Annotated in this window: 47 protein-coding genes, 2 tRNA genes and 3 pseudogenes; 27 read left to right on the forward strand and 25 right to left on the reverse strand. The window is 44.0% G+C overall.

All coding sequences use genetic code 11. The annotated features are described in order from the left end of the window. The 8 genes from X919_RS16065 to recQ all read left to right on the forward strand — a co-directional run. The coding region (locus X919_RS16065) for an integrase core domain-containing protein (protein ID WP_253270106.1) at positions 1-241 on the forward strand (241 nt) is incomplete at its 5' end. Positions 242-311: 70 nt separating this feature from the next. Further along, positions 312-752 carry a hypothetical protein gene (locus X919_RS0106985; RefSeq protein ID WP_028899536.1) on the forward strand — a complete coding sequence of 147 codons (441 nt, stop codon included), beginning with the start codon at positions 312-314 and terminating at the stop codon, positions 750-752. Positions 753-1,045: 293 nt separating this feature from the next. Continuing rightward, positions 1,046-1,186, forward strand: a complete 141-nt coding sequence (locus tag X919_RS16580) for a hypothetical protein (RefSeq protein WP_155949696.1) — start codon at positions 1,046-1,048, stop codon at positions 1,184-1,186. Between the two features lie 149 nt (positions 1,187-1,335). Beyond that, entirely contained in the window at positions 1,336-1,938 is a 603-nt protein-coding gene (locus tag X919_RS0107000) for a hypothetical protein (protein ID WP_028899538.1), read from the forward strand. A gap of 318 nt (positions 1,939-2,256) precedes the next feature. Beyond that, positions 2,257-3,609 carry a trigger factor gene (gene tig, locus X919_RS0107005; RefSeq protein ID WP_028899539.1) on the forward strand — a complete coding sequence of 451 codons (1,353 nt, stop codon included), beginning with the start codon at positions 2,257-2,259 and terminating at the stop codon, positions 3,607-3,609. A 173-nt stretch (positions 3,610-3,782) separates the two neighbouring features. Then, complete coding sequence (gene clpP, locus X919_RS0107010; protein WP_025070953.1) at positions 3,783-4,496, forward strand: ATP-dependent Clp endopeptidase proteolytic subunit ClpP; 714 nt, start codon at positions 3,783-3,785, stop codon at positions 4,494-4,496. Positions 4,497-4,500: 4 nt separating this feature from the next. Beyond that, on the forward strand, positions 4,501-5,769 hold the full coding sequence (gene clpX / locus X919_RS0107015; RefSeq protein ID WP_028899540.1) for an ATP-dependent Clp protease ATP-binding subunit ClpX: 1,269 nt from the start codon (positions 4,501-4,503) through the stop codon (positions 5,767-5,769). A gap of 95 nt (positions 5,770-5,864) precedes the next feature. Further along, positions 5,865-8,042: a DNA helicase RecQ gene (recQ, locus tag X919_RS0107020; RefSeq protein WP_028899541.1), complete on the forward strand. Its 2,178-nt coding sequence runs from the start codon at positions 5,865-5,867 to the stop codon at positions 8,040-8,042. Between the two features lie 64 nt (positions 8,043-8,106). Here the strand turns inward: recQ and X919_RS0107025 are convergent, their stop codons facing one another. Then, positions 8,107-8,481, reverse strand: coding sequence for a pyridoxamine 5'-phosphate oxidase family protein (locus X919_RS0107025; protein ID WP_028899542.1), 375 nt, complete (start codon positions 8,479-8,481; stop codon positions 8,107-8,109). 335 nt (positions 8,482-8,816) lie between these two features. Between X919_RS0107025 and X919_RS0107030 the strand changes: the two genes are divergently transcribed. Beyond that, positions 8,817-11,135, forward strand: a complete 2,319-nt coding sequence (locus X919_RS0107030) for a TonB-dependent receptor domain-containing protein (RefSeq protein WP_028899543.1) — start codon at positions 8,817-8,819, stop codon at positions 11,133-11,135. A 168-nt stretch (positions 11,136-11,303) separates the two neighbouring features. Here X919_RS0107030 and X919_RS0107035 read toward each other — a convergent pair whose 3' ends face one another. Next, positions 11,304-12,473: a DUF6261 family protein gene (locus tag X919_RS0107035; RefSeq protein WP_028899544.1), complete on the reverse strand. Its 1,170-nt coding sequence runs from the start codon at positions 12,471-12,473 to the stop codon at positions 11,304-11,306. A gap of 391 nt (positions 12,474-12,864) precedes the next feature. Next, positions 12,865-13,017 (reverse strand): hypothetical protein, encoded by a 153-nt coding sequence (locus X919_RS17235; protein WP_253270107.1) that lies wholly within the window; start codon positions 13,015-13,017, stop codon positions 12,865-12,867. A gap of 318 nt (positions 13,018-13,335) precedes the next feature. Between X919_RS17235 and rsmA the strand changes: the two genes are divergently transcribed. The 4 genes from rsmA (at position 13,336) to cysK (ending at position 16,728) form a co-directional block, all read left to right on the forward strand. Further along, positions 13,336-14,133 (forward strand): 16S rRNA (adenine(1518)-N(6)/adenine(1519)-N(6))-dimethyltransferase RsmA, encoded by a 798-nt coding sequence (rsmA, locus tag X919_RS0107045; RefSeq protein ID WP_028899545.1) that lies wholly within the window; start codon positions 13,336-13,338, stop codon positions 14,131-14,133. A gap of 89 nt (positions 14,134-14,222) precedes the next feature. Further along, on the forward strand, positions 14,223-14,783 hold the full coding sequence (frr, locus tag X919_RS0107050) for a ribosome recycling factor (RefSeq protein ID WP_028899546.1): 561 nt from the start codon (positions 14,223-14,225) through the stop codon (positions 14,781-14,783). A 9-nt stretch (positions 14,784-14,792) separates the two neighbouring features. Continuing rightward, complete coding sequence (rsgA, locus tag X919_RS0107055; RefSeq protein ID WP_028899547.1) at positions 14,793-15,725, forward strand: ribosome small subunit-dependent GTPase A; 933 nt, start codon at positions 14,793-14,795, stop codon at positions 15,723-15,725. Between the two features lie 52 nt (positions 15,726-15,777). Further along, positions 15,778-16,728: a cysteine synthase A gene (cysK, locus tag X919_RS0107060; protein WP_028899548.1), complete on the forward strand. Its 951-nt coding sequence runs from the start codon at positions 15,778-15,780 to the stop codon at positions 16,726-16,728. Between the two features lie 300 nt (positions 16,729-17,028). Here the strand turns inward: cysK and X919_RS15065 are convergent, their stop codons facing one another. The 4 genes and pseudogenes from X919_RS15065 to X919_RS0107075 form a co-directional block, all read right to left on the reverse strand. After that, a complete protein-coding gene (locus tag X919_RS15065; RefSeq protein ID WP_081759437.1) occupies positions 17,029-22,419 on the reverse strand; it encodes a DEAD/DEAH box helicase in 5,391 nt (1,796 codons plus the stop codon). A 63-nt stretch (positions 22,420-22,482) separates the two neighbouring features. Next, positions 22,483-22,717, reverse strand: a pseudogene (locus tag X919_RS16075) (cell filamentation protein Fic); the annotation flags it as partial. Positions 22,718-23,297: 580 nt separating this feature from the next. Continuing rightward, positions 23,298-24,326 (reverse strand): hypothetical protein, encoded by a 1,029-nt coding sequence (locus tag X919_RS0107070; protein ID WP_155949697.1) that lies wholly within the window; start codon positions 24,324-24,326, stop codon positions 23,298-23,300. 14 nt (positions 24,327-24,340) lie between these two features. Beyond that, positions 24,341-25,774, reverse strand: a complete 1,434-nt coding sequence (locus X919_RS0107075) for a hypothetical protein (protein WP_028899550.1) — start codon at positions 25,772-25,774, stop codon at positions 24,341-24,343. A 335-nt stretch (positions 25,775-26,109) separates the two neighbouring features. On the opposite strand from X919_RS0107075, the gene tnpA reads away from it, so the two are divergent. The 7 genes from tnpA (at position 26,110) to X919_RS0107110 (ending at position 33,892) form a co-directional block, all read left to right on the forward strand. Beyond that, entirely contained in the window at positions 26,110-27,045 is a 936-nt protein-coding gene (gene tnpA, locus X919_RS0107080; protein WP_004292844.1) for a transposon Tn4555 protein TnpA, read from the forward strand. Between the two features lie 141 nt (positions 27,046-27,186). Beyond that, positions 27,187-28,305 carry a tyrosine-type recombinase/integrase gene (locus X919_RS0107085; RefSeq protein WP_004338318.1) on the forward strand — a complete coding sequence of 373 codons (1,119 nt, stop codon included), beginning with the start codon at positions 27,187-27,189 and terminating at the stop codon, positions 28,303-28,305. A gap of 247 nt (positions 28,306-28,552) precedes the next feature. Beyond that, positions 28,553-29,410 carry a transposon Tn4555 protein TnpC gene (gene tnpC / locus X919_RS0107090; RefSeq protein ID WP_004339687.1) on the forward strand — a complete coding sequence of 286 codons (858 nt, stop codon included), beginning with the start codon at positions 28,553-28,555 and terminating at the stop codon, positions 29,408-29,410. Between the two features lie 199 nt (positions 29,411-29,609). Beyond that, complete coding sequence (locus X919_RS0107095) at positions 29,610-29,984, forward strand: excisionase family DNA-binding protein (RefSeq protein WP_004338328.1); 375 nt, start codon at positions 29,610-29,612, stop codon at positions 29,982-29,984. 5 nt (positions 29,985-29,989) lie between these two features. Continuing rightward, positions 29,990-31,087: an AAA family ATPase gene (locus X919_RS0107100; protein WP_004348225.1), complete on the forward strand. Its 1,098-nt coding sequence runs from the start codon at positions 29,990-29,992 to the stop codon at positions 31,085-31,087. A 3-nt stretch (positions 31,088-31,090) separates the two neighbouring features. Beyond that, positions 31,091-32,206 carry a DUF6371 domain-containing protein gene (locus X919_RS0107105; protein WP_004292742.1) on the forward strand — a complete coding sequence of 372 codons (1,116 nt, stop codon included), beginning with the start codon at positions 31,091-31,093 and terminating at the stop codon, positions 32,204-32,206. A 282-nt stretch (positions 32,207-32,488) separates the two neighbouring features. After that, the gene (locus X919_RS0107110) at positions 32,489-33,892 is read left to right on the forward strand and encodes a hypothetical protein (RefSeq protein WP_004292734.1); all 1,404 of its coding nucleotides are present in this window, start codon (positions 32,489-32,491) and stop codon (positions 33,890-33,892) included. Positions 33,893-33,984: 92 nt separating this feature from the next. Here the strand turns inward: X919_RS0107110 and X919_RS0107115 are convergent, their stop codons facing one another. The 17 genes and pseudogenes from X919_RS0107115 to X919_RS0107200 all read right to left on the reverse strand — a co-directional run bounded on the left by X919_RS0107115 (position 33,985) and on the right by X919_RS0107200 (position 50,400). Beyond that, positions 33,985-34,950: a CfxA family broad-spectrum class A beta-lactamase gene (locus tag X919_RS0107115; protein WP_004339683.1), complete on the reverse strand. Its 966-nt coding sequence runs from the start codon at positions 34,948-34,950 to the stop codon at positions 33,985-33,987. A gap of 826 nt (positions 34,951-35,776) precedes the next feature. Further along, complete coding sequence (locus tag X919_RS0107120) at positions 35,777-36,670, reverse strand: hypothetical protein (RefSeq protein ID WP_028899551.1); 894 nt, start codon at positions 36,668-36,670, stop codon at positions 35,777-35,779. Between the two features lie 60 nt (positions 36,671-36,730). Next, positions 36,731-37,628: pseudogene (gene fic / locus X919_RS0107130) on the reverse strand (protein adenylyltransferase Fic). Next, positions 37,621-37,827 carry a helix-turn-helix domain-containing protein gene (locus X919_RS0107135; RefSeq protein WP_004362600.1) on the reverse strand — a complete coding sequence of 69 codons (207 nt, stop codon included), beginning with the start codon at positions 37,825-37,827 and terminating at the stop codon, positions 37,621-37,623. Before X919_RS0107135 ends, fic begins: the two are co-directional and overlap by 8 nt. A 99-nt stretch (positions 37,828-37,926) precedes the next feature. Beyond that, complete coding sequence (locus X919_RS0107140; RefSeq protein ID WP_028899553.1) at positions 37,927-38,589, reverse strand: hypothetical protein; 663 nt, start codon at positions 38,587-38,589, stop codon at positions 37,927-37,929. A 2-nt stretch (positions 38,590-38,591) separates the two neighbouring features. Continuing rightward, complete coding sequence (locus X919_RS0107145) at positions 38,592-39,512, reverse strand: relaxase/mobilization nuclease domain-containing protein (RefSeq protein ID WP_028899554.1); 921 nt, start codon at positions 39,510-39,512, stop codon at positions 38,592-38,594. Beyond that, positions 39,509-39,862 (reverse strand): plasmid mobilization protein, encoded by a 354-nt coding sequence (gene mobC / locus X919_RS0107150; protein ID WP_028899555.1) that lies wholly within the window; start codon positions 39,860-39,862, stop codon positions 39,509-39,511. Before mobC ends, X919_RS0107145 begins: the two co-directional genes overlap by 4 nt. A gap of 134 nt (positions 39,863-39,996) precedes the next feature. Next, positions 39,997-40,888, reverse strand: a pseudogene (locus tag X919_RS15070) (toprim domain-containing protein). Between the two features lie 218 nt (positions 40,889-41,106). Then, entirely contained in the window at positions 41,107-42,321 is a 1,215-nt protein-coding gene (locus X919_RS0107160; RefSeq protein ID WP_028899556.1) for a virulence-associated E family protein, read from the reverse strand. An 11-nt stretch (positions 42,322-42,332) separates the two neighbouring features. Continuing rightward, positions 42,333-42,689, reverse strand: coding sequence for a helix-turn-helix domain-containing protein (locus X919_RS0107165; protein ID WP_028899557.1), 357 nt, complete (start codon positions 42,687-42,689; stop codon positions 42,333-42,335). 99 nt (positions 42,690-42,788) lie between these two features. Continuing rightward, positions 42,789-43,535: a hypothetical protein gene (locus tag X919_RS0107170; RefSeq protein WP_028899558.1), complete on the reverse strand. Its 747-nt coding sequence runs from the start codon at positions 43,533-43,535 to the stop codon at positions 42,789-42,791. Between the two features lie 14 nt (positions 43,536-43,549). Further along, positions 43,550-44,806 carry a site-specific integrase gene (locus tag X919_RS0107175; RefSeq protein WP_028899559.1) on the reverse strand — a complete coding sequence of 419 codons (1,257 nt, stop codon included), beginning with the start codon at positions 44,804-44,806 and terminating at the stop codon, positions 43,550-43,552. 13 nt (positions 44,807-44,819) lie between these two features. Next, positions 44,820-45,377, reverse strand: a complete 558-nt coding sequence (locus X919_RS0107180; RefSeq protein WP_028899560.1) for a helix-turn-helix domain-containing protein — start codon at positions 45,375-45,377, stop codon at positions 44,820-44,822. A gap of 207 nt (positions 45,378-45,584) precedes the next feature. Further along, the gene (dnaK, locus tag X919_RS0107185) at positions 45,585-47,498 is read right to left on the reverse strand and encodes a molecular chaperone DnaK (protein ID WP_028899561.1); all 1,914 of its coding nucleotides are present in this window, start codon (positions 47,496-47,498) and stop codon (positions 45,585-45,587) included. 182 nt (positions 47,499-47,680) lie between these two features. Next, entirely contained in the window at positions 47,681-48,439 is a 759-nt protein-coding gene (locus X919_RS0107190) for a sigma-70 family RNA polymerase sigma factor (protein ID WP_028899562.1), read from the reverse strand. Positions 48,440-48,564: 125 nt separating this feature from the next. Then, positions 48,565-49,569: a DUF4435 domain-containing protein gene (locus X919_RS0107195; protein ID WP_028899563.1), complete on the reverse strand. Its 1,005-nt coding sequence runs from the start codon at positions 49,567-49,569 to the stop codon at positions 48,565-48,567. 12 nt (positions 49,570-49,581) lie between these two features. Further along, positions 49,582-50,400, reverse strand: a complete 819-nt coding sequence (locus X919_RS0107200) for an AAA family ATPase (protein ID WP_028899564.1) — start codon at positions 50,398-50,400, stop codon at positions 49,582-49,584. A 203-nt stretch (positions 50,401-50,603) separates the two neighbouring features. Between X919_RS0107200 and X919_RS0107205 the strand changes: the two genes are divergently transcribed. The 3 genes from X919_RS0107205 to X919_RS0107215 all read left to right on the forward strand — a co-directional run bounded on the left by X919_RS0107205 (position 50,604) and on the right by X919_RS0107215 (position 51,412). Then, positions 50,604-50,678 (forward strand) — tRNA-Val (locus X919_RS0107205). A gap of 9 nt (positions 50,679-50,687) precedes the next feature. Beyond that, positions 50,688-50,769 (forward strand) — tRNA-Tyr (locus X919_RS0107210). A 64-nt stretch (positions 50,770-50,833) separates the two neighbouring features. After that, positions 50,834-51,412 (forward strand): helix-turn-helix domain-containing protein, encoded by a 579-nt coding sequence (locus X919_RS0107215; RefSeq protein ID WP_028899565.1) that lies wholly within the window; start codon positions 50,834-50,836, stop codon positions 51,410-51,412. Positions 51,413-51,596: 184 nt separating this feature from the next. Here X919_RS0107215 and X919_RS0107220 read toward each other — a convergent pair whose 3' ends face one another. Next, entirely contained in the window at positions 51,597-52,382 is a 786-nt protein-coding gene (locus X919_RS0107220) for a hypothetical protein (RefSeq protein ID WP_028899566.1), read from the reverse strand. Between the two features lie 197 nt (positions 52,383-52,579). Here X919_RS0107220 and X919_RS0107225 point away from each other — a divergent pair, with 197 nt between their 5' ends. From X919_RS0107225 to X919_RS0107245, 4 genes are all read left to right on the forward strand, one after another. Then, positions 52,580-53,188: a hypothetical protein gene (locus X919_RS0107225; RefSeq protein ID WP_028899567.1), complete on the forward strand. Its 609-nt coding sequence runs from the start codon at positions 52,580-52,582 to the stop codon at positions 53,186-53,188. Further along, a complete protein-coding gene (locus tag X919_RS0107230; protein WP_028899568.1) occupies positions 53,148-54,821 on the forward strand; it encodes a capsule assembly Wzi family protein in 1,674 nt (557 codons plus the stop codon). Before X919_RS0107225 ends, X919_RS0107230 begins: the two co-directional genes overlap by 41 nt. Before the next feature lie 5 nt (positions 54,822-54,826). Further along, on the forward strand, positions 54,827-55,825 hold the full coding sequence (locus X919_RS0107235) for a virulence RhuM family protein (RefSeq protein ID WP_028899569.1): 999 nt from the start codon (positions 54,827-54,829) through the stop codon (positions 55,823-55,825). A gap of 76 nt (positions 55,826-55,901) precedes the next feature. Next, positions 55,902-56,333 carry a lipocalin-like domain-containing protein gene (locus X919_RS0107245; RefSeq protein ID WP_028899570.1) on the forward strand — a complete coding sequence of 144 codons (432 nt, stop codon included), beginning with the start codon at positions 55,902-55,904 and terminating at the stop codon, positions 56,331-56,333. The last annotated feature ends 177 nt before the right edge of the window (positions 56,334-56,510 follow it).

A 56,510-nucleotide genomic window follows, 5' to 3' on the forward strand; every position in this document is an offset into this window, starting at 1 on the left:
TACAAAGTTTTATCCCGAACTCGCGTATTATTTCTGTCCCTCTGAATTAGAAAAGGCTATTGTCCAATGGGTGAAATACTATAATGAGAGGAGGTTTCATGAATCGTTGGACAATCTTACACCAAGAGATGTATATTTAGGCCAAGGGGAGGAAATTAAAAGAATAAGAGGAACTATAAAGCAAAATCCAACCAACAAAAGAATTTCTGAGCATAAAAGAATGAAATCACAGCATAAATAACTACATTTGCAGTTGTGCACTTTTGCTTGACAACGTACATCTCTTAGATAAAGCAAAATAATGATTAAATATGAAAATTAACTACTGGGTACTCTTATTATTCATTATAGTTGTTAACATACAACTTTATGGACAAAAGGTAAAATTATTAGATAATACATATTATAAGGCTTTTGGAGATAGAAGTGATATCGTAAACATTATAGAGCACGAACGCTCTCAAATAATAATGCTTTTAGAGCCATCATTATCATCTATGATAGAAGAAACACTATCCACTGATACAGCTCTTTTTCGATGCGTATTAATTATAAATATAGAAAGAACGAATAACATTTTCAATATCTACAATGATAAGCCATTCTTCTATAAAGATAATAATAAAAGGTATGAGAATCTCAAAATTAGCGATGAGATAACGGCTATAGTACGTTCGATAAAAATCTGCCCATTACTAAATAGAAGAAACAAAAAAAAAATAAGTTTTGGGTTGGTGTTCCATCGAAAGTAACTGAACTACTTCTTCTAACCTGAGATATGGATAAAGAAGACAAGATTCTAAGTATTAGAAAGCGCAATCAGGTAGTGTAATTTCAACTATGTCAAGGCTCTAATCCTTCATATTTTATCTCATTTTAAGGATGAATTGGGAAATGTTATGTTTTGTAAACGTAAAAATGGGACAGGAATCTATAGCATTATAATTAATGATACAGGTTATGGATTTCATATATTTGTAGATATTGTTAAAAGTGAAAGTACTTACCAGGACTTCAATGATATAAAAAGCTTCTACATAAAAAAATGCAAGGAATTAGGAATCGAAAAACGATATGGAGAATGATGAAAAATATTGATGAATTTGGCTCAATGGAGAATGTACGAGACAAGACTGCCCCTTGGGGTGAAATACTCAGTCACCTGACTCGTCCGAAGGATGAATGAGGATACGATTTAAGCGAAACCAGAGTTTCCGACATATTCTTCCAAGAGGCTGCTGATGGATTCTGTTCTTGGTTTATCCTCCAATACATGAAAGGATATAAGCCATTCGTAACAATGATGTCAAAAGAAATTGAAATAGAAGGAAGATTATGAATATGAGAAAGTTCTTTTTAGGAGTATTAGTATTTTGCCTTGGAAGTCTTGTCTTTTTTATATCAAGATGCAATATGATTGACAAAAGCAGTTATTATGTCCTTGAATGTCGTACTGGTAATGACAACGAGAAAAAGATATATGCAGCAAGTATTATTCTTGTGGCGAATGCTCCTTGCCTAAAGAGCTCATTAAAGAGAAACTTAGAAACTTTCTTTTGGGAGAATATAACACTGGATACAATAAATAGATATAACTCTATGTATGGTTATAGGTTTTATAGAGAGACAAAATATCTCACTAAAGACTTTAAAGAGGGGGGACAATATAATCCGGAATTTAGTAGCTGGGATAATACAATGGACTGGAGAAATCATCTAAAAGATAGATTAGGAGAGGTATGTTTTTTTTGCCGAGAGGATAAAACAGGATTTTATGTTTGCAGAATCGCCAAGCAGGCTGTAGTTTTTCATTGGTTTGAACCTTCTTATGAAGATTTTGAGTATAGAGAAGATTTTAATAATATAAATGATTTCTGGAAAAAGAAGCGAAAAGAATTAGGAATTGACAATACGAGACCTCTGCAAAACCTCATATAGATAGCGAAATCATAAATATAACTCATTGATTATCAATAGTAGCTTTTGAGTGTAAAAAGACTTTTACAGGCGTCTCTACTTATAATTCGTAATTCGTCGGACTCATGTTATATTAACAAATTGAGTTTACAGCAAAGTGGTTATATTTTTATTTATATAAGAATTTCTTGAGTAGTCCATAAATCACTTTCTTATGGTAATGTTTGGAAAAATAAGGTATTTTTATATCGTATTATTAGGTATATTCGTGGATAATGCGTAAATTTGCGTCCCGTAATTTGCGAAAACAAAAATATAATATAAAAATAAAACAGCAAGATGAATATTTCATTTGAAATTGCAGACAAGGTGAATGGTCTGTTGACCCTCACCGTAGAAGAGGCCGATTATCAGGAGAACGTTGAGAAAGCGTTGAAAGACTTCCGTAAGAAGGCTAATTATCCTGGTTTCCGTCCAGGCATGGTTCCTATGGGACTGATTAAAAAGCAATATGGTGCATCGGCCAAGATGGATGCCATTAACAAGCTCATTGGTGAGCAGATTTATAAATATGTGCAAGACAACAAAATTCAAATGCTTGGCGAACCTTTGCAACACGAAGGTCAAGAGCCCCAAGATTTGGAAAAGCCTGCACCTTATACGTTCCAGTTTGATATTGCTGTGGCACCCGAATTCAGCATCGAACTCAATGGCCACAACAAGATTGACCATTACACCATTACGGTTGATGATGCGTTGATTGACCGTCAGGTCGACATGTTCGCTTCTCGTTTGGGCAGCTTTGAAAGCGTTGACAGCTATGAAGACAACGACATGTTGAAAGGCGATTTGCGCGAGCTCGATGAGAAGGGCAACACCAAAGAAGGTGGTTTGACCGTTGAAGCTGCATCGGTGATGCCCAATTACATTAAGAACGAAGCACAAAAGGCACTTTTCAATGGGGCAAAGAAGGGCGACATCATCACGATGAATCCTCGTGAGGCTTATGAGAACAATGCTGAGTTGGCTGCCTTCTTGAAAGTGAAGGAAGAAGAGTTGGGCAACTACACGGGCAACTTTAGCTATCAGATTACTGACATTCAGCGCTATAAGAAGCATGCTGTTGACCAAGAATTGTTCGACAGAACGTTTGGTGAAGGCGAAGTTAAGAGCGAGAAAGCATTCCGTGAGCGAATTGCTGAAGGTTTGAAAGAACAGCTTTCGGTTGACGCCGACTACAAGTTTATTCAGGATGTTCGCGCTTATTGCGAAAAGAAAGTGGGTGATTTGCAATTCCCTGATGCTCTTTTGAAGCGCATCATGCTGAACAACAATAAGGAACGCGGTGAGGAATTTGTGGAGAAGAATTATGCCAACAGCCTTAAAGAACTCACTTGGCGCCTGATTAAAGACCAGCTTGTGGCTGCACACAACATCAAAGTTGACGACAAAGACGTGTTGGAAGCTGCCAAAGAAACGGCTCGTGTGCAGTTTGCGCAATATGGCATGAACAATGTTCCCGACGATTATGTGGAGAACTATGCCAAGGAAATCATGAAGAAACGTGAGAATGTGGATGGTTTAGTTGACCGCGCTTCAGACATTAAGCTCTGCGAAGCATTGAAGAAAGTGGTGAAACTGAATGAAAAAGAAATCTCTCTTGAGGACTTCAATAAGATGATGAGCGAATAGTTTTTGTAAAAAACTAACCCGATAAGAAAGGTTATCGACTTTTTTTATTATCTTTGTGTGAGTAAAGTGCCATGTCGATGTGAAATCATTGGCATAGTCTTTGCAAAGAAGATAAGAGAAAAAGGTGGATAACCTTTATTTTTTTTATACAAATGATCAGTAAAGGAAGAAGTATGAATAACGATTTTAGGAAATATGCTACGAAGCATTTAGGCATGAATGGTATGGTGCTTGACGATGTAATGAAGGCTCAGGCACAATATCTTAATCCTTATATTTTGGAAGAGCGTCAGCTCAATGTGACACAGATGGACGTATTCTCGCGCTTGATGGCCGACAGAATTATTTTCTTAGGTACAGAGATTGACGACTATACGGCTAACACTATATCGGCACAATTGCTCTATTTGGACTCGGTAAACGATGCGGGCGACATCTCTATCTACATCAATAGTCCTGGTGGAAGTGTGACAGCCGGTTTAGCCATTTACGACACTATGCAGTTTGTGAGCAGTGATGTTGCTACCATTTGCACGGGCATGGCTGCTTCGATGGCTGCCGTTTTGTTGGTTTCTGGCCAAGAAGGTAAGCGCTCGGCCTTGAAGCATAGCCGCGTGATGATTCATCAACCTTTGGGCGGTGTGCAAGGGCAGGCTTCGGATATTGAGATTGAAGCAAAAGAAATTCAAAAGTTTAAGAAAGAGCTCTACACCATTATTTCAGAACATTCGCACACACCTTTTGAGAAGGTTTGGCAAGATAGCGACCGCAATTATTGGATGACTGCTGAAGAGGCCAAGGCCTATGGTATGATTGATCAGTTGTTGGTGCGCAAGAAAGATGGTCCAGTTGGTAATGAAACGACAACGAATGGCGGGGAGAAATAAAAACATGGCAAAGAAAGTATGTAGTTTCTGTGGGCGCGGCGAGAACGAAGTTCCGTTGCTCATTACGGGCGTGAACGGCTACATTTGTGCCGACTGTGCGCGTCAGGCCTACGAGATTGTGCGCTCTGCTACACGTGCTGCTGGAGGAAAAATTGATGATTTTGAAGAGGAAGATACGATTGAAAAGCCCATCGATACTTTCGAATGGAAGAACGTCCCTAAGCCTAAAGAAATCAAGAAATATTTAGACGAATATATCATTGGGCAAGACGAGGCTAAGCGTTTCCTGTCGGTAGCGGTCTACAACCATTATAAACGTTTGCAACAACCCATGGACGATGATGGGGTGGAGATAGAAAAAAGCAACATCATCATGGTGGGAACCACAGGAACAGGCAAGACCTTGTTGGCGCGCACCATTGCGAAATTGTTGCAAGTGCCTTTCACCATTGTCGACGCTACGGTGTTTACCGAAGCGGGTTATGTGGGCGAAGACGTGGAAAGCATCTTGAGCAGGTTGCTGCAAGTAGCCGACTATAATGTTGAAGCCGCGCAACATGGCATTGTGTTTATCGACGAAATCGACAAGATTGCCCGCAAGAGCGACAACCCATCCATCACGCGTGATGTGAGCGGCGAGGGGGTTCAGCAAGGACTTTTAAAGCTGCTCGAAGGCACGATGGTGAATGTTCCGCCCAAGGGTGGCCGCAAACATCCCGATCAGGACTATATTCATGTGGATACACGCAACATTCTTTTCATCTGCGGCGGTGCTTTCGACGGCATCGAACGTAAGATTGCACAGCGCATGAATACGCGCGTTGTGGGTTACAATGCAGTGCAGAATGTAGCCAAGATTGATAAAGAAAATCTTATGAAGTATGTGCAACCCACCGACCTCAAGGCCTTTGGCTTGATTCCAGAGATTATCGGTCGTTTGCCCGTGCTGACCTATTTAAACCCATTAGACCGCGAAGCTTTGCGCCGCATCTTGATAGAACCGAAAAATTCTATCATCAAGCAGTATGTGAAGCTGTTTGAGATGGACGGCATCCGCCTGTCGTTTGACGACGATGCGCTCGATTTCATTGTCGACAAGGCGGTGGAATATAAATTAGGTGCGCGCGGTTTGCGCTCTATTGTGGAATCGGTGATGATGGATGCGATGTTTGAGATTCCGTCTGAACGAAAGAAAAAATTCACCGTTACGTTGGATTATGCTAAGAAGCAAATGAATAAATCGCATTTAAGACAATTAGATGTAACGGCCTAACGGCGGCGTGCGGGGCGATGGGTGCCGCCATTGTCCCCCATGCACCCAAGGGCAGCACCCATCAAAGGTAATGAACTTATAGACAAACGCAACCTATGACAACGAACGCTAATCTTGCAAAGCAGTTGAAACACTATTTTGGTTTCGACCAATTTAAAGGTGATCAAGAGGCTATTATTCAAAATTTGATGGCCGGCAACGACACCTTTGTGCTCATGCCGACAGGAGGTGGCAAGAGCCTTTGCTACCAGTTGCCGTCGCTTTTGATGGAGGGCACCGCCATTGTGGTGTCGCCTTTGATTGCTTTGATGAAAAATCAGGTCGACGTGATGAACAGTTTGAGCGATGAACCTTGTTTGGCGCATTGTCTCAACTCGTCGCTTACGAAGACCGCTGTGCAGAAAGTGATGGACGATATTCGCAGTGGTCGCACCAAACTGCTGTATGTAGCGCCCGAGTCTTTGACCAAGGAGGAGACCGTAGCGTTTTTGCAAACCATCAAGATTTCGTTTTATGCCGTGGACGAAGCCCATTGCATTTCGGAATGGGGGCACGATTTCCGTCCTGAATATCGCAACATCCGCCCCATCATCAACCGCATAGGCAACGCACCTGTCATTGCACTTACGGCCACAGCCACCGACAAAGTGCGCAGCGACATCAAGAAAAGCCTCGGCATAGCTGATGCGAAGGAGTTTCGCAGTTCATTCAACCGTCCCAACCTTTATTATGAAGTGCGACCTAAAACCAACGACATTGATAAGCAAATCATTAAATTCATTCGGCAAAATGCAGGCAAGAGTGGCATCATCTACTGTTTGTCGCGCAAAAAAGTGGAGGAGTTGGCCGAGATTTTGCGGGCCAACGACATCAAAGCTGCACCCTATCATGCAGGTTTAGAGAGTGGCGTGCGTTCACAAACGCAGGACGATTTTCTCATGGAGCGGCTTGATGTCATCGTGGCTACCATTGCTTTTGGCATGGGCATCGATAAGCCCGACGTGCGCTTTGTCATCCACTATGACATCCCAAAGAGTCTCGAAGGCTACTATCAAGAGACGGGACGCGCAGGCCGAGATGGCGGCGAGGGGCAGTGTATCGCCTTCTATGCACAGAAAGATTTGAAGAAATTAGAGAAGTTTATGGAGGGGAAGCCCGTGGCCGAGCAAGACATTGGCCGGCAGTTGTTGCAAGAGACGGCCGCCTATGCCGAGTCTTCCGTCTGCCGACGTCGTATGCTGTTGCATTATTTTGGCGAAGAATATCCCTACGACAACTGCCATAATTGCGACAACTGTCTCCATCCCAAGGTGCAGATTGAAGCCGGAAATGCCTTGCTGATTGTCTTGCAGGCGGTGCGCGATTTGAAGGAAAAGTTCCGCCAAGAATATGTCATTGACTATGTGAAAGGGCGTGCCACCGACGACATTGTGTCGCATCATCATGACGAGCTTCCCTCGTTTGGTGCAGGCGAAGACGAAGATGCCAAGCATTGGAATCCCGTCATTCGGCAGGCCATCATTGCGGGCTACCTCCGCAAAGATGTTGAGAACTATGGGTTGTTGAAGCTCACGGCCGCCGGAAAACGCTTTCTCAAGGCGCCCACCTCGTTTAAGATTGTCGAAGATGCCGAGTTTAATGGCGAATATGATGAGGAGACCGACGACCCGACAGTCGTTGCACTCGACCCCGAACTCTATGCCATGCTCAAGGACTTGCGCAAGTCAATGGCCACCAAATTAGGTGTTCCGTCCTATGTGATTTTCCAAGAAAGTTCGTTAGAGCAGATGGCAACCATCTATCCTGTTACCATCGAAGAGCTGCAACAGGTGCAGGGCGTGGGCGTGGGGAAAGCCAAACGCTATGGCGGCCCGTTCTTAGAACTCATCGCAAAGCATTGCCGTGACAACCAAATTGAGCGTCCGGGCGAGCTGCGTGTGCGCACCGTGGCCAAGAAGAGTGCCACGAAAGTGAAGATTATCCAGAGCATCGACCGCCAATTAGCCTTGGATGACATTGCTGAAAGTTTGGGCATGTCGTTCGACGAACTGTTGGATGAGTTGGAAGCAATCGTGTATAGCGGCACGAAAATCAACATCGAATATTTCATCAGAGACATCATGGACGACGAACACATCGACGACATCTACGACTATTTCACCGAGAGTGAGACCGACGATCTGCGCGTGGCTGTGCGCGAATTGGGGGGCGATTACACCGACGAAGAGATACGTCTTGTGCGCATCATGTTTATCTCTGAAATGGCCAACTGATGCCTTTCCGCTCTTCATCGCGTGCCATTGTGCGCAAGTGGCAGGCGATGACGTGGCTGAAGGCCTAAAGCATTTGCTTGGCAACGTCTACGGTTATCGCTAAGACGCTCCTGATGAAAGGATATTTCTGACGCATCATTTCATAATCGGGGCCCGAAGTGAGAAACTTTGCACGCCCTTCTATGCGGAAGCCTGTGCCCTGGTAGCCGTTGAATCCCTCAACGTCGCGTGTTCCTAATGCGAGAAGAACGCGGTCGTTCACCTCGACATTGGCTTCGGTCTGCTTCATTCCGGCCGCGGGAATGAGAATTCTTTCATTATCGGTCACCACCAAGTAGCTGTTCCAAGTGCACGTCAGGTGGGGTTCTGCATGCCCCCACGATACGATTGAAACGACACCTTCATGGCGAATAACATCGAAAAACTTTTCTGTAAGCATTTTAATTTCTTTATTTTGTTAAACAGGTGGGCAAAGGTACGAAATAAAAGGGAGACTCTGTTGCCGTTGCTTTGGTAATTTGCCGGCCGGAAATCGTTCCCACACCATGTGGCGACGATAAGATGATAGCGATATGGTTCCTGCGCCGGACGGCGATAGGAAACGCTTTCTTCGAAAGGTAAATGATAAGGTTGTTAACAAAAAAAATAACGGACTATTGTGTTTTGTGCCATTTTTCTTTTAACTTTGCGAGACTTATCGGCCACGCGTGACAGAAGATGCACGACATCTTTTTTTCCGAGCCGCCTGTTTTAATATGCAAACACAACATCAACATGCAAAAAATGCTTCTCCTTTTCGTCCTCTTCATGGCGCAGACCGTGCACGGACAAACCCTTTCGGGCACCGTTTCTGACGCGCATCATGCCCCCATTGCCTTTGCCAACATCGTGGTGTTATCGCCCGACGACTCCACTTTCGTCAGCGGAACCACCAGCCAAGCCGACGGCTCCTTCACACTCACTTCCATTCAGAAGGGGCAACTGCTCAAGGTGTCGTGCATCGGTTACGAGCCGTTCACGACCATTTATGGCGGCACATCGCCGCTGCACATCACCCTTGCCGACGCAACGAAGCTGCTCAGCGAAGTGGTTGTGAAATCGAAGCGCCCGCAGACACAATTCAAAGGCGAGGGCATGCTGACCACCATTGCCGGCAGCCTCTTGGCCAAAACAACCTCCATGGAGCAACTGCTCAACAACATTCCGCAGGTTTCGGCACGCAACGGCACCCTTGAAGTGTTTGGACGCGGCACGCCCGAGGTCTATATCAACAATCGAAAAATGCAAGACAACAACGAGCTGATGCGCCTTCAGCCCAACGAAATCAAAACCATTGAGGTGATTACCAACCCCGGTGTGCACTACAATGCGCAGGTGAAAAGCGTCATCCGCATCACCACCAAGAAGCTCTATGGCGAGGGGTGGGGCATTGATGCACAAACCAGCGCGGGCATCAACGACCAGACGCGCACCAGTGGAACCGAGGCTGTGAACCTCAATTATCGGCAAGCCAAGTGGGAACTGAGCGCCACCCTCTCGGGCAACTACACCCACCGACCCAACGACAAAGACTTTTCGCAACACACCTTCTTAGCCGACACGTGGCAACAAGACACGCATCTCACCCAGGAATACACCAACATCAACCACTACACGCGCTTGGCCGGCAGCTATCTCTTCAGCGTCAACCACACCCTTGGCGCCAGCATCAGCTATTTTCGCTACGCACGCAACCACGGCGAGGGCGACATGGCCACCACCTCGTTGAAAAACCAATTGTCCATCGACCAAACCGCCACACACTATTCCGCCGCCGAACGCCCGCAAAACGCCTCATCCAACGTCTATTATGTGGGCAAAATCGGCAAAGTCAGCATCGACTTCAACACCGATTTCTTTTGGAGCGGCAGGAAAAGTCAGATGTATAACCACGAGCGCTACACGCCCACCGGCATGCCGACAACCGAGGATTGGGTGAACTCCGACCGTCGCGTCTATGCCCGTTTGCTGGCCTCGAAGCTCGTGGTCGCATGGCCTTTATGCAGCGGCAAATTGACCTTGGGCAGCGAATATTCCACCTCGAAACGCAAGAGCCGATACACCTTGCTGCCCCAACATTTGGTTGACAACGAGCAAAGCCGCATTCGCGAGAACATGACCTCAGCCTTTTTCGACTACAACCGCAACTTCGGCAAGCTCTATCTGCAGGCCGGACTGCGCTACGAATACATCGATTTCAACTACTACGCCCACGGCATCTATCGCCCAGCGCAAAGCAAAAACTATGGCAAATGGTTTCCCTCGTTGACCCTTTCCATGCCTGTGGGCACCACCGAAATGCAACTCACCTATGCCACCGACATCAATCGCCCCGACTATGAGCAGTTGCGCGAGGGCATACAATATGACAACCGCTACACCTACGAGGCGGGCAACCCCTTTTTGCAGCCCACCATCAGCCGCAACCTGGGCTACGCACTGTCGTGGAAATGGGTTTTGTTCAATGCCCAGTATGCCCACGTGAGCGACGACATCTACGAGTTCTCGCGCATTTATCGCGGCAATCCGCAGCAGCTGCTCAACCAGCCCGAGAACGTTGCGGGCTACAACCGCTTGCAAACCACCCTCAGTCTGCGCCCGAAATGGGGCATCTGGTCGCCGCGTTTCGAGGCGTCGCTCAGCAAGCAATGGATGCACCTCGACATCCACGAGGGCGCGCTGCCCAATCATCCCGTGGCCAGCTTTCGACTCAACAACGTGCTGGATGGAAAATGGGGCACGTTTTCGCTCTTCACTACGCTGCGCACCCGCGGAAACGAAGGCAATGTGTTCTACAGCAAACCACGGTGCACCATCGACCTTTCGCTCTACAAAGCGTTGCTCAACCAGCGCCTCTCCCTGCAATTCTATGCCTCCAACCTCTTCCATACGGGCAAGGACAGCTATGAGTTCTACAGCGGAACGGCGGTCACCACGCGCGTGACCGAATTTCCATCTACCGCCTACTGGCTGACCGTGCGCTATCGTTTCAACACCACCAACAGCCGATATAAAGGCACCGGAGCCGGTCAATCGCAGCGCAACCGCATGTAGCGACCGGCGTTCATTGGCGAAGTTGCCGTCGCGAACAGCCTGCTCAGTCACTACTCCTCACGCCCTTCACATCCTCTTTGCTCTTGGCCACACACAAAACGGGGACGGGAATGCATCACGCACTCCCGCCCCCTTATTTATAACATTAAGCCAATACTTCCGAACTAATTATCCTTTTGGTTTGATCTCAGCTTCGCCTTGGCCTCCGCCAGGATTCTTTCCTTTGCCCGAGGCGTCGTCGCTGCCAGAGCCATTCCCCTTGTCTGATGCGTGGCCGCCTTTGTCGGATGCCTCGTCTTTGCTGGGTGTGTCGCCTTTTCCTGTCTTTTTGCCCTTAGGTTTCACCGTGGCCGAGCCGTTGCTTTTTGCGCTGGGCTTGGTTTTAACCAATGCCAGTTCGCCACCCACGAGCCGTGTCCACAACGTCTTGCCCGTGCTGGCGGCGAGCACCTCGTAGCGCGTTTCTTTCTTGACGATTTGTGTCCGCCCCGTGAAGGACAGGTCGCCCGCAGCGTGGCCCGCCTTTGCGGCCAATGCGGGCAGCAGCGGGTCGATGCGCTTGTGGTTGCTCTCCAACTCCATCTGCTTGGCGATGTCTAATTGCGCCTTGCTCGATTTGCGGCTTGTGGCATAGCGGGCGAGCACGGCGTTGAGGTTGTTCACCAAATTGGTGATGAGCTTCTTGTCGGCTTCGGTGGTGGCGAAGTAGAAGGCCGCCTCGATGTTGCCGCGCACCTCATAGAAGGTGTCGTCGGTCAGTGGGCGCACAGCTTTGGCTGATGTAAATCCCGATTTGTCGGAGCCATCAAGGCGCTTGAGTTCTAATCGTTCAAACTCCTCGTTGGTGGTTTTCAGCATGGCGATGACCGCTGTTAGTCCCAAGGCCGCCGTTTCGGTGGAATACTTGCCCAAATCCTTCAACATTCCGTTGATGTGCATGCTTTCGGCCTGCAACACCTCCCGTTGAATGCCTTTGTAGGAGTCGACCAACTTCACGAGCCGTTCGGCCGGTTCGCGCAGCGCTTTCACGGGCGAGCGGCGATTGCTGCGAATGGCACTGAAGATTTGCGTGATGAGCGCGTCGCGGTCGTCGTCCAATTGTTGCATCTTGGCCGTAAGCTCGGTGTCCTGCTGGGCGTTGTTCAGCTCCACTTCCTGCGCAATCAGGTCGTTCCAAGCCTTGAGCAGCTCATCGGTCAGATGCAATTTCTGTTTGTCCTGCGCTGCAACCAAGCTGTAGAGTTGTTGATGCAATTCGGCATGCATCGCGCTGGTGTGCGCTGTGATGGTACCTGTCACCCGCACGTAGCGGGGAGATTTTTTTTGTTGGTTCTCCATTTTTTTAGTTGTTTTAAGTTTGCGCCAATAGCGGCGCCTGATGTTTGTTTTTGCAAAAGGTGTCCGTCGAATATCGTTTCCTCAGGGCCGATTACAAAGACTGGCGTAAAAGTACGCTTTTCTGCTTACAAAACCAAAATCTGAGCGCAGAAATTGCCCATTTCTTCAATTTTTTTTGTTTTTAGTCCGTCGTCGAACTATTCGCCGGCAACCTTCTCTTGTTTTAGTCCGTCGTCGAACTATTCGCCGGCAACCTTCTCTTGTTTTAGTCCGTCGTCGAACAGTTCGCCGGCAACCTTCTCTTGTTTTAGTCCGTCGGCAAACTATTCGCCGGCAACCTTCTCTTGTTTTAGTCCGTCGGCAAACTATTCGCCAGCAACCTTTTCTTGTTTTAGTCCGTCGGCAAACTATTCGCCGGCAACCTTATAACACGAACCATACGAGAAATGGTAGGGGCGGCGCCTGTGTGCCCGCCCGAACGTCCGCGCAGCGGCGTTTCCATCTGCAAAGGGCACATCCCCACCTGTAAAGAAGGCATTTCCATTCATAAACGATGTATGCTCACATCAAAACATGTTTGTGCTTTGCGCTGATGGATGCGCCCTTGCAGGGCGACACGGGCGGGCACACAGGCACCGCCCCTACCAACCTCCATCACGCCCCTCTACCACGCAACCTTCCTCATTTTAGTGCAGCGGCAAACTATTCGCCGGCAATCTTTTTTCGATTTTGGTCATTGTCGCCGGCTCCGCCGCGTGCGAAACGGGGCGGAACTATGCGGCGGTGCATAAAAATCGGGGCGATGGCTTGGGGTGTTGGCCGAGATTGTTTACTTTTGCAACATCAACAACAGTTTACGCATATGAAATTAGTGAAGCCCAAGAAGAACTTGGGACAGCATTTCCTGACGGATTTGACGATTGCGCGGCGCATTGCCGACACGGTGGACGCCTGCCCCGCGCTGCCCATCTTGGAGATTGGTCCTGGCATGGGCGTGCTCACGCAGTTTTTGGTGGCGAAGGAGCGCGAGGTGAAAGCGGTGGAAATCGACCGCGAGTCGGTGGCGTTTCTGCATGCCAACTATCCGCAGCTGCGCGACAACATCATTGGGGAAGACTTTTTGCGCATGGATTTGTCGACCGTCTTCGGTGGGCGTCCTTTCGTGCTCACGGGCAATTACCCCTACGACATTTCGTCGCAGATTTTCTTTAAAATGCTCGACTACAAGGAGCTGATACCTTGCTGCACGGGTATGATTCAGCGCGAAATGGCGCAACGCATCGCCGCGCAGCCCGGCAGCAAGGCCTATGGCATCCTGTCGGTGCTCATTCAAGCGTGGTATGATGTCGACTATCTGTTCACCGTCGACGAGAATGTGTTCAATCCGCCACCCCGGGTGAAGAGCGGCGTCATCTGCATGCGGCGCAACGGCGTGGCGCAGTTGGGCTGCGACGAACGGCTGTTCAGGCGCGTGGTGAAAACGGTGTTCAACCAGCGACGCAAGATGCTGCGCGTGAGCCTCAGGCAGCTATTCGATAAAACGTCGATGCCGGCACCCCAATTCTTTGCCACCGACGAGATGACGCTGCGCCCCGAACAGCTCAGCGTGGCACAGTTTGTGGCGCTCACCAATCTTGTGGCGCCCCACATTCGTCCGTAGCCGAAAAGATGCGGAATATTTTGTGGAAAGCATTGGAAGATTAAAAATTAATCTCTAATTTTGCGGAAACGAATTTTAAAACTACCAATATGTTAGACGTAAAAGCAACACTGAGCGACGCGCAAGAGCGCATGGAAATGGCGGCCATGTATTTGGCCGACGAGTTAACCCACATCCGAGCAGGTCGCGCCAACACAGCTATTCTTGATGGCGTGAAGGTGGAGTCCTATGGCTCGAAGGTGCCGCTGAATCAAGTGGCCAACATCTCTACGCCCGATGCACGCACCATCGCTATCCGACCATGGGACAAAAAGGCCATCAAAGACATTGAGAAGGCCATCATGGACAGCGACGTGGGCATCACACCCGAGAACAACGGCGAGGTGATTCGCCTCGGCATTCCGCAACCCACCGAGGAACGCCGCAAGGAGCTCGTGAAGCAATGCAACAAGATTGGCGAACGCACGAAGGTCGAGGTGCGCAATGTGCGTGGCGAAGTGAAAGATAAACTCAAGAAAGCCATCAAGGATGGGCTGTCGGAAGACTTGGAAAAGGATGCCGAGAACGACTTGCAAAAGACGCACGATAAATATATCAAGCGCATCGACGACTTGCTGGCCGAGAAGCAAAAAGAAATTATGACGGTCTAAGTGCAGCGCTTGAAAGGATTAGTTATTAAAAACACGGGCAGCTGGTACACGGTGAAAACCGATGATGGCCAGCTGGTGGAAAGCAAAATCAAAGGCAATTTTCGCTTAAAAGGCATTCGCAGCACCAACCCTGTTGCTGTGGGCGACCGTGTAGAGATTGCCGTGAATCAAGAAGGGACGGCGTTCATCACGAGCATTGATGAGCGCCGAAACTATATCGTTCGTAAGTCGCAAAACCTGAGCAAACAAAGCCACATTCTGGCCGCCAACGTCGATCAAGCGGTGCTCGTCGTCACGGTGAATTATCCGCAAACAAGCACCATCTTCATCGATCGCTTTCTGGCATCGGCCGAGGCCTACAGGGTTCCGGTGATATTGGTGTTCAACAAGACCGACAGGCTCTCGCCCGACGAGCGGCGCTATCAGCAGGCGGTTTGCCAACTCTACGACACCATCGGCTATGCGTGCCACGAGATTTCGGCTGCCACTGGGCAAGGCGTCGACCAACTCATGCCGCTATTGAAAGATAAAATCACGTTGCTCAGCGGCAATAGTGGGGTGGGGAAGAGCACACTCATCAACCGAATCCTACCGCAGGCCAACCTCAAAACGGCCGAAATCAGCGACGCGCACAACACGGGCATGCACACCACCACCTTCAGCGAAATGCTCGCTCTGCCCGAGGGGGGCTATCTCATCGATACGCCGGGCATCAAAGGCTTCGGCACATTCGACATCGAACCCGAAGAACTCACGAGTTATTTCCGCGACATCTTCCACTTCGCACGCGATTGCAAGTTCAGCAATTGCACCCACACCCACGAACCGGGATGCGCCGTTCGTCAGGCTTTAGCCGACCATTACATTGCCGAGAGTCGCTACCAAAGCTATCTCAGCATGCGCAATGATAAGGACGAAAACAAATATCGGGAGCCCTATTAAGGGGGCGTCCGCAACAATAATCATTTCATTTTAATCAAGAAAGGATTGAGCTATGAGTAAAAAAGTAGCAGAGAATGTACTTCAGTTGGTGGGCCGCACGCCCTTGGTTGCGCTAAACAAATATTCGGCTTGGCGTGGAGTTGAAACGCCCATCGTGGCCAAGGTTGAGTATTTTAATCCTGGCGGCAGCGTCAAAGACCGCATTGCTTTAGCCATGATTGAGGCGGCCGAAGCCTCGGGTGAGCTGCAACCTGGCGGCACCATCATCGAACCCACCAGCGGCAACACGGGCGTGGGCTTGGCATTAGTCGCCGCAGTAAAAGGCTATCGGCTGATTCTGACAATGCCCGAAACGATGAGCGTTGAGCGCCGAAACTTAGTGAAAGCCTATGGAGCCGAAGTGAAACTCACCGAGGGCAAGGCAGGCATGAAGGGCGCTATCCGTGCAGCCGAAGAGTTGAAAGCTACGATTCCAGGCAGCATCATCTTGGGACAGTTCACCAATCCGGCCAATCCCGAGCGCCACTATGCCACCACAGGCCCCGAGATATGGCGCGACACCGACGGAGAAGTGGATATTTTTGTTGCAGGTGTCGGCACAGGTGGCACCGTTTCGGGTGTGGCGAAATACTTGAAAGAGCAAAACCCAGCGGTGAAGATTGTGGCCGTTGAACCCAAAGAGTCGCCCGTTTTGAGTGGCGGTGCCAGCGGTCCTCACAAGATTCAAGGTATCGGAGCAGGCTTTGTGCCCGAGACCTATGATGCAAAGCTCATTGATGAAGTGGTGCAAGTGGCCAACGATGAAGCGATTCTTGCCGCCCGCCAATTGGCTAAAACAGAAGGCTTGCTCGTGGGCATCTCGTCGGGTGCGGCTGCTTTTGCGGCTGCAAGTGTGGCACTTCGCCCTGAAAATAAAGGCAAGCGCGTGGTCACCTTGCTTCCCGACACCGGCGAACGCTATCTCTCTACCGTGCTTTATGCGTTTGACGAATACCCACTGTAAACGCTTGGCGGGCGCATAGCGTGCCACAATTTCCATGCCTTGCGCAGCTTGTGTTTCGCGCAAGTGTGCAGAGATTGCTATACTTTGTGCCGCTTCGCCGCTCGTAACGCACCTATCATAAAGCTAAGGGTTAGCTTCCTCTTTTGTGGAAACTAACCCTTTCTTCTTTCCTTTCGGCGACGTTGCCTCGCCATGCGCCACGCCTTGTAAGGCCTAATCAGAATGTTTGTGGTAGATGTCCCACAACATGTCCGAGAATCCCCATCCGCAGTCGGTCGCATTTAGCATCCGTTTGATGCGTTACTTATGTTTTCTTCTCACATTCGTTACCTTTCCCAAATGGTATTCTGCTTGCCAAACGACTAAGCCGTTTCCTTTCTGTCGAGCGACGCTGAAGGTTACATGCGTTATCTCTACCATGCAACTATCGCCAAAAGGACCCACCGAGAGGCGGATGCGTTTGTAAGGACGCGCTACAAATGGGAAGTGTCCGTCGTTGTATTCATCAGGATGATAGGTGCGCCCCTCAATAGTATGCTTCGGGTCGCAGAGTGGTGTTCCGTGCACGTCGGTGGCAAGATATTTGTTGGCTGTGTAGGCATTGGATATCTCGCGATATTCCGTTTTCTTTGTTCCTGCCACAATCTGATCAAAGAACACTTGCTTAATGCTCAACTTCAGCGTGTCGCTACCTTTGTAAGTATTAGGGTCTTCTTCCTCCGCGGGTAGCATATCGTGGCCTTTCTCCGTAATAGTAACGTTACTGCCATCGAAGTGTAGTCGTGGCAATCGCTCCACAATATCAGCAGTTTGCAGGCTTACATTCATCACCGATAACAACAGATTGAAAATATAGCGCGGCTCTTCATGCTCTTTGCTCCAAAGGTTGGGGTCGTTCTTGATAAGGCTTTTCTTATCAATGGTCACAGCATATCGTTCCATAATCCATTCCACCGCACTCTTGCCATTCACCACATACTTGTAAACGCGTGTGGGAATATCGTCAATGCGCAGATATTCGTTGTAGATAATGGTACCCTGTTCACCTTTCTTGGGAAAGTGCATCTTGCTCACGGCATAATGTTCGTATTCGTCATCCCCAGCATAGGTGTCGCTGATGGTTACATCGCATGGCTCAACACTTTCGTAATTTAAATGTAGCTCTGCCAACGTCTTGCCCGCATAGTAGAAGTTCATCCACTCTGTTTCGTCCGTAATAATAGGAATGCGAGGTAGCGATTTCTTTAAATCCGATGCAAAGGTTTCACGATAGTCGGGCGAATGCAGCAAACCATAAACATAATAGAATATCATTTCTTTGGTGATTTTCTTATTGCCCACACGGTTCCTTACTTCTTTCAACATCCAATCACTGATGCCGTCGTGGCGGATATAGTCACAACATCCTTTTGTAAACAAACCTTGTTGCTTGTTTTCTTCGTACCAATAGAGAGGGAAGCATTGTGCACCAGCATCTAAACTATTGTAATCAATAATATTATTACTAATAAAAAGGGTATGCTCCTTATTTGCACCTTTACCACTAACTATAATTATCTTATTCTTCGTATTTGCTTTAGGGAAGAAGTTCTTACTAAGTCCGGGACGTTCGATAAAATTATCATCAAAATATAAATATTGTTTACAGAAAGGGCGGTAAAGACTACTTCTATAATCAGTTTGAGTAGATAATGCAAGCCCTTTGTCTAAATATCTTTTGAGGTTTACCGTCCAACTAATCTTTTGTGGATTAGTGTCAATAAAGTCTTCCACGGATAGATTAGGATTTGTGGTCGAAGCATTCTGGTAGTCTTCGCATTGAGCATTATAAAAGTCTATCATTCTTTGCATATTTTGACCGATTGTCTCTTTAGAGAAACCATATACCCAATTGTCTCGTCCTGATGCAATAGCTGGTCCATTCATCATAAACGCACTCTGCGTTTTCGCATCAAACTTCTTTTCTGGTGCCAAGGGTATCAGTTCTGCAAAGCCTTCGTTGCGTGGGTTAATCCAGTCGCCGTGTTCGTTAGGCTGAAGGATTGTCCAATCGAGTTTCGATGAACTGACGCTCTTAAAGTTGCGTACTAATTTTAGTTTCTCTTCGCGCGATAGGTAGTCGCCGATGTCGTGATAATAGATCGTAGCACGATTGTCGGCTGTCTGATGAGGTTTCTTGACCAACAATGTAATGGCTATAGGAGTGCGAGAACCTGAACCAAATATTTTTCCTCCTTCTTTTCTTGACAATTCTCCACTCGTTCGTTGGTTTCCCCGCAGATTGAGTACATAGATAGCCGAGAACTCACGCGCTAAACATTTGCGGAAACCATCGTTGGCATTGCCGTCTATCCATGCGCCATTGCTGATAAATGCCACAATGCCTCCTTCTTCTTTATTCATGGAGAGACGGTCGGACGCCCATCTAAAGGCTTTGATATAAAGGTCGTAAGTAGATTTGTTCAGTCCTGCAGCAGATGCTTTCACATAAGTATCAGTAATGCGCTTGTCAAGCATTTCGTAGCTTTGATTCTGCGCATTGTCGTTGGCAGACTTCTGACCAATGGAATAAGGAGGATTACCTATAATGACACGTATAGGAGCTTTGAGTTGTTGTTCTACGTTGGCGCTGTTTCCCGCAAACCACGATTTATCAAAAACAGGTTCCCGATGTTCAGTGGTCTGGAACGTGTCTGTAAGACATATATTATTGTAGGGCAGATATTCCGCACGCTGTGTCAATTCATGGAATACGCTCTCGATATTGACATCGGCAATATAGTAAGCCAGTAGCACAATCTCATTGCAATGAATCTCGCGCAGATATTTGCGTTCCATGTCTTCTGGGTGAATCAGTCCGCTTTGCAGCAAGCGAGTGACAAAGGTTCCTGTTCCAGTGAAGGGGTCAAGAATGTGCACATGCTCATCGGTCAATGAGCAGTTGAATTCTTTTTGCAGAATATCGTTCACCGAGTGTATAATAAAATCGACACATTCTATCGGTGTATAGACTATGCCTAACTTGTCTACCGTTTTAGGGAAAGCCCCCTTAAAGAACTTCTCGTACAGCGTTTTGATGACGGCTTGTTTCCCTTCTAAGTTATCGATTTTCCCGACATATTTGCTTACGTTGCTGTAGAAATCCTCAAGCACAGAAGTATCTTTGCTTACTTCTTCACTTTCTAAGAGTTCCAGCATGCGTTGCATGCTTTGGCTTACCGTATTGTTGGTTGCAAAATGATATTCTTGGAAAAGAGCTTCAAACACAGGACGGGTAATCATGTGTTGAGCCAACATTTCGATGGTCTGTTCTGCCGTAATCGAAGGATTGAGGTTTTGTTGCAACACATGTAGAAAGGTGTCAAACTCTTCTTTGTGTACACCAGTATGAACAAGTTGCCCAATACGATAAATAAACTTCTTGGCAATATCACCAACTTTAGTAGCCCAGTTCTCCCAATACAGTCGGTCGCCAACCTTTTCTACCATTTTGGCATATATGCCATTTTGCAATTCGCCAAATCGAAGTTCGAGTTGGGTAGCCACATCCTCATTGGACAGTTGTGCAAGGTCTTTCTCATTGTCATCATGCGTAGGTCGTGCGTCGCCGCCAAGCATCTGGAACGAGCCCCTTGGCACTCCAGCCACAACAATCTTTGAAGGACGTTCTTTGTTCAAACTGATTTTGTTGACCGTAGCATTAAACTGTTCATCGTGCGCACGGAGAGCATTGAGAATATCCCAAACTACCTTAAATCTATCATTGTTGTCAAGAATAAGATTAGGTTCGGTGTTGGGCGGAACCACTACCGGAATGATAATGTATCCGTATTTCTTTGTTTCTTGAGTTTGAGGGTCTTTAAAACTACGCATCACTCGTCCAACACTCTGCACTACATCTACTTGGCTATCACGAGCCGACGCGAAGATTACAGCATCAAGTGCCGGCACGTCTACACCTTCAGATAAACAGCGCACATTGCTTAATATACGGCACTGACCATCGGCAATGCTCTCATCCTTCAACCAGTCTATGGCTTCAGCTCTTATCTCGGCACTCATTCTGCCGTCGATATGGCGTGCTTCCACATTTACGACTTGATTACGTTCGCTTTCATCAACATCGTTTTCTTTATAGTATTTGGCCCATTCGGGGAACTGCTTGGCAAAGTCGGTTGAGGCGATGCCATTAGAACGCTTTGAGCGATTGATAGTAGAACAAAATACCACAGCACGCTTCATCATGCTGGGGTCTTCTGCTGCCGTAACCCCTTTGTCTCCTTTGATGCGTTTAGAAAGCGCATTGACACATCCCACCAGTTTAGAAGCATCATCCAGCGTAAGTTCATCGTTGCCTTTGATCTTCGCTTTCATGTCCTCTGACAAATCTTCTTCACTCAACGTCAGCACCAGCACCTTGTAATCGGTAAGCAAACCAAGATTAACCGCTTCACCAAACCCGATACGATAAAACTCCTTTCCAAAGAACTCCTCATTATCCATACTCCATAGAAGCATATCTTTTTCCTTGGCTGTTTCTTTGATGTTGGCATTGTAATAACGTGGCGTTGCCGTCATATACATACGCTTCCGCCCTTGAATAAAGTTATTATCGTGAATCTTCGTGAAATTGCTTTCCTCTTTATACTTGCTCTTTGCACCCGTGGTTCGATGTGCCTCATCGCATACAATCATGTCGAACACACCAAAAGTTCCGTTGGTCTCTTCGAGTACTTGCCGTTGTGCTTCAGCTACCACGTCAATGCTTTGATAAGTGGAAAACACCACAATCAACGCATCGCTCTTTCTATATTGTAACAAATGCTTTACAGTAGTAGGAATATTGGTGGTAGCCGGATATGGCATATCTACAATACTGACATCAATGTCTTCATTGAGTTTAGACGCTTTCGAGTCAGAACAAATACAGACTGGTTTGATGATGGCAGAAGTGTCGGTCATCCAATTATTTAATCCTTGTCCTAATAAGGCAATGCTCGGCACAAGAAACAGGACAAGTCCTTTTTTGTTGGTCTCCTGTTCTACGATTTTCAGCGAGGTATAAGTCTTACCCGTGCCACATGCCATAATGAGTTTGCCACGATCATGCTCCATGAAATGATGATGAGCACATTCCATCGCTTTTATTTGATGGGTGCGAGGGCTTTTCCCTGGTAACACAGCACTCTGTCCCTGTTGACCACTATTGAGCTTTTCCCAATCGACCGCAGCATTTCGCAATTCAAACTGATTGATACGAGTAAACGGAATGAGCTGGTTTTGGATTTTCTGCTCTGCATGAGGATTCCATTTCGATGTCGTTGAAACCCAAATCATCTCGGAAAAAGAAATCTTTTCTTTCGTGTCAGGATGCGTAAATGTGCGTGTTGCTTGTGAAATAAAAGAATCAACTTTAGGCATATCAATAACAGCATCTTCACGATAGCATTTGCATTGGATGGCCCAAAACTCACCTTGATCGGTCTCTGCAACAAGGTCAATACCCAAATCGTGCGTTCCGAACTCGGCTTTAGCAGGAAATTCATTCCAAAGCCATACTCTTTTCACGGTAGTACTGAACCGCGAGTCAGAGAGGAACCAACGTTGTATCAGCTGTTCAAACTTATGCCCTTTTTCCAATTCCGTTGCCGAAGATTCGCGGAATAAATTTAGTATATCATCAAACGTCATCATTTGTTTTATTTTCTGTGACTTTTTTACTTGTTAACTTTATTGTTATTACCTAGAAACATTAAATTTAAAGCTGTGAGTGGCACTCACGACTTCAACATTTTCTGATTCCAATCCCCCCTTTCAGCCATTTCCAGTAATTACCAGCTTTAGTTTTATCAAGCTCATTACTAATAGAATGAACAAAATCTGTTGTTGAAGACCACCAGCAGTTTTGTTCCTTATTCCATATGGCTCTCTCTTCGCGAATATTGAAGAAATGGATAGCAATCTTTTGTTGTTTCTTTTCTATTCTCACGGGTATAGATGTATAATAGCCTATAGATTTTTCATCTTTGTGACATTGCCTAATGCATGTTGAAGCCTTATGTAGCTACAAAAGTAATTATTCTTTTCGAGATATGTCGATTTTCTGTTTAGAAAAAACCTCGCTTGTATGGTAAACGCTTTCTGTAGAGAACAATAAAAAAATGGTTCTTGGAGTTTCTTTTGTGTTGTTGCAACGTTCTGCGGACGTTTTGAGCACACCCGAACATCATTACATTGTTGCAGAAACTCTTTGACACTCTCGAAGTCGTCATCCGCTTTTTTTAAGAATAGGGAACCACTTGTAGAAACAAAAAAGGATGCACCTACGAGAGGTACATCCTTTTTTTATCGTTGATGGATATCTTTACTTCACTTCTTCAAATATATCCTACGCTGATTATCAGTGTATTACATTCTTATGGTACAAAAATGTTTCCTCAATTTAAGTAGTATTGATTAGAAAACATCTTGTATGTTGGCACCATATCTTATCCGTATTCATTTTAACTATTGATATAAGCATCATAAAGTGTGATACATATGTTCTATTTTACCCCTTCTTGAAATAACTATACCATTTTATTAATTTGTTGAACAATATCTATAATATTATCAGGTAATTTATTATTCCAATTTACTTGCTTTTGTAAATCTCCAAGATCAAAAATCTCCTCTAATCTCTTTTCTAGCAAGCATATTTGTTCATACTCCTCATTATTTTTTTTCATCTCATCCATGATTAGAAATGAAAGATGATTAAACTTTGTATAGTTTTCCCTTGCTCTCCTTTGTGCAGCAAGAGTTTCCTCTTCAAGGTAATATGTTCCTGAATTGTCTTCATCAACATTGCTACTCCAATTATCATCAAAAAAGATTATTTCATTTTTAGATGGTAATAAATAATTTAAATAAGGATCTACTGTTTTCAAATTACAAATCTTAGTAATAATATAGTGGTCATCATGGCCTGGACGCCTTTTTAGATATTCCTCGCGACAGATTGTATACTCAGATATAAGCTTATCTACTTTCATTTTATCAATATATTCTAATGCTTGTTTAATGAATTGAGCCATATTAGTATAGTCAGTCCATCTCTTGTCTGATTTGTGTTGTAACTCATAAAATAGCTCATACGCAATATGTTCTTGACCACTCAATACACCTTCATGGATATATATTGTATCATTTTGTTTTATGGGCAATACAATACAAGCATGTCTTCCTTTTTCAAAATCAATATAAGGTATTCCTCCTACAAGATGCTCCCAAACAACATCATCATGATAGCCTAATCCTTCACGATATATTCCTCTATGATCATATAAAGTTTCTAATTCTCTTAAATCAATTATGTTAGTTGCATTATCTTCTTTCTTATGTACATCTACTAAAAATGTAACCATACAACCTTCAGCGAAGGTGAATTTTTCATTTTTATCAAATAAAAAATACTTTTTTTTATATATACCTTCTCCATCAAAAACCTTAACTTGTGATAAACCTAATATCACTCCCTTACTTTCTCCAATCTTACATGATACAATCTTTCCGATATGCATCCGTTTAAGACATGTACTAACTTCTATAAATCTCATAATTTAAGAATCGGCTATATATTTTGATTATACTTACTTATCAAATTGTCGAAAGGGATGAAGTCTTTGCTCTCCAATTGTTTATATTTTGAGTAATGTTCTATTAATCCCCTTATAGTGTCTAATACTATAGGAAAAAGTTCCTCTATTGAAAATAGATTTTTTAATGCTGCACGATTTTCTTTGAAATGTAAAGTTATCTCATGCACAATATAATCTATTATATTAGTTTCTTGGATGTCAGATTCCTCGTCAGGATCTTTAGAGATTGTATATATATTATCATTTTTCATTTCAACAAATGCATTAACATATTCTCTACCAACTTTTTCATCTGGATTAATTATAAGAGTCAAGGCATCTATTAATGAATAAGTCTGTTGTATAAAATCTCCAGAAAGTAATGCTAACATTTCTTTAGTTATAGTTTCCTCATTTATAGAAAAAGATAATAAGGAATATCTATCAATAAGTTGGCTTGGGGTAAATTGCATCCATTTTTGAGCATTAGGGTTTTCGTTAAAATAGTCTTTAAGAACTTTAAACATAATTTTATCCCAAGTCACAAACACGGGTTCTATTGGATGCACATCAATATCTTTGTCACCTAAAAAATCTAACATAATAGCATCATTTGTCAATGCAAAATTGGTCTTAGTTTTATTATTATATGCAAGAGTATTAGTTATTAGCTTAGATGAGCTTTCTATTTTGTATTCTTTTGGGATATCAATAACCTCTATTCCTAAATTCTCTAAAAAAAGAGATATTGTTTGATTTAACTTTGTATTATCATCATATATGCCAAATTTAAATTTAGACAAATACTCTTCATAAGAATAATCTATCAGTTCATGACTATAAAGATGCAAATAAAAATTATATAAAACATTGCGGGAGGTTCCCAAACTTGAAAATGACTGCAACTTCGAGAATGGTATAAAATTAAATGCCTCACGAATATGCGAATTTATCTCAAATAAATAGCGATTTGTAATATGCAATTTAATCTTATTTTTCTTGCAAAATTGACAAAAAACTTTAGACAATTTATAATAATAGCTTTTATAGTCATCTGTGTCTTGATAATAGTAACATAAAAGATATAAGGCTATTGTCGTATCAATATATACCTTTTTCTTCTCACGCGCATACTTCTCTAAGTCATCTATATTTACTTTTGAAGAAAATACGCATTCTGCACATATTTTCTGCATATACTTATTTTCGTCACATATACTGAATAATGATTTTAAAATACCTTTTGCTTTTGAAGAAGAAAGTTTTCCTTTATTTGTCAATAAAGACAAAGGGACATTATAATCTTCCCAATCCCTGGTATCTAAAGATTTTATTCGTTTATCAAATGTCGCGATATAAAATTCTTTTAATAACTTAAGAACATCATCAAGTAAAAATTTATGACTGTATTTATAACCATAGAACAACCAAAACTAATCAGAAATATCCGAGTGTAAATCTTTAATTACCAGCATATTCTAAAATTTAACACTTTTCGGTTGCCATTTGTCGCTTCCCAAATTTCCACATATTTTTGAGACGTATTTCTGACGTGGAGAATTTGCGGGGCTTGTTTTTTGTCACACCGTGCAGACAGTTGACAAGGGTTTACAACCGTTTACGACAAGCGACAATAACCGCCCCGATATGCGGAAACAGTCACACTGTGTAGAAAAGCGACAATGGTTGACTTCCGTTCACATCCGTTTACCATTTCAGAGATATAGGATTGAAGAAATGAACCATTAAACGATAAAACGGTATGAAAGCAACCAGAAAATGCAGTTTTTGCGGCAAGTCCTTTGTAACCCGAAGCGGTATGCAAAGATATTGCAGTGAGGCTTGTCAGGCAGAAGCCAAACGAGCCAGAGTGATGCAGAAGAACAACCTCTTCAAAGTCGCCCAACCCTTGATGGAGATACAGCATCAGGAGTATCTCACCTTTTCCAAAGCAGCCATCCTCATGGGCTGTTCCCGACAGTACATTTACAAACTTGTAGCCATCGGCAAGCTGAAAGCCTCACGCATCAGCAACCGCATGGCATTCATCCGCAGAGCCGACATCGAGCAGATGTTGGAGGGCAATCCCTATCACCGCATCCTGCCCGGCAACACCTCCACACCAAGGAAATCATCTTCATCTTCCTTACCTGCCAAAAGAGAAAAAAGGGAAAAGGAAAGCGAAGAAGTGTTGGACTTCTATTCGGGCGAGGAGGTGATGTCCCTTTTTAAGGTAAAGCAGTCATGGCTTTACACTTCCGCCAAGCGTAACCATATCCCCATCTGCCGTATCGCAGGAAAGAACTATTACAGCAAGAAGCATATTGACGAGTTTTTCGGTGTGGCAGTTGATATTAGCGAAATTACCGACTGGCTACTGACCGAGGAGGTGGAGGAACTGTTCGGCATGAAGCCGACCGCACTCCGTGCCTACACCTATCGCCATAAGATACCCACTAAAAGAGAGTACGGGCGTACCTATTACTCCAAATCACATTTGAACGAACTCCGCAGAACTGACCTTGTGAACGATGAACGCTACTATACCGTTGAGCAGGTGCAGCAAATCTATGGTCTTTCGTCAGCCAACATCTGCCATATCGTCAAGGTGAAGCACATCGAAAAGATAAAGGTGGGTGTGAAAAACCTGCTTTTGCGCTCAGATGTGGAGCGTGTCATGGCTGAAAGGAACAAATAACCGTGAAAAATCGGGATTATCGAAAATTATTTCAAAATGATGTATCGTGGAGGTATTCACGGATATTTCACGTTGTTCCTTTGCCATCGGAAACATGGATACAACTCCAAAATGTATACAACCAATTAAAACATAATTATTATGAGTAAATGCAAAACAGTTACCTTGCGTAAGCGCAAGATTAAGAACGGGACACAGTATTCACTATGCCTTGACTACTATCCCGGCTACCGTGACAATGTCACCATGAGAGTGATTACACGTGAAGCCTTAGGAATTTACATCTTCGCCAAACCTGCAAACCAGCAGGAACGGGACTTCAACGCACGCATGATGAAGAAAGCGGTCATCCTGCGCAACCAGCGCTACGAAGCCATTTTCAATGAAAACAACGGCTTTTTTGACAAGACCAAGATGAAGGGCGATTTCCTTGCCTATTTCAAAGGACTGGCTGACCGCAAGAATATCAAGTGGCAGCACGTATACAAGCATTTCCAGCGGTTCGTGAACGGCAAATGCACCTTTGAGGAGGTGGATGTGGATTTGTGCCGCAAGTTCATGGAATACCTGCTTGATGCACCCCAATCCATCCACACCAACCAAAAGCTGCACATCAACTCCGCAGCAGGCTATTGGTCAACTTTCCGTGCCGTGCTGCACACCGCTTACCGTGACAGGAAGATAAAGGAGAACCCAAACGGCTTCTTAGACCGCATCGAGTGCATTCCCACCATCAGGGAGCATTTGAGCCAAGAGGAACTGATACGGCTTGCCGAAACACCCTGTGAGGAGGAGGTCTTGAAAAAAGCTTTTCTTTTCGCCTGTCTTACGGGACTGAGAAAGAGCGACATCAGACAGCTCACGTGGCAGCAGATACAACCATACACCAACGGCAGGATGTTCGTTACCACCCGTATGCAGAAAACCAAAGAAATAGTGCATAACCCCATCAGTGATGAAGCCTATGGACTGCTGGGAGAACGGGGCGAGGGACTTATCTTTGAGGATTTCAAGGACAAGATGCTGCAAGGACCACTCCAACGGTGGCTCACGGCAGCAGGGATAACCAAGAAAATCACCTTTCACTGTACCCGCCACAGCTTCGGAAGCCTGCACGTGGAAATGGGAACGGACATGGCTGTCATCCAAGCCTATCTCGGACATAAGAACATTACCACCACACAAATCTATTCCAAGATAGCAGCGCAGCAGATGTGTCAGGTGGTGGACAAGATAACCTTGAAGCGCAAGGAGGCATAAATGTCTCACATTGACAGGTATTCAGAGGGGCGGTTATGGCTACAAGGCTATAATCGCCCCTCTATGTTTTTGGCTTGATGCCACCATTTATAAGCCCCTCAGAGTATGAAACAGAGTATGATATGATGACATTTCGTGAAATACATTGAAAAAGACCGTTCTAACCGCAAATAACGGGCAGTAATTGGGAAAAATAGCATTAACTTTGCACAAAATAATACAGGAACATTCAATCTCTCAACGAAATATGGAATCATCAATCAAGGACAAATACATCATCTTGGGCTTTGTCGGCTTCGCCATCGTCCTAATATCTTCCATTGCCACGCTGGTAATAGCGGACAGCTTCAACCAAGACAACTTTGTCAGGTGGATAGTATTCGTATGCTGTAACCTGTTGGGATGGTTGCTCTATCTCTCCTTTCAGACACTTATCTTTGATACATACGAAATCTACAAAATCAAGTTCGGCAAGAAAGAAACGATTGCCGAAGCCATAGAGGTGCAGGAAGAACTGTCACAAAATACACTTGAAGAAGCCACATCTGTGCCTGGACCTACATCAGTCCCTGAGCCTGTACCCGAATCATCCCCGACAAAAGAAGAGACACTTATCCAAACACAACCGATAGAGCTTACTATCGCCCCGGATCTTCACGAAAAGAACCGTGCCAATTACGCAAGCAGAGAGCAACGGGAAAAGGAAGAGCGCATCCGCATGGTCATGGAGTATTGCCATTATTACCTGCCTCGCATTGCCGACCAAGAAACCGTGAACCACATCTGTACTGAGGTGGACAAATGGATGAATCTTAACACTTATACCCCGAAGCCCATACAAAGACCGTTTACCAAAGACATCAACAACATTCCACTCCGTCACTTCGTATGGAATATCTCTGAGCGTTTCCTGTACAAGAGATACTACAATGGGGATAACCGTGCCAAGTTCATCAAAGCCCTTTTCCCGAAATCGTTTGCTGATACAGACTTATCAACCATCAAGAATTTCAAGGTAGAGCCGTTAAAGACGGAAATTCCCATTGATGAACCCGAAAACGGCAAACTTGATTTCCACTATCCCGAGGATTATGTGCGGAATTAGGATAATCACGACACCAACGACAACCATCCGGTAACTCATAACCGCCTGTTTTACATCGTTTCCCGAGTAATTTTACCCGTCATTTATGGCTGGGCTTAATTATTCGGGAATTATTTTGCAATGACGTGTCGTGGAGATATTCACGGATATATCATTTCAGTCCTTTGCGCCAAGTCTTACAAAAGAGACGAGTACGCGAATGGAAAAATCAATTCTTACCTTCAACGACCTCCCCGAGGTTGTCGCTCAGCTTCGAGACGAAGTGATGAGCCTGAAAAGCCTGCTCGCCGAGCAGCGCAGTGTGAACAATGCCAAAACGGTGGACACCCACGTGCCCATGTCTGTGGACGAGGCAGCAGAGTATTTAGGTATCCCTAAGGGTACGCTCTACATGAAACTGTCAGAAGGGACAATCCCTGCCACCAAGCCCGGCAAACGCTATTGCCTTTACCGTGACGAACTGGACAAGTGGCTGGAAACCGCCCGAAAGAATCCCATACCGTTGTCAGACGAGGAACTGAACAAGTCCTTATCCTCTTCCCACCGTCGCAAGCCCAACCCACGTAACTGGTGAATGATATGGAAGAGGATAAGAACTATATCAACCTGATACGTGGCGACCTCACAAAAGCATCCCAAGCGCATAACGGTATGCCCGACAGTGTAGGCATGATGAATATCAAGACGGCAAACCAAACCATTCTTGAAGCATCGTTATTGCCTACGCCCCGTGCGCTGTGGGACAGCTTTTGGTACGAGGGGGAACTCTCCTGCTTGTTTGCCGATTCCAACGTGGGCAAGTCCATCCTTGCCGTGCAGATAGCCGACCGCATCGCCCGAACCGACAATGTGCTGTATCTGGACTTTGAACTGTCCGAAAAGCAGTTCCAGCTCCGCTATACCAACGAGCATGGAGAGCTCTACACCTTTCCCGACAAACTCTATCGGGTGTCTATTGACTGCAACCAGCTTTTGGATGCCAACTTTGAGGAAGCTATCATAGGCGGCATTGAACAGATGGCTGTGCAGACCGACTGCAAGATTTTCATCATTGACAATCTTACCTACCTGTGTTGCGCCATGGAGAAAGGCGATGCCGCAGGACGGCTGATGATTCAGCTGAACAATCTCAAAAAGAGATATGCGCTCTCTATCCTTGTCCTAGCACATACGCCCAAACGCTCTTTGGATTGTCCCATCACATCCAACGACCTTGCCGGAAGCAAACGGCTCTACAATTTCTTTGACAGCGTGTTCACCATTGGAAAAAGTGCCCAAGACGGAGGGCTTCGCTATGTGAAGCAGCTTAAAGTGCGCTATGGCACGTTCTCTCATGATGCGGATAATGTAATCGTTTACGAGATTGACAAGGTGGATGCTTTCTTGCAGTTCGTGTTCAGGGGCTATTCCACGGAAAAGGAACACTTGAAAAAATTGGGCGACAATGAATCAAGCCAAAGGGATTGCCAAATTCTGCAACTCTCCCAATCGGGCAAGTCCGTCAGGGAGATAGCCTCACAGGTGAATTGTGGCAAGTCCACCGTAAACCGTATCATCCAGCGCAGCAAAGAGAGTAAAAACGCAGGTGTCCCAAGTGTCCCACTGTCCCAACCCTTAGAGTGTGGGACAATGGGACAGGATGGGACAGCCGACAATCAACCATCAAAAACGGACTAAGCTATGGGCAATTATTCATTACAGAAGTATAAAGGAACGGCAACACGGCATACCTGCCCCAAATGCGGAGACAGGCATTCTTTCGTCTATTACGTGGACGAAAATAATGTGCCGTTGCATCCATCGGTCGGCAGATGTAACCACGAAAGCGGTTGTGGGTATCACTACACTCCGAAAGAGTATTTTCAAGAGCATCCTGAACACAGAACTACCAATGATTTCTCTTTTGACAGGCAAAGAGCAGAGCAGAAGAAAGTGAAGCAGCAAAGTAAGCCGACAGCCATCGGCTATATTCCCCCTCACTATGTGGAGAAGTCGCAAAGCGAGCGTAGCAATTTCTTCCGTTTCCTCTTCACACTCCTTACTTCCTACTATGGCGACAAGGCGAAAGAGGTGTTGAAGCGGTTGTTGGAGGAATACCGTTTGGGGGCTACCCGTGACGGCTCTGTTATCTTTTGGCAGATAGACAGGACGGGCAAGGTACGCACGGGAAAGGTGATGCAGTACAATCCCGAAGACGGACACCGTATCAAGGGAGGACAGACATCGGCAGTGAACTGGATACACAGCATATTGAAAAAGCAGCGTGTGTTGGCAGAGGATTGGCAACTATCCCAATGCCTTTTCGGGGAACACTTGTTGAAAACGCATCCCGACAAGGTGGTGGTCTTGGTGGAATCCGAGAAGAGTGCCGTTATCGGTTCTGCTATCTTCCCCGATTATGTATGGCTGGCTACGGGTGGTAAGAGTCAGATGAGAGAAGAGAAACTCCGTGTACTGTCAGGGCGAACCGTGCTTCTCTTTCCCGATGCCGATGCTTATGCCGAGTGGAAACAGCGAGCCGAGAGCATGTACTTTTGTAAGGTGGTGGTTTCGGACATCATCGAAAGGAATGCCACCCCGAAACAAAAAGAAGCCCATATCGACATAGCCGATTGGATTATCTTTCAGATACGGGAGGGCAAGGTGATGAGTACAGCCAACCACTTGGTCGAGGCTGAGAGAATCCTCCAGCGGATGATAGAGAAGAATCCCGTCCTGCAAAAACTGATAGACGATTTAGACCTTGTGCTGGTCGGTGCATCTCCAATCGGCAACGATGATGAAAAACCTCCCTGACGGAGGAGAGCGGAAGCCGTAGGCTGGAGTTTGCAGACAATGGCTTGCCATTGATATAGCCCACTATAACTACACGCTCCGCTTACGTAGTTGTGGGCTCTCCCGAGGGGATTAGGGTTTTACCCTAATGACCCACTCAGGGCGTTTCTCCCCTGAGAACCCAGAGCAAAGAGTGACCCTCTCTTTGCAATCTCCGCTTATGGGTTGCACCCCTAAGAACCCCATGCGTTTACGGACAGCGGAAAAGCAAACAATAAAGTACAAACCAAAAAACAAGTATCTATGGCAACAAAATCAAGCATACATATCAAGCCCTGCAACATCGCATCGAGCGAGGCTCACAACAGGAGGACTGCCGAATACATGCGCCACATCGGAGAGTCCAGAATCTATGTCGTTCCTGAACTATCCACCGATAACGAACAGTGGATAAATCCCGACTTCGGCAGTCCGGATTTGCGGATGCATTATGACAATATCAGACAGATGGTAAAGGAAAAGACCGGACGTGCCATGCAGGAAAAGGAGCGTGAACGCAAAGGCAAGAACGGTAAAATAGTCAAGATTGCGGGATGCTCCCCCATACGTGAAGGAGTGCTGCTTGTCAGGTCGGACACCACACTGGCAGACGTGCGTAAATTCGGTGAGGAGTGTCAAAGACGCTGGGGAATCACACCGCTGCAAATCTTCCTGCACAAGGATGAAGGGCATTGGCTGAACGGTCAGCCGGAAGCGGAAGACAGGGAAAGCTTCAAAGTCGGGGACAGATGGTTCAAGCCGAACTATCATGCCCATATCGTTTTCGACTGGATGAACCACGAAACAGGAAAGAGCCGAAAGCTCAATGACGATGACATGATGCAGATGCAGACCCTTGCATCCGACATCCTGCTGATGGAACGCGGGCAGTCAAAGGCTGTCACTGGTAAGGAGCATCTGGAACGGAACGACTTTATCATTGAGAAGCAGAAAGCTGAACTGCAACGCATGGATGCAGCCAAACGGCACAAAGAAGAACAGATAAATCTTGCCGAGCAGGAACTGAAACAGGTGAAATCAGAAATACGCACTGACAAGTTAAAGAAGACAGCCACCACGGCAGCGACAGCCATAACTAGTGGAGTTGCTTCTCTTTTCGGGAGTGGAAAACTGAAAGAACTGGAACGTGCCAACGAAAAACTGCAAGACGAGGTTTCAAAACGGAACACCAATATTGAAAAATTGCAGAGCCAAGTACAGCAGATGCAGAAACAGCATGATACGCAAATCCACAATCTCAGAGAAATGCACAGGCAGGAACTTGACATGAAAGAAAAAGAACTGTCACGGCTCGCCAGAATCATAGACAAGGCTTTCAGGTGGTTTCCGATGTTCAGGGAAATGCTGCGCATGGAAAAGTTTTGTGCCATGCTGGGATTCTCTAAAGAAATGACTGAAAGTCTTATAGTCAAAAAAGAAGCCCTGAAATGTAGCGGTAAAATCTATTCCGAGCAACACAGGCGGAACTTTGATATAAAGGATGATATTTTAAGGGTGGAAAATGACCCTGACGATGAAAGCAGGCTGAACCTGACAATAAACAGGAAGCCGATTGCCGACTGGTTCAGGGAGCAATGGCACAGGCTTAGATATGGAGCAAGAGTGCCGCAACAGGAAGAAAGAAAAAGTAGAGGATTCAAATTATAATAGAAGCAATTTGATTAGTAATCTAAAAGCACTCCGATAACGATTAGAGTGCTTTTAGATTGTTTATCATTAATTATCAAAGCAAGTGCAGTTTAAGATTTTACTGAAGTTTGCATTAATAAAGAATATACTACAGCTGATATATGCGCAACATATTGTGACGCTTGTGATTCATTTCCCTTGAAATCCTTAACAAATACCGCTAAGGTATAACTGATATTATTAGGCAGACATATATAGGCAACATCATTGTGAGCTGCAAGAACACCATTTTCATTAACATAACCTGAACCTGTCTTATGCGCTATAACAACCCCTTCTTTATCAAGAAGTGGAGCTGCTATCCTATCTACACCTGTTTTGCATTCTTTTAACGTATTCTTAATGAAACTTTGTTTCTCATCATCGATAAGACCTTCAGTAAACAAACGATTCATCAACATTGCAGCACCAAGAGGAGATGTATAGTTAGAGTAAGCCTTGTTATGGTCAGCCGACATTTCCTCTTCCGTATAAGCTATCTGAAAACTTGAACGAGGAATGAGTGTGGCTATAAAACTATCTGTTTGAGCGACATTAACCATATCCTTAAACATAAGGTTGCTTGCATTGTTGTCACTCTGAGTAAGAGTATAACGCAGCAAATCTCTCACTGTCAATGATATGACTGGCCCTGAATAATCTTTCAGCATAGGACTCCAAGTCTTTGGGTCAAGTTTATCCCTATTTATATTTACTAAGGTATCAAGTGAAATTCCTTTATTGTCAAAGTCATTACAAAGAGCTAATGCCTGATGAACCTTAAACACACTCATCATAGGATAAACACTCTTATTATTGACCTTAACCGTATCTCTGTTATTAACAATAACCGCCACACCAATTTCGCCAGGACAAGCTGAGACAATTTGAGAAATGCTATCAGTCAAAACATTTGTTAAAGGAGGATTTGCGCTATCTTTTGTCGCTGATTTATGGAACAATGAAAATACCAAGATGAAAATGCAAACTAAAGCTATACTCAAAACTACGATTTGTTTTTTTCTGTTTTTTTCCATGTTTATATTATTTATATTTGTTTGACGAGAATATCTTTATTTGCCGACAAAGGTACATAACTTTACGGAAAAATATGTTTCTAAAATATATAAATAGACAGCTGTGGGGAAAATGTGGGGAAAAATTAGATAATTAAAAAGGCTAAATGACTGGAAATAATCACTTAGCCTTTTAATCCGTACCCAGACCCGTACTTCGTAATTGCTGCGCCCATCATTCAAGACTGTCAAATCGGGTCTTTCCTGTCAAGCCAATGATGCCTATGCGTATGCCAAACACATGGATTACGGATTTCTCGTTCCGTGAACAAACACTTTATCCGCAACTCTGCTATGTGGTGTATTGGCTTAACTCCATTTCTATGGGCAACACTTTTGTTGCAGATTTCAAGCAGCTTTTATCGAAATACCCATCAGTAAGAACTCGTTTATTAGGCTTTCCTCATAATTGGGAACAAGAGCCTTTGTGGAGATAAAATAATTGCCCTGTTTCTTAAAAAGCACTGGGGCAAACCAGCTCCGTCTTTAATTGTTTCCAATAAATGGATTGTTTCAAGCCCCTATAGAAAGAGAACAAAAATTCCTGTGTGAAAATTAATCTACGACAAGGAGCAAGCAAGGAGCAATATCAAACAAAAATCAATACCTTTGCAGTACATATGAGATAGACCAAAACAAAAGTGGAATATCGGAAACGAATAGCAAGGAAAAGAGAAGAAACGACCCAAGTTGATGTCCTTTTTGAGTTAATAATCAATAAAAGCGTTAAATCTTCACCTTTTAGAATGTGCAATTAAAAATAACAACCATATTTCTGACTTATTATCTATAAAATATTGAGTAATAATCGGTTGTAAATACCTATATTGTTTTCTTTTAGTATCGCTCCTATTTGATTTACAAAGTGACTCTCCTCAATATTAATTTGCTCATTTGTGTTAGAAATTTCCTTTCGGGTCGTTTCTGTTAGAGAATACATTTTACTTTTCTTATCATACAATATTTTCTGTTCTACATTATATAGATTTTGTAACAGTTTATTGTAAAACACATTATTCTCACTCGATTTAAAATTAGTAGTACAAGATTGCTCTATATCTTTGCTCGTCAAACTTGTGCGTATATAAAGTTCCTGTAAAATGTACGCTTTTACAATTTCCAATTTAATTTCAGAGGTCTTGCCGAAACTAACAAGGTCATAAATCAAATGATTTTTTTTACCATCTTCAAAAGAACTTGTTTTAAATTCACTTATATCTGATAAAGAGTAAATGCTCTTTTTAAGGTTAGCCAGATCTTCTGCTTCTTCTGCTATTTGATTAGCATCTATAATTTCCAGCTGTATTTCATAATCTTTCAAGGCCTCTCGCTTATAATCCCGCTTCAATTTATTAGTCAAAGGATAAGAGTAAAAGAAAAACAAAATATTTTTATACCCATCGTTGCAATTTTCCTTTGCTTTCTGTACATCCTTAAATATTTTGTCCTTCAATGCATTCTTTTCTTTTGCAGTACTAGATTTCTGAACAGTTAGCTGATACTGATACGTACAACCACTAGCATCTAAGACTTTCATATCTAATCCAATATCATCCTTACCATCCGTATTTATTACTCTATTATAAGAATACACCTCCTTTAAATACGATTTCACAACTCTATCAAACTCATGTTTTTCACATGAACCAAGAAGATGTATTAAACTCTTTTTCTGCGACATAATTATATTTTTTTTATAAATTTATTCATAGGATAAAATGGTCTATAAACTCCTACCTGCTTACTTATTCTGCTCATAATAATATGAATAGTCGATACCTTTCATAAACATTTCTTGGTCATTAATCTTGGTAGTGAGTGCAGGCAGTACCAAGGCTTTGATGTACGTGCTATCAGAAACACTCTCACGCATGGCGGTCAGATATTCATTTTTATCTATCTGACTCCAATCTACACACCGTTTGAGAGAAACGCTTCAGCATGAGGTCAAGCCAAATGCGAGTGCTACGACCGTTGCCTTCCATAAAAGGATGGGCTACGTTCATTTCGACATACTTGTCCATTATTTCGTCGAAGGTGTTTTCTGGCATTCTTTCAATCGTTTGTAGCGTAGCAGGGAAGTGCATACAATTAGCGAAAGTGAAACCTCCTTTGGATATATTCTTAGTTCGGATTTGTCCTGCAAAGTCATACAGTCCTCCAAAGAGATAAGCATGTATTTGCTGTAAACATTTGATTGTACCTGGGTCTACAGTCTTTAAGATACCACTTTCAAAAAGCTGATAAGCCTTTTTCTTGCTCTGTCCGTCAATAGTGTTGTCGCTGTAGGTAAACCAATCAAGAAATCCCATTGCCTTGACATTGGGTATTGCTTTTGCCAGTAGAACAACCCCTTCTCCATCCAACATATCTGTCAATCGTTGTTTTCCATCTGGAGCCTGTAGTTTAAACTGGTTAGTGGTACTAACCAGTTCGTTATTCTCCATCTTCAACTTAGTTTTAAGATACTTCCAATAGTTTCTCGCCTTCTGATAATCGTCTTGCTCGTTAATTGCAGCAATGATGTCCAGCACAGAGAACCACCACTTATTGCGTTCGTCATCCCACACCGTCCTAACTTCACGGTTGTTGAAAAAACGAATAGATTTTTTATGCTCTACCATAATAAAGTTACTCATCTGGGGTATTAATCAATTCCTTTGGATTAACCTGTAGGATCTCTGCTATCTGGAATAGCAATTCTAGGCTTGGCTGTCGACGATTGCAAACGTATGAGTTGACAATAGTGAAACTCTTACCGAGTTTCTCTGCAAGCCATGTTTGCTTAATCCCTTTCTCGATAAGCACCTCTTTAATTCTATTAGTTGGACTTTCCATAAATATTATATGATTGTTTGCAAATATAGTAAATTTTCTTGTATAAAATACTCAATAAGAGGGGAATTTTCCCTCTTATTAAAGTTTATATGTTCAACACTATTTATTTTTCTTATTTTGCAGGTTATTCTGCATCAAACTATCTGCCTTTTGCTTCAATTCCATGTCGTAATCATCGGCTTTTTCCTTGATTAGTTTGATAATCTTTTCATTGCGATGAATGTCAAACACATCGTTAAGCCATAGGATTTCCTTAGGGCTACAACCTCTCCATACTCTAATGATACGAAATTTCAAGGCATCATCTTTGTATTGTTGTTTGCTTTGCCACAAGAAGTAATTGCCGACCAAAGAAATAAAACAAAGGAAAGACACTGCTACCATAGTAGTAAAGACTCTTGACGATTTGATATCAAAGCTGTGCCTGTGAATATGTTCCTGCGGTATTGGATGCTCTTTCTTCTCCTGCCATTCGTGCAACATGGTCAAGACGCTTGCCGCCAATTTGTCTATGGATTTAGCTTCCTCGTCTTTGATGCGCACTTGCACACCAATATACTTGTTAATTACTTCTTTTGTTCGCTGTTCATACTGATTGAGCAATTCCTGTTCTTTCTGCTCATCACTTTGTGCTAGTGTAGATTGAACAGGGAGGGAAACAGAGCCGTTCTCCTTTTCTTTCAGTTCCTTTAGCTCCCTGTAAATTGTTTCCAGCTTGTTTTTGATTTCCTCAAAGAGGACAAATGTATTATTATCAGCCATAGTTATAAATGTATTTTACGTTTTTTCTTTTTCTTCTTTTTATCGAATGTGTTGTAAACCTCCGCAGGGACAGTACCATGAGTTTGAAACAAATCCAATCCTCCTTCTATGAGGTTGTTGGTAATTTCGCTCGTAACACTTGCAACATTGGATATGAGGTTTATCATTCCCTGTGTTTGCTGTTCGTGTTCCTTATTATTCTGTTGCAGAGCAAAGTCTATCTTGGGATAACTGAACCCCCTATCCACTTTTGAGCCATTGAAATGATAACTGTTCTTTTCAAAGATAATTCCCTGCACCTCCTGTGAGTTGCCTTTATACTTAAAACGGACACCAATATCCTGCTTTTCCAAACGACTAAGGAGAGTTGTCCAATCCCTGCACCGAGCTATTTCTGCTTTCAATGCCTGATAGATTTCATATTTGGTCTTATCGGGTTCTTTCAAGCGATACTCTTTGACTTTCTCCTTGCCCTCGGCAAAGTATAAACCGTATTTGGCGGTCAGTTCCTTGCAAATCTTCTCACTTCTGAATCTGTCATTACAGTCAGAGATAGTCTTGCCGTTATTATCTATTCGGTTGAAAGCTATATGCACATGAGGGTGCTCTTTGTCAAAGTGGCGCCCAACGATGTATTGCGTATCTTTTATTCCCATCTTCTCCATATACTCACGAGCCATCTGTACCATGAACTCGTTGCTTAATCTGGAAGAATCCTGCACAGAGAAACTCAGAGAGATATGTCCGACAACTTTTCTCACTCTTGGATTCAGTTCCGTTTGGTCAATAAAGCTCAGAACAATATGGTTGATACTGTCTGTTCTCACTCCAGAACTATCAATGAGTTTTGTTCCTTTCTTCGGGTGAAGGATGTAATTGATAACACCCTTGAAGCCCGAACCTTTCATAATTTTGGCTATCATCTTCGTATCAGATTTAATATTTCATCTATCTTGCTAATGATGATTTTATGGAAAGGAGCAATGGTATGAAATCCTTCCGCATTGGCACGATGTGCCAACTGATTGAGATTATTTGCCATGCCGCACAGCTTACGGATGAAGTCAGCTTGCTCTATGGTCAGTCGTTCAATGACATTTCCTTTATCAAGAACTTTTCTTACAAACTCACTTATGGTTACTCCTGCACTTTTGGCTTTGCCTTTGAGCGTATAGTAATCCTGCGTATTCAGTTTCACCGTGATACGGTATTTCTTCTTTTCGGCTACGCCCTTGGTTGGACGACCTCCTTTTTTATATTCTGTTTTTATCATACTTTTTTTGATTTGATGGAGACCAGCGGGATAATCCTCTGCACCGAGTGGCAGGAGGTGGAGCAAGTGGTTTTGGTATGCCCAAAACATAAACTTGCTCCCCGAAAATAGATTATGCGAAGCATATCCCATAGTTATAGTCTTATTCCTTTGATTTTCTTATTTTCTGCTTTCTCTGAATGCTTGAATTCAGCACATAAATACTCATTTAGGTCTTTATAATTTTGGAAGACGAAAGAGCAGTCTTGAACAGCAAAATCATCTCTTTTAAGTTGTTCTAAAGCTCGCTTTCCTCCTTCATCATTATCTAAATATGAACAGATGAGTTTGTGCTTTGAAAGGAAAAATATTGACTTTTTGATATTATTAATCGAGTTAAGTATCAGTGCAGCTTTCTTCTCTTCCTCTGGACTCATCGTAAGCAGACTAAGATAATCCATAAAACCTTCAAACAGATTGATTTGTTCTGAGGGATTGGGAACATACGACACATCGGAAGGAGACAAACACCCTTTGAAGTATGGATTGCGCAACGCATACCCATAAGAATTATTTGGAAATCCTATTGCGTAAAAACTCCTATCCACCAATTCTATAATGGATTTCCCTACAATATTTTTTCGCAATGTTCAGATTGATTCCTCTATGTGTGAAATATTCTATGAGATTCGGATGACATAAGTTGGTAGAGCCAATAACCTCTATACGTGATTGGTTTGGAGAAATTGTTTTGCTATTAGCTATGGAGAATTTGGGTAGGTTATTTTGTTTGCCATTAAACAACTCTATAGCTTGTATTAAACTGCAATTATGTAATTTCATAACTAAATCTATAAGACTCCCACCTTCATCAAGTGCAAAGTCATACCATAGATTTTGGTTATAATCAACTTTGAAACTTGGAGTATGTTCATTTCGGAATGGACTTTTATACATTCCGTAATAGCCATAATTCTTTATAGGGTATATAGACATACTACCTAAGTAATCTTTAATTGATATTGCTTTAATTTCATCTATTGTCATACTTGTAACTTTTAAGTTTAGTACTTACTACAATGTGATATTCTTGTAAGTCATTGACAATGAAAGAAAAATATGTAGTACTAACTATCTTTGTAGTAATCATTGCACATGTATATGGTCGGTTGGTAGTAATGAGGTAGTAATACCTTATATCATTATTTACTACGGTATAACCTTTTTTCTTTCAATGCTTTATCTCTCTTTGTAGTAAAGTAGTATTAATAATTAGTATTGTAACTTTGAATAAAGGGATTTGGAACAATCTTGCGTATATGGTAAACATACATTGGATTGCCACCTATCCTTTTGGATTTCCGTAAGAAACCAGCCTTTTTCAAGGCTTCTCCCATTCTCCTTTCACTTAGGTTAAGCGTTGTATATCCACGCAAATAGTTTAAGATTTCAGAAGTGGTCATATAACTTTCTTCGGTTGCTGCTGGCTTTTCCATGCCTTTAAGAAGCATTTCATACTCAACAGTCTGCACTTGAAACCCTTCGCTCTCTTGGTGTAGTTCAGCTATTTCCTCTTCATTGAACCAATAATGATAGTCAACTCTCCACAATTCAACTGCCTCAGAGTACACCTTGTTGATATTAATCCCTTTAGCTGCGTCAATATCAATGTGTTCAACTTCAAAAGGTAGAAAGCGACGACTTCCTGTCGGATCTGTTAGAAAATCATTACCATTAACAGATGCCATAAAGCTTGCCAGATGTGGATACTCTTCGATGTAAGTGTCGTATGGTCTACGATATTTTACTCTTGGTGTCGTTATCAGATTCTTCAATTCATTTTCATCTCTCTTATTGAGTGCCTTTAGCTGGTCGTCAATATTGATAAAAAGGTATTCCGCAATCAGTGTTTGTACATCTTTTCCTTGTGGGTCAATCTTTCCTGTGAAAAGATAACTCTTCAGTTCTTCTGGACAAAGTAAATCAAGGAAAGTTGTTTTGAATTTTCCTTGTTCACCTGTAAGAACTAAACATGTATGATTACGACACTGTAAATCATCCATAGCATTGGCTACGACAGCAACCAACCATTTTACAAAGTAGTGTTTCCATTTATCAGGATTTCTCACCACAACACAATTTGCCAACCTTATGATTTCAGATTCATCTTCACCTTTAGGCTTTGGAAGATTCAACAAATACTCACGAATCGGGTTAACTTTATTGCAAAAGTCGCTCTCCAATATTGCTCGAATATTATCTGCTGGAGTATATATTCCCAAAGTCCCATCTACCAGCCGACGCATAGAGTTAATATCATATTTAGTAAGAGGACGGAATGAAGTATTAGAATCTTGTTCTCGAAACTCTGTTCTACTTTTAACTGTATTAAAACGAAAAGCATAATGTTCTTTCAAGAATTGTTCTATGCGTTCATTCTTAGATTGCTTGGCTCGCCCTTCAGTTCTTTCCTTTTCCATAATGCATATAGTTATAAAAGGGAAGAATCAGAATGCTTTTCAGAGATAAAAGCTTTTGCCTCCTCGTTGATTTCGGCAACAGTCTTTTTCTTACCTCCTTCAATCCATGCCAACAACTCATCTTCAAAAAAATAGAGATGCTTACCATTCTTATAACAAGGTAGTGAGCGTTTACGTACTAAGGTGTAAACCGTGGGTTTGGCTTTCCCTATAAGTTTACACGCATCATCTATTCCAATAGGAATACGTTTGGGAGAGACAATAGGGGGTTGTCCTTTACATACTAAATTCTTGATTTCAGCAACTTCGCTGACTAAGTGAGCAACTGCCTTTGGCAAGTTCTCAAAAGTGATTTCATTTTGTACCATAATACTTGTTATTGATTTTTACGGTGCAAATGAAAAAAGTGTTTCCTCTGTGTCCTAAGACACTGAAGAAACACTATAAAAACACAATAGGTTTGTGTGTTATTCTGTTATTTGGTGGTCTGAAAGGCTTTGTACAATGGGTATAGTGCCTTTCTTCTCGTCATCACGGAGATGACTTTTTATACTTCCAACTTCTACATCTTTGAATGTGGTGGCAAAAACCTGCTTAAGGAACTGCGAAATTTCATCTTGTTTGCCAACTTTAAAATGATTCCATATATTCCAACCAAAATGAAACAGGTCTAAGGCAACTAAACCTTTGATATTAATTGATTCAACGTGTGATAAGGGAAGCTTAGCGGAGTACAACTCTATATATTCACAAAGCTTGAGCAAATCTTTATCTGAAACATAAGGTGCGAATTGCTGTTGAGTATATTTAATAGCTATCGTACGTCTATCCTGTTCCTTTTGGTCCATTATCTTTTGTTGCTGTTGCCGAATTGAGTCAAAGTCCATTGATTGTTGCTGTTGTTCGGAAGATGAACCGCCAACACCGTCTACTACTTGTCCAGCCTCAGCGTCGGATGCTTTATCATTTGTTTTATCTTCTTGTTTCTTTGGAAAGAAAAACTTGACTAATGCCGTAAATAGTCCCTCTACCAAAATAGACAATATAGAATAAATGATGATGCCTATGGCAACAACACTCCAAAAGACTATTTGTGCAGTAAATTCATCAACCCCTAAACGTAAGGCAACCACTCTTGCGAACAACGCAATGATGACACAAACAACAAGAACAGACAAATATACTACGATATGTTCAAAATATTTGGTATTCATATTATATTGTCGAATTATGTTTTATCATTTTCAATATCTATTTGAATAGCATTGGCTGCTTTATTTTTCTTTTCATCGACAACCTTTGCATATACTTGAGTTGTTTTGACATTTGTATGCCCAAGCATCTTGCTTACAGTATAGATGTCTGTTCCGTTTGCAAGTTGAAGGGTAGCAAATGTGTGCCTAAAACAATGAAAGCTGAGGTGCTTCTGAATACCAGCTTTCTCAATCCATGCCCTTAATGGGCGAGAAATCCAAGAAGGATTTGGTAATCCTTCAAAAACAAGTTGTTCTGGTTGTCTTGGTTCTCCACAAAGTTTAAAAGCCTGCTCTGAGATGGGCATATACTCCACCCCTTTTGTCTTTCTCTGAGTAAAGAGAAGTTTGACTTGGTTCCCTTCTATGGCTATTTCATTCCATTTTAGCTTTTGAATATCGCAATGTCTTAATCCTGTCAGAGCAGAGAAGAGTGCAGCTCGTTTAAGTACATCACGTTCACAAGGGGTATTAGCTAACTTATTCAGTTCATCAAGAGTTAAGTATTCCCTTCGGGATTCTTGTTCCTGTATGCCTTTGATTTTTGCAGATAAATCTATGGTCAAATATCCGTCTATGAATGCTTGTTTGAGTGCAGCCTTAAAAATAGAAAAATACGTAGAAGCTGTATTTCGTGATATTGTCCCTTTTTTACTTCCACCACAAGGGGCGGACAACAAGAAAAACTTAAAATCTTCTGCCAATCTATTATCTATCTGTGAAAAGAGTAGCGTATCTCCAGCAAACATTTTCAATAAAACATGTACCCGCTCCCAGTTTGTTCGAATTGAAAGGGAACTATTACTGTGTCGCTTGTCTGCCACTTTATCAAAGTACTTGATGAAATTTTGTTGCAATCGTTCTTTCTGTTCTGCTTGTGCTGTTTCTGTGTCACTATACAAGCTTGCATTATCATATTCACGCTGCCGTAGTTTTCTAACACTATCTGCATAAATACAGGCCTCTTGGTCTATCTCACTTTTGCACAAGATAATTCCGTTCAAATCTCGTTTAGGTTTGAAGGTTTGAGTCGCTTCGGTAGTACGAGCTGTTCTGCTTTTATCCCAAATAGGAGTAGTGATTGTTCTGTTTAGATACTCACGCACTCTTTGTGGAGAATCTTTTCCAGCTACTCTCACAGGATAGCTTTCTATATACAGGTACCATTCTTTTCGATAGGCACTCTTTCGCAATCGTACTGTTGCCTTTGTATTATCAAGTTCCTTTCTCATTGTATGTCGCGGGTTAGTGTTTATACAAATTGTCTATCTCTGATTTTGGTGCATAGACGTAATTACCAATCTGCCTTGTTGGAATAGAATATTTGCGAATATGCAGATATACAGTACTATCATGGATACCAAACTTCTTAGCTATTTCTCCAATCGTATAACAATCTTCAGGCTCAAGCCGGTAAGTCTTTACTTCCGAATGTTTTTCTTTTCTTCTTTCATCGTAAGGACGTAGATCAAAACGTTCTTGTAAATCAGCTTTGCAAATACGTATCATCCTTAGTCCGAGGTTATAATAACGGACTTGTTTATTCCTGATTAAGCGATAAAGGGAATCTCGTCCAATATCAAATAATGCAGTTGCATCAGCTATTGAGAGAAAAGGCTGGTTCTTCGGAACTCTCGCAGCCTTTTCTCTTTTCAATGCATCCAATTGTCCTTCCTTTTTTCTTTGTTTGTATGCAGCTTGAGAACAGTTCTTAGAGCAGTATCTGGAGGTCAGCGTCTTTGCAATAAAAGATTTACCGCAAATTTCGCATTTCCGCTCTATTTGAAATTTTGCACTTGCCATACTATTTGTATATATTTGATTATCAATCTATCTTTTAAATTAAGTCGCACTTTATCTCCCATTAAGTTGCGGCACAAATATGGTACAAATATAAGCACAAAAACGATTAAAAACGATGATATTTAATTATTATTAAGAAATAAAAATCCCAGCAACTTATTATGTTACTGGGATTTACTTATTTTTAATTAGCGTTTGTTAGCACTTTTACTTTACTTCCTCGAAGTCGGCATCTTGGATGTCATCGGCACTATTGTTGCCGTTATCCTGTGCTTGTTGACCGCCTTGGAAGCCTTGTGCGTCAGCACCAGGCTGTGCACCACCTTGATACATCTGTGCACTGGCTGCTTGAACGGCTGCGTTGAGGGCTGTAGTTGCTGTATCGATGGCTGCAACATCAGCGGCCTTGTGGGCATCTTTCAGTTGCTGGAGTGCTGTTTCGATAGGTGCTTTCTTGTCGGCAGGAACCTTGTCGGCATTGTCCTTCAAGAAGTTCTCTGTCGTGAAGATTAATGAGTCAGCTTGGTTGAGCTTATCCACTTTCTCACGTTCAGCTTTGTCTGCCGCAGCATTCTGTTCAGCTTCAGCCTTCATTCTGTCGATTTCTTCCTGACTCAAGCCACTTGAAGCTTCAATGCGAATCTTCTGCTCCTTACCTGTAGCCTTATCCTTTGCGCTTACATTCAGAATACCATTGGCATCAATATCGAATGTAACTTCAATCTGAGGAACACCACGACGTGCGGGTGCAATGCCTTCAAGGTTGAATTGTCCGATGCTCTTGTTCTGAGCTGCCATAGGACGTTCACCTTGCAACACGTGGATGGTTACGGCCGTTTGGTTGTCAACAGCAGTCGAAAAAGTCTCGCTCTTCTTACAAGGAATAGTGGTGTTGGCTTCGATGAGCTTGGTCATTACGCCGCCCATGGTTTCGATACCCAACGTCAGAGGCGTTACGTCGAGCAACACAATGTCGCCCACACCGCTCTCTTTGTTTAAGATGGCGCCTTGAATGGCTGCACCAACAGCTACCACTTCATCGGGGTTTACACCCTTAGAAGGCTCTTTCCCGAAGTAGTTCTTCACCAAAGTCTGCACAGCAGGAATACGGCTTGAACCACCAACCAAAATCACTTCGTCGATATCTGAAGTCTGCAAGTGTGCGTCACGAATAGCATTTTGGCAAGGAACCAAACAAGCCTGAATGAGCTCGTGTGCCAATTGCTCGAACTGAGCACGGGTCAATGTCTTAACCAAATGCTTTGGAACGCCACCCTCTGCAGAGATATAAGGCAAGTTGATCTCGGTCGAAGACGAGCTCGATAACTCAATCTTCGCTTTCTCAGCAGCCTCTTTCAAGCGTTGCATAGCCATTGGATCCTTGGTCAAATCAATACCTTCATCGGCCTTGAAACCATCGGCAAGCCACTTGATAATCACTTGGTCAAAGTCGTCACCACCGAGGTGTGTGTCACCATTGGTTGAAAGAACCTCGAACACGCCGCCGCCAAATTCCAAGATAGAGATATCAAAAGTACCACCACCAAGGTCGAAAACGGCAATCTTCATATCTTTGTTTGCCTTGTCAACACCATATGCAAGTGCTGCAGCTGTAGGCTCGTTCACAATGCGTTGTACGTTCAAACCTGCGATTTGTCCTGCCTCTTTTGTAGCCTGACGTTGTGAGTCAGAGAAATAAGCTGGAACAGTAATCACTGCATCTGTCACCTCTTGTCCCAAATAGTCCTCGGCCGTTTTCTTCATTTTCTGCAAGACCATTGCCGAAATCTCTTGCGGAGTATATTTGCGTCCTTCAATTTCTACGCGTGGATAGCCTGCGTCATCAACCACTTTATAAGGCATAGCCTCAGCCTCTTTGCGGCTCTGTTCATAGGTCTCACCCATGAAACGTTTGATAGAGTATACGGTGTTCTGTGGATTGGTGATAGCCTGACGCTTTGCAGGATCACCCACTTTGCGCTCACCATCTTTCAAAAATCCCACTACCGAAGGTGTGGTTCTTTTACCTTCACTGTTTGCAATCACAACAGGTTCGTTACCTTCAAAAACGGCAACGCAGCTGTTTGTTGTTCCTAAGTCAATTCCAATAATCTTACCCATAATTCTTATATATTTTATTTTTTATTATTCTTGTTTCATGTCCCGGAAGTTTTCCGAAGACATACGCTTATAAACAAACCACGTGCCAACATGGGTACGTGGTTTGGGATTGTCATAAATACGTGACAAAATGTCACATTTATAAGCGTGTGTTATTTGCCATTCCTGCCAATAGCAACTTGCTATGCAAAGTAAACGCGCAGCATTTCGGAGTTGGTGTGGCGGCTTAGCTTGCGCACGGCCTGCTTCCTAATCTGACGCACTCGTTCGCGTTTCAGTCCCATGCGCATGCCGATCTCGGAAAAAGTGAGGTGGGGAGTGTTGATGCCATAGAAGGAAGCCACTACTTGTTGTTCGCGCTCATTCAATATTTCCATGGCTTGTAGTAATTCTTCTTTCACTGAATCGGCCAACACTTGCTGGTCGGGGCGTACCACACTGTCGTCTTTTAAGGTGCTGGCCAAGCTCACTTGTTTGCCATTTTGCAAAGGAGCATCGACAGAGAAGGCTCGGCTATTCTCTTTCTCTTGTATGCTTTTCTCATTTTTCGGTAGTCTGATAATGCCACTTTGCACGTTTAACGCTTGTTCCATTGCCTTACGAACAAAGGGTTCGGCATAGCCTACGAAGCGCAATCCGCGCGCACCATCAAAATGATAAGCTGCATTGAGCAAGGCCATGTTGCCCTCACTGATGAGGTCGGCAATCGACATGCCCTCGCCTGTGTATTGTTTTGCCACAGCAACTACAAAGCGCAGGTTGGCCGAAACCAATTGGTTGGCAGCCCGTTCGGCCTGTTTTCCGCCCGCTTTAATCTGTTGTGCGAGGGCGCATTCTTCGTCATCACTTAATAAAACTTCTTTTCCTATTTCGTTTAAATAGGCAGTGAGCGATGCTTTTTCACGCTCCGACAAGGGGTGTCCTGTTTTTATTTTCTTCATCTTCTCTTCTGTATTTGTTATGCTTTGTGATTTGATAGGCTCAAAATGTATGCCATATTACGCTGTAATCTGCGTTATATTCAAAACTAAAAGCTATGCTTTTTCAGTGCAATCTATTGGCCTTTTCATTTCTGGCTCTTTCTTTTTTCCTTGCTTTTAAATTGTTCAATAATTTGTTGATATTGTGGAGCTGTGCGGAAGTTGGTATTCTTTCGCAATGCTAACTCCACGTTTCCTATGCGATGTTGATAGCCAGCCATCTCGCTTTGCATTTGTAAATAATGCTTTGCTTGGTACTGAATGTTACGTTCTTGTTCCCGACAAAGATGGTCACACACGCGGTTGAGCAGTGGTTCAACTACATTTTCAAGCAAGTGATGACCATGTATATATAAATAGGTGTTATGGGGTGTGACTCCCAATCGTTCCAAATCGGTTGCTACCTGCTGATATTCCTCCGCTGCAGATGGATTCTTTTCCTGCAGATCTCGCACCACGCGTCCCACCTTTTTGGCTAATTTTGTCAAGACTTGTTGAGGAGCATTGATATCGATTTCCCCCATATCAATGGCATGATTGAATTGTGTCATGGTGAAATCGCAGTAATGTGTGGAGCGATAATACCAAATGTTCCACACAAAAAGAGGGTAAATGATTTCAGAATAGTGTTGCATGAAGGCTTCGAAATCAAAGATGTTGTGGTCGTTGAGTACTACCGAAACCACGACGTTGCGCAGGGAAGGTGCATAACATTGCAGGTTTTCGATGGCATAGGTGTAGGTGTGAAACACATAAGGGTTGCTTAACACCTGCTTTGAGCTTTGTGAAACGCCTTGCAACAGGTAGTCGTAATCGGCGTCGACACACGCAATCATGTCTTCACCTACATCCGATAGCAAGCGTGATATGGCAGCCTTCTTCCCACGTTCTATTTTGTGTTGACGTGAAGGCAGCATCACTTCAAAGTAGTGTTCCTCGTCTTCTAACTCGCTGAGCACACTACGCCAGAAGAAGATATCTTCATAGCCCTCCACATAGGCCACTACTTTGCGGCGCGCTTGCTTAGAGGTGAGCTGGTTGGCTGCTTCAAAATAAGCCGATGAGATGTGCTGTTGGAGTCGTTTTGCCATTGTGGTATGAGGTTAATCGGGTAGGGTGATATCGGTAACTTCGGTTACATGATCCATCCAGCCATTCATAATCACAGCTGGACTATGCGTGGTGATGATGAGTTGCACGTTGGGATTGAGTTGCAGGATGAGGTCGATGAGCTGCTTTTGCCATTCAAAGTGCAGGCTCACTTCGGGTTCATCCATGAGCAACACATAAGGGAGTTGATTTTCCATCAATACGGTGAGCAAAATCATTAGCATCTGTTTTTCACCACTCGAAAGCTGATAAGGCAGCAGCCTTTCCCCCATTTGGTTAAAGCGTATCTCGTTTTCTGTGCGCACAATGGTCTTGCCAGTCTCTGCAAAAAGGCAGTCGATGAGGTCTTGAAACAGCTGTTTGGGGGCGGCATAGCGTTGTGCTTCGGCAGCCCCGTCAGGCGTTCCGCTTTGCAAAGCAGCAATCATTTGGTTGCCCACATTCACCTGATAATCCAAATATTTGCGCTGCAGTTGAAACAGTTGCCAGTCCAATTCTGTAGTCAAGCTAAGGTCTAACTTGCCCATCACGTCGGCATTGATGAGCGGGCGGTCGAAAGAGCGCACCACATCAAAGCGAATTTCGTCGGCCGTCTGAGGCATCAGTGTGAGCTTTATTCCCTTGGGCGTGTGAGAGGCATGAGCACTATTCTGTGACAAACTGCGAATAATCTTGGTGAGAATGGTGCTCTTACCCACACCATTGATGCCACTCAGCACATTGACGTGGCGGTGCAAAGGCCACAAGATGTGTTTGGTTCCACTCCAAAGCGAGTCGATTTCAATTTGTTGGATATAGTCTGCGTATGCCATATAGTATTTTTTCGTTAGGGCAAATTTACGAAATAAAACCGAATGGTCTATGCGTCCTTCGTCCTTTTTCCATGCAAAAGCTTGTCTTTTGGTACTTTTTGGATGCAAGAAGATGGCTGAGGTTCTTAAAAGTTGTAAAATAACAAATAAAAAATTTGCGTCGTCCAAATAATCTCTTTACTTTTGCAACGCCTCAAAAATGAGGGCGTTTAGCTCAGCTGGTTTAGAGCATCTGCCTTACAAGCAGAGGGTCGGCGGTTCGAATCCGTCAACGCCCACAGTCGAAAGGGTGGTTACCAGAGTGGCCAAATGGGGCAGACTGTAAATCTGCTGGCGATGCCTTCGGTGGTTCGAATCCATCACCACCCACAACAACAAAGAGATATCCAATGAAGGGTGTCTCTTTGTTTGGTTTTAATGCAAAGGGGACGACATGCAAAAAACGCAGTTAAACATTAAGAATATGGTGTGCGACCGTTGCAAAATGGCCGTGGAACAGGTGCTAAAGGAAACAAAGCTAACTCCAGAACGCATTGATTTGGAGGAAGTTTGGGTAAGTGATACGCCCACAGAGGCGCAGTTGGCACAACTCAAAACACGCTTAGAGGCCTTGGGCTTTGAACTGCTCGACGATCAGCGGCAGCAGATAATTGAGCGCATGAAGACTGCTATCATTGAGTTGGTGCATCATCATCAGGGCGATAAGGGGCTTAATTTGAGCACCTATTTGGCGCAGCTGTTGCATCGTGACTATAGCGCATTGAGCAAATTGTTTAGTGAAGTGACAGGGCTCACCATCGAACGTTATTTCATTATGCAACGCATCGAGCGTGTGAAAGAGCTGATTCGCTATGATGAACTGACGCTAACCGAGATAGCCTATCAAATGAATTATTCAAGTGTGGCTCATTTAAGCAGCCAGTTTCGTAACGTCACGGGCATGACCCCCACGCAATTCCGCTTCATGAAAACAGCGCAACGTGCCAATCTTGATGAAGTAGGAACGAAATAATCCCACATAGATTCGTGTGGTTGAGCCACCTCATTGGCGAAAGTAAGTGTTTCATCTTTGTGCTGTTTTGTGGGTAGTGTCGCTGTCATGGAGCAGAGGTGAAAGCGCAAAAGCGGTTGCAAGCATCATGCTTGCAACCGCTTTTGTGGTTCTATAGCCCATAGGATGAGGGTTAATGAGAAAGTTAATTCCGCGGAGCAGGATAATTATATTGGTCGAAATATTGGAAAGCTGGGCGACGATACCAAGCTGTTTCGACATTCAGCTGGAATGAAAAATGGGGATTAACCGAATATTTCACGGATGCCCCTACCATGTCGGCCCCCGGGAAACCTAAGCCTCCGCCATAGAAACTGCTATAAAGCCCGGGATAAAAGCCATAGCCAAGGCCGGGATAGACGCCATAGGGTGAGGCAAATACCCCCGTTGCACTATTGGCAATAGACTTTTGTCCATAGACCCAAGCCTCCCAATGGTCGTTAAACCGATAGCCCAAGGCAGCATAAAGCAAGGCTTCTCGGTAGTTATCGCTGCCCCAATTGGTGTTGCGCAGCGTGCCTCCTGCTGCCAACCACAGCTTGCGATTCTTCGAAAGTGGTGCTAAATAGGTGGCACTGAGATTCTGACTGAAGCCGCCACGATGGGGAACTTGTTTGCCAAAGGTGGCAAAAGCCGACAAACCTGCCGACACGTTGAGGCCTTCGTGCAACCCCCATCCGTAGTCATTAAAGCGAGATGTATAAATGGGTGGTGTGGGAACAGCATCCGATGTATTTTCTATGAAAGCAATTTGTTGCGGATGTCCTTGGTAAACATATTGTGCCGTGTCGGTGAACACGGTGTCGCCTGGCAACACCCAGCCCTTCCTTGGTGCATCAAAACTATGCAAAGGTCCTTCGTGGATGCGCATTTGTGCTGTGGAGGGCAGAACAAACGCCAGTGCTATAATGGTGATGTAAAGCTGTTTCATTCGTTTCATGTGGACAAAGTTAGCAAATGCCGTCATAAGTTGATTCGCACATTAGTCTTTTTTATGATAACATTCGCAAAAACAAATGGCTATTTGGCAGGTGAAAAGCGTGGTATAGCAGCCTTAAATAAACTGAAATTATTTTGTAGTTGGGGTGTTTTATCCTACTTTTGTGGACAATCAAATTAGAGAAGTTTATGAAGAAAAATCGATTCATGGTGCTGATGTTGGGCTTTCTGGCTATGGGGTTGCCCACGATGGCACAGAAAAACAACACGGCAAAGCCCGAAACCTTGGTGAAAAAGATGCAAGGTATTTGGAAAAAGGCGAAGAAGCAGGTGAGTGAAACAGGCAAGGAGTTGGGCGAAAAGATTGGTGTTGATGACTTGAAAAAGCAGCGAACCGAGGATGATGGTTTGATAGAAGTAGAAGGCATGCGCTATATGCCGGTGTATCATTACGACCTGTTTGTGAACAAAAACACGACTGCCGACCAAGAAATGGTGAAGCTTGCGCGGGCGGCTTTTGCAAAGAAATATCCGCGTGCACAAATCTTATATAGCGTAGTGCCGCAGGAAGATTGGACCAGTACGATTGTGCGCAATGGCGAAGCGGTGACGGGTTATCGGCGTCGCGCTTATGCCTATGTGGTGGCTAAAGATGGTAATGATGGCTATCTCAACGCGCGCTTTTTGTTTCGTGAGGACAAACAGCCCGGGCAAGACTATATGAAAAGCTCGGAATGGGCGTTGTTAGAGCGCACAGATGCCATTCCTAATCAGGTGTATCCCAAACTCATTCAATAATCCTTTGCATAGGCTCTCCGTGCGCTCTTCCGTTCTTTTCTCGTGTGTTTGTTGGCTGTTAGGGCTGGTTTACTCGCCATCTGCCGCAGCACAATATGCTTGGCAACACCAGTTGTCAACAATACGACCCGCTTTGTTCGACTCGTTGCACTATGCCGTGGCGCTACAAACTACACAATCGCATGGGCAAACACCCTTTTGGTTGATGGCTAATCGCTATGGATGGGGCACGTTGACCTCGTCGAATGGGGCGGTTATTGCAGAGTTGGAGCGTAGCATTGCGCACGATGACGCACGAAAATGGGGCGTGGGCTATGGGGTAGAGTTGGCCGCAGCACGTGGCTTTGGCAGCACGTTGTGGGTGCAGCAAGCCTTTGTGGAGGTGCGTTGGCGACATGCTTTGCTCACTCTTGGCAGCAAAGCGCAGCCCATGGCCTTGAAAGATGGACAGCTCTCCACGGGCAATCAGGCATTAGGCATCAATGCAAGGCCGATTCCTGAGGTGCGCCTTTCGCTGCCCCGCTATTGGATAGTGCCCTTCACCCACCGCTGGTTGCGCCTGAAAGGGCATGTGGCTTATGGTAAACCCACCGACAGTGGCTGGCAGAAGCGTTTCACCCAAGGGCAACATCGTTACACGCAAGGTGCGCTTTACCACAGCAAAGCGGGCTATGTGATGATAGGAAACCCCGAGCGACAGGTGCCCTTTTCGGTGGAATTGGGATTGGAAATGGCCACGCAATTTGGCGGAACATCCTATCTGAAGCAAAATGGTGGTATGGAGGTTGTGCACAACAGCGCCTCGCCCCGTGCGTTTTGGCATGCCTTTTTTCCTGCAGGGAGCGATGCCACCGATGGTTCGTTTACCAACAAAGAGGGTAATCATTTGGGGGCATGGCTCATGCGATGCAATTGGCAACAAGCGGCATGGGGTGTGAGCCTTTATGCCGATCATTATTTTGAAGACAACTCGTCGATGATTCATCTCAACAAGAATGGGTGGGGCACGGGCGGCAATGCACAGCACATGCAGCGGCAACGCTATTTTGTGTATGATTTTAAAGATTGGCTTTTGGGTGGTGAACTGCGGCTGAATGGCACGCCGTGGCTGCGAAAGGTGGTGGCAGAGTATGTCTATTCCAAATACCAAGGCGGCCCCGTTTATCACGACCATACGCCCAACGTGGCCGAACATATCGTGGGGCGCGACAATTTTTATAACCATCATCTCTTCTCGGGCTGGCAACATTGGGGCATGGTGATGGGCAATCCGCTCTATCGTTCGCCCATTTATAACACGGATCACACCATCGAAGTGAAAAACAATCGTTTCGTAGCTTGGCACATCGGCCTCATGGGTGAGCCGCTTTCTCGTTTGCACTATCGTTTTTTAGCCACCTATCAACAAGGCTTCGGCACCTATTATCAGCTGTATTATCCTCCGCGCCGAGCACTGAACCTGCTGCTCGAGACGCACTATGTGTTTGCCGAAGCATCGAAATGGGCAGGATGGTCGGTTATTCTCGCTGCTGCTTTGGATGCCGGAACGCTCTATGGGCGTCAGCAAGGCTTGCAACTCACGCTGCGTAAAGTGGGTGTGTTGAATTTTAAAACAAAATCTTTTAAACGGTAATTGATATGGATAGCAACATTTTATTATACACCACAGAAAATGGTGATATAAACATTCAAGTGCATTATGTAGACGGAACCTTTTGGTTAACACAAAAGCGTATGGCCGAGTTGTTTGGTGTTGATGTGCGAACGGTGAATGAGCATTTGAAAAATATTTTTCGTTCTGGAGAACTACCACACGAGGGAACTATCCGGAATTTTCGGATAGTTCAGACAGAAGGCTCTCGGAAAGTACAGCGTGAAGTAGCTTTTTATCCATTAGACGCTATCATATCCGTTGGCTATAGAGTTAATTCTACACAAGCTATACACTTTCGTCAATGGGCGACAAAGACCCTTAATACATTTATTACAAAGGGGTATGTATTAGATAAGACGCGTTTAAAGCAAGGTAATCAATTTGGGCATGATTATTTTAAAGAGTTATTAGAAGATATTCGAGAAATACGTGCCAGCGAGCGACGCTTTTATCAAAAGATAACCGATATTTATACGCTATCTATTGACTATGATAAACATGCACCAGAAACACAGAACTTCTTTGCTTCTGTTCAGAATAAATTGCATTGGGCAATATCAGGACAGACTGCTGCTGAGATTATTTATGAAAAGGCCGATGCAACGCAACCACATATGGGATTGACGACATGGCGTCATGCTCCAGATGGAAAAGTGATGAAATCAGACGTGACGATTGCTAAAAATTATCTTGATCAAAAACATATGGCAGCCATAAACCGCCTGGTTTCCGCCTATCTCGATTTGGCAGAAGATCGTGCAGAGCGAGAAATACCTATGACGATGAGCGATTGGAGTAAACTGTTAGATGATTTTTTAGTGATAGCAGGGCGTCCATTATTAAATAGTGCAGGAAGCATTTCTGCCTTAGAAGCAAAGCTGAAAGCTGAGTGTGAATATGAAACTTTTCGACGCAAACAGGACGAGATGTACATTTCAGATTTTGATCAAGAGATAAAGCGTTTAAAAGGAGAAGGAATATGAAGCAAGAATTAATGTGTAATGGCTTGCAACTCACGTTGCGCAAAGTGGGCATGTTGAATTTTAAATCCAAGCAGAAATGAAATATCTTAGCATGCTTATCGTTCTTGTGTTCTGCCTCTCGGCTTGCGAATTGGAAACGTCACACAACGGAAAGTTGGATGGTTGGTGGCTTTTAACGGCGGTCGACACATTGCAGACGGGAGGTCATGCCAACGTGGAGGCGCAGCAATGCACATGGGCTTTCCAAGGGCGGCTGTTGGAGTTGCGCGACGTGCCCGGCCAACGCGGCGACTATCTGCTTTCGTTTGCGCAACACGGCGACGATTTGTTGCTCAGCCATCCCTATCTTTCGGCGCGCGATAGTGGCGACATCGCTGTGCAAACACCGCAACCATTGCATCCCTATGGCATTCAAACCCTGTCCGAACAATTCTCGATTACCGCCATCGACCGCCAGCGCATGGTGCTCACCAGCACAAGTCTGCGCCTTTATTTTCGAAAGCTATAGCCGCAGCATGGGGGATGTGTGAGGCGAAAGAAATGAATTTACATCAAGATAATGAGGCACGCGCACAATTCATTTCGAAAATCTTTCCTCGTTTCGCTAAAAACATTTAACTTTGCGCTCGTGAAACAAAAAAGTGAAGTGATGAGTAGTTTACACCATAAGGCAACCTTCGCAGCG

This window comes from Prevotella sp. HJM029 (assembly GCF_000599605.1).
GTDB lineage: Bacteria > Bacteroidota > Bacteroidia > Bacteroidales > Bacteroidaceae > Prevotella.

What these genes read in the sequence shown, in the direction of transcription:
- X919_RS0106985 (WP_028899536.1), top strand. Translation starts at nt 312, where the DNA reads ATGAAAATTAACTACTGGGTACTCTTATTATTCATTATAGTTGTTAAC.
- X919_RS16580 (WP_155949696.1), top strand. Translation starts at nt 1,046, where the DNA reads ATGCAAGGAATTAGGAATCGAAAAACGATATGGAGAATGATGAAAAAT.
- X919_RS0107000 (WP_028899538.1), top strand. Translation starts at nt 1,336, where the DNA reads ATGAATATGAGAAAGTTCTTTTTAGGAGTATTAGTATTTTGCCTTGGA.
- tig (WP_028899539.1), top strand. Translation starts at nt 2,257, where the DNA reads ATGAATATTTCATTTGAAATTGCAGACAAGGTGAATGGTCTGTTGACC.
- clpP (WP_025070953.1), top strand. Translation starts at nt 3,783, where the DNA reads ATGAATAACGATTTTAGGAAATATGCTACGAAGCATTTAGGCATGAAT.
- clpX (WP_028899540.1), top strand. Translation starts at nt 4,501, where the DNA reads ATGGCAAAGAAAGTATGTAGTTTCTGTGGGCGCGGCGAGAACGAAGTT.
- recQ (WP_028899541.1), top strand. Translation starts at nt 5,865, where the DNA reads ATGACAACGAACGCTAATCTTGCAAAGCAGTTGAAACACTATTTTGGT.
- X919_RS0107025 (WP_028899542.1), bottom strand. Translation starts at nt 8,481, where the DNA reads ATGCTTACAGAAAAGTTTTTCGATGTTATTCGCCATGAAGGTGTCGTT.
- X919_RS0107030 (WP_028899543.1), top strand. Translation starts at nt 8,817, where the DNA reads ATGCAAAAAATGCTTCTCCTTTTCGTCCTCTTCATGGCGCAGACCGTG.
- X919_RS0107035 (WP_028899544.1), bottom strand. Translation starts at nt 12,473, where the DNA reads ATGGAGAACCAACAAAAAAAATCTCCCCGCTACGTGCGGGTGACAGGT.
- X919_RS17235 (WP_253270107.1), bottom strand. Translation starts at nt 13,017, where the DNA reads ATGGAAATGCCTTCTTTACAGGTGGGGATGTGCCCTTTGCAGATGGAA.
- rsmA (WP_028899545.1), top strand. Translation starts at nt 13,336, where the DNA reads ATGAAATTAGTGAAGCCCAAGAAGAACTTGGGACAGCATTTCCTGACG.
- frr (WP_028899546.1), top strand. Translation starts at nt 14,223, where the DNA reads ATGTTAGACGTAAAAGCAACACTGAGCGACGCGCAAGAGCGCATGGAA.
- cysK (WP_028899548.1), top strand. Translation starts at nt 15,778, where the DNA reads ATGAGTAAAAAAGTAGCAGAGAATGTACTTCAGTTGGTGGGCCGCACG.
- X919_RS15065 (WP_081759437.1), bottom strand. Translation starts at nt 22,419, where the DNA reads ATGACGTTTGATGATATACTAAATTTATTCCGCGAATCTTCGGCAACG.
- X919_RS0107070 (WP_155949697.1), bottom strand. Translation starts at nt 24,326, where the DNA reads ATGAGATTTATAGAAGTTAGTACATGTCTTAAACGGATGCATATCGGA.
- tnpA (WP_004292844.1), top strand. Translation starts at nt 26,110, where the DNA reads ATGAAAGCAACCAGAAAATGCAGTTTTTGCGGCAAGTCCTTTGTAACC.
- X919_RS0107085 (WP_004338318.1), top strand. Translation starts at nt 27,187, where the DNA reads ATGAGTAAATGCAAAACAGTTACCTTGCGTAAGCGCAAGATTAAGAAC.
- tnpC (WP_004339687.1), top strand. Translation starts at nt 28,553, where the DNA reads ATGGAATCATCAATCAAGGACAAATACATCATCTTGGGCTTTGTCGGC.
- X919_RS0107095 (WP_004338328.1), top strand. Translation starts at nt 29,610, where the DNA reads ATGGAAAAATCAATTCTTACCTTCAACGACCTCCCCGAGGTTGTCGCT.
- X919_RS0107100 (WP_004348225.1), top strand. Translation starts at nt 29,990, where the DNA reads ATGGAAGAGGATAAGAACTATATCAACCTGATACGTGGCGACCTCACA.
- X919_RS0107105 (WP_004292742.1), top strand. Translation starts at nt 31,091, where the DNA reads ATGGGCAATTATTCATTACAGAAGTATAAAGGAACGGCAACACGGCAT.
- X919_RS0107110 (WP_004292734.1), top strand. Translation starts at nt 32,489, where the DNA reads ATGGCAACAAAATCAAGCATACATATCAAGCCCTGCAACATCGCATCG.
- X919_RS0107115 (WP_004339683.1), bottom strand. Translation starts at nt 34,950, where the DNA reads ATGGAAAAAAACAGAAAAAAACAAATCGTAGTTTTGAGTATAGCTTTA.
- X919_RS0107120 (WP_028899551.1), bottom strand. Translation starts at nt 36,670, where the DNA reads ATGTCGCAGAAAAAGAGTTTAATACATCTTCTTGGTTCATGTGAAAAA.
- X919_RS0107135 (WP_004362600.1), bottom strand. Translation starts at nt 37,827, where the DNA reads ATGGAAAGTCCAACTAATAGAATTAAAGAGGTGCTTATCGAGAAAGGG.
- X919_RS0107140 (WP_028899553.1), bottom strand. Translation starts at nt 38,589, where the DNA reads ATGGCTGATAATAATACATTTGTCCTCTTTGAGGAAATCAAAAACAAG.
- X919_RS0107145 (WP_028899554.1), bottom strand. Translation starts at nt 39,512, where the DNA reads ATGATAGCCAAAATTATGAAAGGTTCGGGCTTCAAGGGTGTTATCAAT.
- mobC (WP_028899555.1), bottom strand. Translation starts at nt 39,862, where the DNA reads ATGATAAAAACAGAATATAAAAAAGGAGGTCGTCCAACCAAGGGCGTA.
- X919_RS0107160 (WP_028899556.1), bottom strand. Translation starts at nt 42,321, where the DNA reads ATGGAAAAGGAAAGAACTGAAGGGCGAGCCAAGCAATCTAAGAATGAA.
- X919_RS0107165 (WP_028899557.1), bottom strand. Translation starts at nt 42,689, where the DNA reads ATGGTACAAAATGAAATCACTTTTGAGAACTTGCCAAAGGCAGTTGCT.
- X919_RS0107170 (WP_028899558.1), bottom strand. Translation starts at nt 43,535, where the DNA reads ATGAATACCAAATATTTTGAACATATCGTAGTATATTTGTCTGTTCTT.
- X919_RS0107175 (WP_028899559.1), bottom strand. Translation starts at nt 44,806, where the DNA reads ATGAGAAAGGAACTTGATAATACAAAGGCAACAGTACGATTGCGAAAG.
- X919_RS0107180 (WP_028899560.1), bottom strand. Translation starts at nt 45,377, where the DNA reads ATGGCAAGTGCAAAATTTCAAATAGAGCGGAAATGCGAAATTTGCGGT.
- dnaK (WP_028899561.1), bottom strand. Translation starts at nt 47,498, where the DNA reads ATGGGTAAGATTATTGGAATTGACTTAGGAACAACAAACAGCTGCGTT.
- X919_RS0107190 (WP_028899562.1), bottom strand. Translation starts at nt 48,439, where the DNA reads ATGAAGAAAATAAAAACAGGACACCCCTTGTCGGAGCGTGAAAAAGCA.
- X919_RS0107195 (WP_028899563.1), bottom strand. Translation starts at nt 49,569, where the DNA reads ATGGCAAAACGACTCCAACAGCACATCTCATCGGCTTATTTTGAAGCA.
- X919_RS0107200 (WP_028899564.1), bottom strand. Translation starts at nt 50,400, where the DNA reads ATGGCATACGCAGACTATATCCAACAAATTGAAATCGACTCGCTTTGG.
- X919_RS0107215 (WP_028899565.1), top strand. Translation starts at nt 50,834, where the DNA reads ATGCAAAAAACGCAGTTAAACATTAAGAATATGGTGTGCGACCGTTGC.
- X919_RS0107220 (WP_028899566.1), bottom strand. Translation starts at nt 52,382, where the DNA reads ATGAAACAGCTTTACATCACCATTATAGCACTGGCGTTTGTTCTGCCC.
- X919_RS0107225 (WP_028899567.1), top strand. Translation starts at nt 52,580, where the DNA reads ATGAAGAAAAATCGATTCATGGTGCTGATGTTGGGCTTTCTGGCTATG.
- X919_RS0107230 (WP_028899568.1), top strand. Translation starts at nt 53,148, where the DNA reads ATGCCATTCCTAATCAGGTGTATCCCAAACTCATTCAATAATCCTTTG.
- X919_RS0107235 (WP_028899569.1), top strand. Translation starts at nt 54,827, where the DNA reads ATGGATAGCAACATTTTATTATACACCACAGAAAATGGTGATATAAAC.
- X919_RS0107245 (WP_028899570.1), top strand. Translation starts at nt 55,902, where the DNA reads ATGAAATATCTTAGCATGCTTATCGTTCTTGTGTTCTGCCTCTCGGCT.